The organism is Caballeronia sp. GAFFF2, assembly GCF_023631485.1.
Taxonomy (GTDB): domain Bacteria; phylum Pseudomonadota; class Gammaproteobacteria; order Burkholderiales; family Burkholderiaceae; genus Caballeronia.
The window spans coordinates 55692-113362 of the sequence record NZ_JALQDA010000008.1; the positions used below are offsets into that span (position 1 = coordinate 55692).

Annotated in this window: 49 protein-coding genes and 2 pseudogenes (2 of these 51 cut by a window edge); 27 read left to right on the forward strand and 24 right to left on the reverse strand. The window is 62.9% G+C overall.

From position 1 onward, the window contains the following. The 11 genes from NCT04_RS05075 to parC all read left to right on the forward strand — a co-directional run. A protein-coding gene (locus NCT04_RS05075) for a formylglycine-generating enzyme family protein (protein WP_370652093.1) crosses the window boundary here: on the forward strand, positions 1 to 707 show its 3' portion. It extends 502 nt beyond the left edge of the window; only the last 707 of its 1209 coding nucleotides appear in the window; the start codon falls outside the window, past its left edge; the stop codon is at positions 705 to 707. A 45-nt stretch (positions 708 to 752) separates the two neighbouring features. Next, entirely contained in the window at positions 753 to 1826 is a 1074-nt protein-coding gene (locus NCT04_RS05080) for an HAD family hydrolase (protein ID WP_250464131.1), read from the forward strand. Between the two features lie 43 nt (positions 1827 to 1869). Continuing rightward, a complete protein-coding gene (locus NCT04_RS05085; protein WP_244827481.1) occupies positions 1870 to 3534 on the forward strand; it encodes an arylsulfatase in 1665 nt (554 codons plus the stop codon). An 18-nt stretch (positions 3535 to 3552) separates the two neighbouring features. Next, positions 3553 to 6132: a fused MFS/spermidine synthase gene (locus NCT04_RS05090; RefSeq protein WP_250464133.1), complete on the forward strand. Its 2580-nt coding sequence runs from the start codon at positions 3553 to 3555 to the stop codon at positions 6130 to 6132. A 79-nt stretch (positions 6133 to 6211) separates the two neighbouring features. Next, positions 6212 to 7180 carry a SphA family protein gene (locus NCT04_RS05095; RefSeq protein ID WP_250464135.1) on the forward strand — a complete coding sequence of 323 codons (969 nt, stop codon included), beginning with the start codon at positions 6212 to 6214 and terminating at the stop codon, positions 7178 to 7180. 129 nt (positions 7181 to 7309) lie between these two features. Then, positions 7310 to 8110, forward strand: coding sequence for a bestrophin-like domain (locus NCT04_RS05100; protein WP_250464137.1), 801 nt, complete (start codon positions 7310 to 7312; stop codon positions 8108 to 8110). A gap of 116 nt (positions 8111 to 8226) precedes the next feature. Continuing rightward, complete coding sequence (locus NCT04_RS05105) at positions 8227 to 8958, forward strand: class I SAM-dependent methyltransferase (protein ID WP_250464139.1); 732 nt, start codon at positions 8227 to 8229, stop codon at positions 8956 to 8958. A gap of 187 nt (positions 8959 to 9145) precedes the next feature. Continuing rightward, positions 9146 to 9505 (forward strand): DUF4399 domain-containing protein, encoded by a 360-nt coding sequence (locus NCT04_RS05110; RefSeq protein ID WP_244827998.1) that lies wholly within the window; start codon positions 9146 to 9148, stop codon positions 9503 to 9505. A 313-nt stretch (positions 9506 to 9818) separates the two neighbouring features. Beyond that, positions 9819 to 11753, forward strand: coding sequence for an ATP-binding cassette domain-containing protein (locus tag NCT04_RS05115; RefSeq protein ID WP_250464141.1), 1935 nt, complete (start codon positions 9819 to 9821; stop codon positions 11751 to 11753). 335 nt (positions 11754 to 12088) lie between these two features. Beyond that, entirely contained in the window at positions 12089 to 14068 is a 1980-nt protein-coding gene (locus NCT04_RS05120) for a DNA topoisomerase IV subunit B (protein ID WP_250464144.1), read from the forward strand. Positions 14069 to 14133: 65 nt separating this feature from the next. Next, the gene (gene parC, locus NCT04_RS05125; RefSeq protein ID WP_250464146.1) at positions 14134 to 16452 is read left to right on the forward strand and encodes a DNA topoisomerase IV subunit A; all 2319 of its coding nucleotides are present in this window, start codon (positions 14134 to 14136) and stop codon (positions 16450 to 16452) included. 49 nt (positions 16453 to 16501) lie between these two features. On the opposite strand, the pseudogene NCT04_RS05130 reads toward parC, so the two are convergent. Together NCT04_RS05130 and NCT04_RS05135 are read right to left on the reverse strand one after the other, a co-directional pair. Next, positions 16502 to 17079 (reverse strand): annotated as a pseudogene (locus tag NCT04_RS05130) (PIN domain-containing protein). Next, on the reverse strand, positions 17076 to 17543 hold the full coding sequence (locus NCT04_RS05135) for a helix-turn-helix domain-containing protein (RefSeq protein WP_250464212.1): 468 nt from the start codon (positions 17541 to 17543) through the stop codon (positions 17076 to 17078). The pseudogene NCT04_RS05130 and the gene NCT04_RS05135 overlap by 4 nt, the downstream one beginning before the upstream one ends. 137 nt (positions 17544 to 17680) lie before the next feature. On the opposite strand from NCT04_RS05135, the gene NCT04_RS05140 reads away from it, so the two are divergent. After that, the gene (locus tag NCT04_RS05140) at positions 17681 to 18139 is read left to right on the forward strand and encodes a CopD family protein (RefSeq protein ID WP_244827489.1); all 459 of its coding nucleotides are present in this window, start codon (positions 17681 to 17683) and stop codon (positions 18137 to 18139) included. Positions 18140 to 18142: 3 nt separating this feature from the next. Here the strand turns inward: NCT04_RS05140 and NCT04_RS05145 are convergent, their stop codons facing one another. From NCT04_RS05145 to NCT04_RS05165, 5 genes and pseudogenes are all read right to left on the reverse strand, one after another. After that, a complete protein-coding gene (locus NCT04_RS05145; protein WP_250464148.1) occupies positions 18143 to 20635 on the reverse strand; it encodes a bifunctional diguanylate cyclase/phosphodiesterase in 2493 nt (830 codons plus the stop codon). A 659-nt stretch (positions 20636 to 21294) separates the two neighbouring features. Beyond that, positions 21295 to 21756, reverse strand: a complete 462-nt coding sequence (locus tag NCT04_RS05150) for a RidA family protein (RefSeq protein WP_244827491.1) — start codon at positions 21754 to 21756, stop codon at positions 21295 to 21297. A gap of 54 nt (positions 21757 to 21810) precedes the next feature. Beyond that, the gene (locus tag NCT04_RS05155; protein ID WP_250464150.1) at positions 21811 to 23007 is read right to left on the reverse strand and encodes an aminotransferase-like domain-containing protein; all 1197 of its coding nucleotides are present in this window, start codon (positions 23005 to 23007) and stop codon (positions 21811 to 21813) included. 146 nt (positions 23008 to 23153) lie between these two features. Continuing rightward, positions 23154 to 24080, reverse strand: coding sequence for a DMT family transporter (locus NCT04_RS05160; protein WP_250464152.1), 927 nt, complete (start codon positions 24078 to 24080; stop codon positions 23154 to 23156). 314 nt (positions 24081 to 24394) lie between these two features. After that, positions 24395 to 25057: pseudogene (locus tag NCT04_RS05165) on the reverse strand (VOC family protein); the annotation flags it as partial. A gap of 225 nt (positions 25058 to 25282) precedes the next feature. On the opposite strand from NCT04_RS05165, the gene NCT04_RS05170 reads away from it, so the two are divergent. Further along, complete coding sequence (locus NCT04_RS05170; protein WP_250464154.1) at positions 25283 to 26722, forward strand: aminotransferase-like domain-containing protein; 1440 nt, start codon at positions 25283 to 25285, stop codon at positions 26720 to 26722. 54 nt (positions 26723 to 26776) lie between these two features. Here the strand turns inward: NCT04_RS05170 and NCT04_RS05175 are convergent, their stop codons facing one another. Further along, positions 26777 to 27349: a Rhs element Vgr protein gene (locus tag NCT04_RS05175; RefSeq protein ID WP_250464156.1), complete on the reverse strand. Its 573-nt coding sequence runs from the start codon at positions 27347 to 27349 to the stop codon at positions 26777 to 26779. 187 nt (positions 27350 to 27536) lie between these two features. Between NCT04_RS05175 and htpG the strand changes: the two genes are divergently transcribed. Further along, on the forward strand, positions 27537 to 29441 hold the full coding sequence (gene htpG / locus NCT04_RS05180; RefSeq protein ID WP_250464158.1) for a molecular chaperone HtpG: 1905 nt from the start codon (positions 27537 to 27539) through the stop codon (positions 29439 to 29441). A gap of 181 nt (positions 29442 to 29622) precedes the next feature. On the opposite strand, the gene NCT04_RS05185 is transcribed toward htpG, so the two are convergent. Next, positions 29623 to 29874, reverse strand: coding sequence for a hypothetical protein (locus tag NCT04_RS05185; protein ID WP_244827497.1), 252 nt, complete (start codon positions 29872 to 29874; stop codon positions 29623 to 29625). Positions 29875 to 29998: 124 nt separating this feature from the next. Between NCT04_RS05185 and NCT04_RS05190 the strand changes: the two genes are divergently transcribed. The 6 genes from NCT04_RS05190 to NCT04_RS05215 all read left to right on the forward strand — a co-directional run bounded on the left by NCT04_RS05190 (position 29999) and on the right by NCT04_RS05215 (position 35260). After that, entirely contained in the window at positions 29999 to 30646 is a 648-nt protein-coding gene (locus tag NCT04_RS05190; protein ID WP_250464160.1) for a chorismate--pyruvate lyase family protein, read from the forward strand. Next, positions 30643 to 31125, forward strand: coding sequence for a DNA-deoxyinosine glycosylase (locus NCT04_RS05195; RefSeq protein WP_250464162.1), 483 nt, complete (start codon positions 30643 to 30645; stop codon positions 31123 to 31125). Before NCT04_RS05190 ends, NCT04_RS05195 begins: the two co-directional genes overlap by 4 nt. Next, complete coding sequence (locus NCT04_RS05200) at positions 31122 to 32024, forward strand: class I SAM-dependent methyltransferase (RefSeq protein ID WP_250464164.1); 903 nt, start codon at positions 31122 to 31124, stop codon at positions 32022 to 32024. The genes NCT04_RS05195 and NCT04_RS05200 overlap by 4 nt, the downstream gene beginning before the upstream one ends. 250 nt (positions 32025 to 32274) lie before the next feature. After that, a complete protein-coding gene (locus NCT04_RS05205; RefSeq protein ID WP_244827500.1) occupies positions 32275 to 32532 on the forward strand; it encodes a DUF3311 domain-containing protein in 258 nt (85 codons plus the stop codon). Beyond that, on the forward strand, positions 32532 to 34082 hold the full coding sequence (gene mctP, locus NCT04_RS05210; RefSeq protein WP_244827999.1) for a monocarboxylate uptake permease MctP: 1551 nt from the start codon (positions 32532 to 32534) through the stop codon (positions 34080 to 34082). Before NCT04_RS05205 ends, mctP begins: the two co-directional genes overlap by 1 nt. Positions 34083 to 34171: 89 nt before the next feature. After that, a complete protein-coding gene (locus tag NCT04_RS05215) occupies positions 34172 to 35260 on the forward strand; it encodes an FUSC family protein (protein ID WP_250464166.1) in 1089 nt (362 codons plus the stop codon). A gap of 34 nt (positions 35261 to 35294) precedes the next feature. On the opposite strand, the gene NCT04_RS05220 is transcribed toward NCT04_RS05215, so the two are convergent. The 7 genes from NCT04_RS05220 to NCT04_RS05250 form a co-directional block, all read right to left on the reverse strand. Then, positions 35295 to 35729: a VOC family protein gene (locus tag NCT04_RS05220; RefSeq protein ID WP_250464167.1), complete on the reverse strand. Its 435-nt coding sequence runs from the start codon at positions 35727 to 35729 to the stop codon at positions 35295 to 35297. 199 nt (positions 35730 to 35928) lie between these two features. Beyond that, positions 35929 to 36882: a transaldolase gene (gene tal / locus NCT04_RS05225; RefSeq protein WP_244827503.1), complete on the reverse strand. Its 954-nt coding sequence runs from the start codon at positions 36880 to 36882 to the stop codon at positions 35929 to 35931. Positions 36883 to 37092: 210 nt separating this feature from the next. Next, positions 37093 to 37398, reverse strand: coding sequence for an energy transducer TonB family protein (locus NCT04_RS05230; RefSeq protein WP_250464169.1), 306 nt, complete (start codon positions 37396 to 37398; stop codon positions 37093 to 37095). A gap of 1 nt (position 37399) precedes the next feature. Continuing rightward, on the reverse strand, positions 37400 to 38602 hold the full coding sequence (locus NCT04_RS05235) for a benzoate/H(+) symporter BenE family transporter (RefSeq protein WP_250464170.1): 1203 nt from the start codon (positions 38600 to 38602) through the stop codon (positions 37400 to 37402). Between the two features lie 13 nt (positions 38603 to 38615). Then, complete coding sequence (locus tag NCT04_RS05240) at positions 38616 to 39791, reverse strand: vWA domain-containing protein (RefSeq protein WP_244827506.1); 1176 nt, start codon at positions 39789 to 39791, stop codon at positions 38616 to 38618. A 25-nt stretch (positions 39792 to 39816) separates the two neighbouring features. Continuing rightward, the gene (locus tag NCT04_RS05245; protein ID WP_244827507.1) at positions 39817 to 40407 is read right to left on the reverse strand and encodes a GNAT family N-acetyltransferase; all 591 of its coding nucleotides are present in this window, start codon (positions 40405 to 40407) and stop codon (positions 39817 to 39819) included. Positions 40408 to 40429: 22 nt separating this feature from the next. Further along, positions 40430 to 41272, reverse strand: coding sequence for an AAA family ATPase (locus NCT04_RS05250; RefSeq protein ID WP_244827508.1), 843 nt, complete (start codon positions 41270 to 41272; stop codon positions 40430 to 40432). A gap of 396 nt (positions 41273 to 41668) precedes the next feature. Between NCT04_RS05250 and NCT04_RS05255 the strand changes: the two genes are divergently transcribed. Together NCT04_RS05255 and NCT04_RS05260 are read left to right on the forward strand one after the other, a co-directional pair. Continuing rightward, the gene (locus NCT04_RS05255) at positions 41669 to 42034 is read left to right on the forward strand and encodes a c-type cytochrome (protein WP_061121774.1); all 366 of its coding nucleotides are present in this window, start codon (positions 41669 to 41671) and stop codon (positions 42032 to 42034) included. A gap of 96 nt (positions 42035 to 42130) precedes the next feature. Beyond that, positions 42131 to 42511, forward strand: coding sequence for a c-type cytochrome (locus NCT04_RS05260; RefSeq protein WP_244827509.1), 381 nt, complete (start codon positions 42131 to 42133; stop codon positions 42509 to 42511). 96 nt (positions 42512 to 42607) lie between these two features. On the opposite strand, the gene NCT04_RS05265 is transcribed toward NCT04_RS05260, so the two are convergent. The 3 genes from NCT04_RS05265 to rsxB all read right to left on the reverse strand — a co-directional run bounded on the left by NCT04_RS05265 (position 42608) and on the right by rsxB (position 44603). Then, positions 42608 to 43039, reverse strand: coding sequence for a DUF1841 family protein (locus tag NCT04_RS05265; protein ID WP_250464171.1), 432 nt, complete (start codon positions 43037 to 43039; stop codon positions 42608 to 42610). Positions 43040 to 43140: 101 nt separating this feature from the next. Next, entirely contained in the window at positions 43141 to 43785 is a 645-nt protein-coding gene (nth, locus tag NCT04_RS05270; RefSeq protein ID WP_244827511.1) for an endonuclease III, read from the reverse strand. Next, positions 43782 to 44603, reverse strand: coding sequence for an electron transport complex subunit RsxB (gene rsxB, locus NCT04_RS05275; RefSeq protein ID WP_250464173.1), 822 nt, complete (start codon positions 44601 to 44603; stop codon positions 43782 to 43784). The genes nth and rsxB overlap by 4 nt, the downstream gene beginning before the upstream one ends. Positions 44604 to 44963: 360 nt before the next feature. On the opposite strand from rsxB, the gene NCT04_RS05280 reads away from it, so the two are divergent. Then, positions 44964 to 45596 carry a TetR/AcrR family transcriptional regulator gene (locus NCT04_RS05280; protein ID WP_244828000.1) on the forward strand — a complete coding sequence of 211 codons (633 nt, stop codon included), beginning with the start codon at positions 44964 to 44966 and terminating at the stop codon, positions 45594 to 45596. Positions 45597 to 45708: 112 nt separating this feature from the next. Here the strand turns inward: NCT04_RS05280 and NCT04_RS05285 are convergent, their stop codons facing one another. After that, complete coding sequence (locus NCT04_RS05285; protein WP_250464175.1) at positions 45709 to 46980, reverse strand: polyhydroxyalkanoate depolymerase; 1272 nt, start codon at positions 46978 to 46980, stop codon at positions 45709 to 45711. 347 nt (positions 46981 to 47327) lie between these two features. Further along, entirely contained in the window at positions 47328 to 49202 is a 1875-nt protein-coding gene (locus NCT04_RS05290) for a glycoside hydrolase family 15 protein (RefSeq protein ID WP_250464177.1), read from the reverse strand. Positions 49203 to 49607: 405 nt separating this feature from the next. Here NCT04_RS05290 and NCT04_RS05295 point away from each other — a divergent pair, with 405 nt between their 5' ends. Then, positions 49608 to 49856: a hypothetical protein gene (locus NCT04_RS05295; protein ID WP_250464178.1), complete on the forward strand. Its 249-nt coding sequence runs from the start codon at positions 49608 to 49610 to the stop codon at positions 49854 to 49856. Between the two features lie 65 nt (positions 49857 to 49921). On the opposite strand, the gene NCT04_RS05300 is transcribed toward NCT04_RS05295, so the two are convergent. Continuing rightward, entirely contained in the window at positions 49922 to 50074 is a 153-nt protein-coding gene (locus NCT04_RS05300; RefSeq protein WP_244827516.1) for a DUF3096 domain-containing protein, read from the reverse strand. Positions 50075 to 50244: 170 nt separating this feature from the next. Here NCT04_RS05300 and NCT04_RS05305 point away from each other — a divergent pair, with 170 nt between their 5' ends. Both NCT04_RS05305 and NCT04_RS05310 read left to right on the forward strand, forming a co-directional pair. After that, the gene (locus NCT04_RS05305; protein ID WP_502800654.1) at positions 50245 to 51588 is read left to right on the forward strand and encodes a lactonase family protein; all 1344 of its coding nucleotides are present in this window, start codon (positions 50245 to 50247) and stop codon (positions 51586 to 51588) included. A gap of 275 nt (positions 51589 to 51863) precedes the next feature. Then, positions 51864 to 52931, forward strand: a complete 1068-nt coding sequence (locus tag NCT04_RS05310; protein ID WP_244827518.1) for a transporter — start codon at positions 51864 to 51866, stop codon at positions 52929 to 52931. A 6-nt stretch (positions 52932 to 52937) separates the two neighbouring features. On the opposite strand, the gene NCT04_RS05315 is transcribed toward NCT04_RS05310, so the two are convergent. Together NCT04_RS05315 and NCT04_RS05320 are read right to left on the reverse strand one after the other, a co-directional pair. Continuing rightward, positions 52938 to 56618, reverse strand: a complete 3681-nt coding sequence (locus NCT04_RS05315; protein ID WP_250464182.1) for a DNA translocase FtsK — start codon at positions 56616 to 56618, stop codon at positions 52938 to 52940. A 145-nt stretch (positions 56619 to 56763) separates the two neighbouring features. Continuing rightward, positions 56764 to 57336, reverse strand: coding sequence for an META domain-containing protein (locus tag NCT04_RS05320; protein WP_250464184.1), 573 nt, complete (start codon positions 57334 to 57336; stop codon positions 56764 to 56766). A 296-nt stretch (positions 57337 to 57632) separates the two neighbouring features. Here NCT04_RS05320 and purT point away from each other — a divergent pair, with 296 nt between their 5' ends. Beyond that, positions 57633 to 57671: the start of a formate-dependent phosphoribosylglycinamide formyltransferase gene (purT, locus tag NCT04_RS05325; RefSeq protein ID WP_244827520.1), read on the forward strand. It continues 1230 nt past the right edge of the window; the window shows 39 of its 1269 coding nt (coding positions 1-39); its start codon is at positions 57633 to 57635; the stop codon falls past the right edge of the window.

Sequence of the window (57671 nt, forward strand, 5' to 3'; positions counted from 1 at the left end):
CGCGCTGGTGGCGCTTCGTGCCGGGCGCGGACTGGCGGCATCCCTCGGGGCCGTCGAGCAATATCGATGGCAAGGACGATCATCCCGTCGTGCAGGTCTCCTACGAAGACGCCGAGGCCTATGCCAAATGGGCGGGCAAGCGCCTGCCCACCGAAGCCGAATGGGAATTTGCCGCGCGCGGCGGGCTCGATCAGGCGACCTATTCCTGGGGCAACCAGTTCGCACCCGACGGCAAGCAAATGGCCAACGTCTGGCAAGGCCAGGAAAAGCAGCCGTTCCCCGTCGTCAACGCGAAAGCGGGCGGCGCGGCCGGGACGAGCCGCGTGGGGAGTTTTCCGGCCAACGGCTACGGACTCTCCGACATGACCGGCAACGCGTGGCAATGGGTAGCCGACTGGTACCGGGCCGATCAGTTCAGGCGCGAGGCATCGATAGGCGGGGTGGTCAACGAGCCCGCGGGCCCGGCCAGTTCATGGGACCCGGCCGATCCCGGCGTACCCGTGGAAGCGCCCAAACGCGTCACGCGCGGCGGTTCGTTTCTGTGCAACGAAGACTACTGCCTGAGCTATCGGCCAAGCGCGCGGCGCGGCACCGACCCCTACAACAGCATGTCGCACCTCGGTTTCAGACTCGTGGTGGATAAGGACGTCTGGCAAGCGGCGCATGGCGCATCGCCGGCGAATCCGACTCGGACCGCCGCTCGCTGAACGCATCGGCGCGGCAACACATTGCTTTCGCGAAAGGAGAGTCGAGTGCGGCGGGGACTTCGACACATTCTTGCTGGCGTGCGGGCCGCGCTGCTGACTGCCGCGTTCGCGGTGCTCCTGGCGGGCTGCGCGCGCTCCGGCAACGACGCGTCCGCTCAGGCCAGCGCCGGCGTGAGCGCCGGTACCGCGCAGACGGCGCAAGGCGTTCTGCCATCGTGGCGCGGCGGCCGCGCTCGGCAAGCGCTCATCGACTTCGTGCAAACCGTCACGCGCGAAGGATCGCCAACCTATTTGCCGCCCGCGCGACGTATCGCCGTGTTCGATAACGACGGTACGTTGTGGAGCGAACAGCCTATCTATTTTCAGTTTGCCTTCATGCTCGATGAAGTGAAGGCGGCCGCGCCGAACCATCCGGAGTGGCGCGGCGACCCGGCGTTCAAGGCGTTGGCATCGGGCGACAAGGCCGCGCTCGCGGGCCAGCAAAAAGCATTGCTGAAACTGCTCGCGGTGGCGAACAGCGGCATGACGGTCGATGAATACGACAGCGCCATTCGCGCGTGGCTCGCAACATCGAAGCATCCGACGCTCGGGCGTCCGTACACCGCGCTCGTCTATCAGCCGCAACTCGAACTGCTCGACTATTTGCGGGCGAATGGCTTCAAGACCTTTATCGTGTCCGGAGGAACGATCGAATTCATGCGCGTGTTCGCCGAACAGGTCTACGGCATTCCGCCCGAACAGGTGATCGGGTCGAGCCAGCTCGTGAAGTACGTCGTGCGCGACGGCAAGCCCGCACTCGTGCGCGAACCGAAGCTCGATTTCGTCGACGACGGTCCCGGCAAGCCCGTCGGCATCTACCGGAACATCGGCAGAAAGCCCGTGCTCGCATTCGGCAACTCGGACGGCGACTTGCAGATGCTGCAATACACGGCCGCGCAGGAAGGGCCGCATCTCGAACTGATCGTGCATCACGACGACGCGGCGCGCGAATTCGCCTACGACCGCCAGTCGAAGATCGGCAAGCTCGACCGCGCATGGGACGAGGCGCTCGCGCGCGGGTGGATCGTCGTGAGCATGAAGAACGACTGGAAGGCGGTTTATCCGGCAAGCGCGCCATGACGGGCGACGCGCGAAAGACGTATGGCGCTCAAGGAGAATCACAATGACCAAGCCGCAACTCCGACGCTTCCGCTATATCACCGGCGCGCTCGCCGCGCTCGCGGCGATCTGCGTGCTGATCGTCCCGCCGATCGTCTCGACCGCGCAGACGCCGAACGCGGCGAAGCCCGCGAAACCCGCGCCGGCTCCCGCACCCGCCGCCGCGCAGAACAATAATCAGAATGGGAAGAAGCCCAACATTCTCGTGATCTTCGGCGACGATATCGGGCAGACCAATATCAGCGCATATAGCAAAGGCGTGGTTGGCTACGAAACGCCGAACATCGATCGCATAGCTAACGAGGGCATGCTCTTCACCGACTACTACGCGGAGAACAGCTGCACGGCGGGCCGTTCGACCTTCATCACGGGCGAAGTCACCTTGCGCACGGGGCTGTCGAAAGTGGGCATTCCCGGCGCGGACGTTGGCCTGCAGGCGCAGAACATCACCATTGCCGAGGCGCTCAAGCCGCTCGGCTATGCGACCGGCCAGTTCGGCAAGAACCATCTCGGCGACCGCGATCAGTACTTGCCCACCAAGCACGGCTTCGACGAGTTCTTCGGCAACCTGTATCACCTGAACGCCGAGGAAGAACCGGAGCGTCCTTATTATCCGAAGAACGACACGGCGTGGGTCAAGGCGAACGCGCCGCGCGGCGTGATCCATTCGTTCGCGGATGGCCGCGTGCAGGACACGGGTCCGCTCAACACCAAACGCATGGAGACGATCGACGACGAAACGACGAGCGCCGCGATCGACTTCATGCAGCGCCAGAACAAGGCCAACAAGCCTTTCTTCGTGTGGATGAACACGACGCGCATGCATTTGTTCACGCACGTGCGGCCATCCATGCTCGGTCAAAGCGGCATGCCGGGCAACGAATACGCCGACGGCATGATCGAGCATGACAACGACGTCGGCAAGCTGCTCAAGGCGCTCGACGACATGAAGATCGCGGACAACACCATCGTCGTCTATACGACGGACAACGGGCCGAACCAGTTCTCATGGCCGGATGCCGCCACCACGCCTTTCCGCAGCGAGAAAAACACCAACTGGGAAGGCGCGTTCCGGGTGCCCGCGATCATCCGCTGGCCCGGCAAGATCAAGCCGGGGACGGTTTCGCGGCAGATGATCTCGGGCCTCGACTGGTTCCCGACGCTGGTCGCCGCCGCGGGCGACAACGGCATTGCCGACCGCTTGCTCAAGGGCGCGGCGATCGGCGGCAAGAACTTCAAGGTGCATCTGGACGGCTATAACTTCGTGCCGTATCTCACAGGCCAGACGAAGGACGCGCCACGTCACGAGTTCTTTTACTTCAACGACGATGGACTGCTCGTCGCGATGCGCCAGGACGACTGGAAGGTGGTCTTCTGCGAGCAGCGCCAGCCGGGCGGTTATGAAGTGTGGGCGAACCCGTTCACGTGTCTGCGCGTGCCGAAAATCTTCAATCTGCGCATGGACCCTTACGAGCGCGCCGATATCGTCTCCGACCAGTATTACGACTGGACCACGAAGAACGTGTATATCGCGCAATACGCCGTCTCGAAGGTCGCGCCGTTCCTCGCGACGTTCAAGCAATATCCGCCCGCTCAACGGCCCAGCAGCTTCAGTATCGACCAGATGACCGACAACTTGATGAAGAGCATCGAAAGCGCGGGCAAGTGATCCGGGAGCCGAGAGACGATGACAGATCTGAGCGCCGCGATCAAATCCGCCCGGACCAAGGCAAGCCGCCGCGCACCGGCCAGCGCCGATGCGCACCACGCGAGCACCATGCGTCTCGCGTGGCCTGCGTTGCTGTTGTTTGCATCGGGCGGCGCGGCGCTGATCTACCAGGTGTTGTGGGTGCGGCAACTCACGCTCGTGGTCGGCATCGAAGTGCAGGCCGTGACCGTTGCGATCAGTGCGTTCTTTGCGGGACTCGCGCTCGGCGGATGGCTCTTCGGCAAGCTCGCCGACCGGAGCATGCGGCCTTGGTTGCTGTACGCGGGACTGGAACTCGCCGTGCTTGGCCTCGGTCCGGGCGCGACGCACGCGCTGGCGCACTCGGCCGCGCTCTTCGCGACGCTGCAAGAGCGCGCCGGGCCGCTTGCGTGGTTCTTGCCATTCGCGCTGGTCGGCGCGCCTGCCATCGCGATGGGCGGCACTTTGCCCGTCCTCATGCGTGCAACCGGCGCGTCGCGGCAAGACATCGGTGGCGCGGGCGGGCGGTTGTACGCGGCCAATACCGCGGGCGCCATCGCTGGCGCGTTGCTGCCGGTGTTCGTGCTGATTCCTTTGCTAGGCGTGCAGGGCAGCGCCTATGCGGCCGCGCTTCTCAATGCCTGCGCCGCGATCGGTGCAATGTTGCTCATGCGCCGCGCCGCCGTGCAGAACGGTTCGCTCGATGACCCCGCCGCGCGCGCCAGCGCCGCTTCCTCCGGCTCGCGCATCGCCATTGCGCTCTATGCCGTCGCGGGTGGCATCGCGCTCGGCTACGAGGTGATCTGGTCGCAGGCCATCGGGCAATTCGTCAGCACGCGCAGCTTCGCTTTTTCTATCGTGCTCGCCACGTATTTGCTCGGTCTTGCGCTCGGCAGCGCGATCGCGGCGCGCCATGCCCAACGGATACGCGACCCGTGGAGCGCATTCGGCGTGCTGATCGCGTTGGCGGGTCTGGCCGCGTTCGCGGGCGTCGCATGCGTGGGCGACTGGCTTTCGCTCGCCCAGCGTCACGCAGCCGACTTCGGCCTGAGCGTGACGGGCAACATGCTCGCGTCGATGAGCGCGGGCTTTGCCGTCGCCGCATGCGTGATCGTGCTCGTGCCGACGATCTTGCTCGGCGCGGCGTTCCCTTTCGCGCTCGCCATGGCCGCCGATGGGGACACGGCGCACGGAAGCGGCATCGCAAGCCGGGTAGGGCGCGTCGTCGCGATGAATACCGCGGGCGGCATCGGCGGGACGCTGTTTGCGGGTTTCGTGCTGATTCCGTCGCTCGGTCTGATCCGCTCGCTCGGCTTGCTTGCGGTCGCGGCGAGTCTGATCGGCTTGTCGGCGGCACTGAGCGCGCGCTCCGCACAAAAGGCCGGCATCTGGGCAAGCGCGGGCATTGCGGCGATCTCGGTTGCCGTCGCGATCGTCGTGCCGTCCGACCGGCTTGGCGTGCTGCTCGCCAAGGCGCATCACGGCAGCCTTGCCTATTACGAGGAAAGCTCGGGCGGGACGGTCGCCGTGCTCGAACAAGGCCCTGAGGCGCAACGGTTCCGCCGTCTTTACATTCAAGGTGTCTCGAACTCGGGCGACGCCATGACGTCGCTGCGCTACATGCGTCTGCAAGCGCTGCTGCCGCTCATCGTGCATGCCGGTGCGCCGCGTTCCGCGCTCGTCATCGGACTCGGCACGGGTATCACGGCGGGCGCGCTGCTCGCGTGGCCGGGCCTCGACAAACGGGTGGTCGCCGAATTGTTGCCGGCGGTCGTGCGCGCGTCGCCGGCGTTCGCGGGCAATTACGACGTGAGCGCCGATCCGCGCATCGAACTTCGAGCCGGAGATGGCAGGCGCGAACTGCTGTCGCGCGATGAACGCTACGACCTCGTGACGCTCGAACCGCCGCCGCCATCGGCGGCGGGCGTGGTGAACCTGTATTCGACTCAGTTCTACCGGCTCGCGGCGGCGCGGTTGAACGAGCGCGGTATCGTCGCGCAATGGTTGCCAATCGCGACGCAAAACGAGCAGGAAACGCGCTCGCTCATCCGCAGCTTCATGCAGGTGTTTCCGCATGCCGCGCTCTTCACGACCGAGTTCCACGAGATGATGCTGATCGGCTCCAGGGAGCCGTTGACGCTCGACGTGCCGCGCATTCGCGAGCGCTTGGCACAGCCCGAAGTAGCGCGCGCGTTGAACGAGGTGGGCATCGGCTCGGCGGAAGCGCTTGTTGCAACTTATGTCGCGGACGGCCCCGCACTTGCCTACTATGCCGCCGATGCCCGCCCCGTCACCGACGACGATCCGCGTATCGAATACGCGCCGTGGGTCGAGCCGACGGATTTTCCGGCGACGCTGACGCGCTTGCTGGCGTTGCAGAGCGAGCCGCCGCTCGCAAACGGCGACGCTGGATTCACCGACGCGCTGCACAGCGAGCGCGACACACTGCATGCGTTTTACCGGGCGGGACTCGATGCGTATCGTGGCGACCGCAACGCATGGGCGGGGGAAATTCGCGCGGTGCTGAGCGCCGACCAGGCGAACCCGTATTACCGCTGGGTGCTCGGCGCGCACGACTGAGCGCCGCATCTTGCTTGCGTGAAATCGTTGTTTTTTCTAAAGGCGATGAACCGGCATGACGTTACCGACACACCACCTCATGCATGCTTTCCGAGTCCATTGGCATCGCCTCGCCGTGGCGCTTTTCGTGGTCGGCGTCTGCCTGCTGCCTTTATCCTCGCGTGCGACCGAGGGCGCGTTGGGGCGGCCCGTTGCGGGCATGAGCGTGCTGTCCGGAATCGGCATTGTTCCGCCGGAGCCGCTGACGCTGGTGAGTCTGCAGCAAATTTATATCGATGGTTCCATCAGCGGCAATCGTCAGGTCCCGATTGCCGGCAAGACCTCGCTCGGGATCGACGGGCAAGTCGCCTTCACGCTCGCGACGGTGCTCAAGGTATGGGGCGGCTTTGCGGGATGGGACTTCGCATCGGGAATCACGGTTCCGTACGTATGGACCGAAGTGACGGCATCGTTTTCGGCGGGGCGTTTCGGAACGACGAGCAGCGACCGCGCGTCGAATCTGTTCGACCTCTACTTCACGCCTATCGTGGCCGGGTATCACTTTTCCCAGACGGCGCATATCGCGCTCAGCTTCAATTTCTGGGCGCCCACCGGTCACTACGATGCGAACGCGCTCGCCAATCCCAGCCTGAATAACTGGACCTTCGTCCCGCAGGTCGCGTTCACCCAGTTGATGCCGAAATACGGGCTCGAATTCGACGTCGTGGCCGGTCTCCAGTTTTATACGCGAAACACCGCAACCGATTATCAGAACGCGCCATTGTTCACGCTGGATGCAATGGGACTGAAGAAGTTCTCGAACGGCCTGGGGGTTGGCGTCGTGCTCGGAACGGTTCAGCAGTTGGGCAACGACTCGGGACCGCTCGCGGACAGGCTGAACGGCTTCCGGGGGCACGACTTTTCGATGGGTCCGATCCTCACCTACGACACCAAGATCGACGGCAAGCGCCCGTTGTCGGCGAGCTTGCGATGGGTGCCGTCGATTGCAAGCACGAACCGGTTGAAGAGCACGGCGAGCGTGATGGCGACCATGTCCGTCGCTTTCTAGGCCGCGGCCGCCCTTCGATCGACGAGTCGAAACGCTGCGTCCTCGGCGTTTTTTCAACTGCACCGCGCCTGCTTTCTGGTCGATAATGCGGCGAACCGTTGCGCCGCCGCGCCCACGACCCATGCGCTCATGACTGAAGTCGAATCCGCCGTCCTCGTTTTCGCGTTGCTGCTCGCAAGCACTGGCTTGGGCGCGATCGTCCGGCCGTTGCTGCCCGAGGAGCACAAGGCGCAGGAGACCGTGCAACTCGTGCAACTGCTGGTCGGCATGCTGGTGACCTTCGCGGCGCTCGTGCTCGGCTTGCTGACGGCATCCGCGAAAACGGTCTTCGATACCACCAACACCGACTTGCGCAGCTACGCGACATCGATCATCGAACTCGATCACACCATGCGCGATTACGGCGCCGACCTTGAGCGCGCACGTGCGCTCTTGCGCTCGTACACCGCTGCGGCGATCGCCAGCACCTGGCCCGACGAAGCGCCGCCCTTGGGCGATTATCCGGCGGTCGGCACATCGCTTGGCGGAGCCGACAATCTCGCGAGCCGCACACTCGGCGAATTGCTCAATCGTGGCCAGCATGAAGTGCGCATGCTCGCACCGGGCGATGCCTACCACCAGCGCCTCGCCGACGAATGCGCGACGCGCTTCGAAGACCTCATTGCGCTGCGCTGGAAGCTCGTCGAGGAAGCGCATGGGTCGATCTCCTATCCGTTCGACCGGATTCTCGTCGGCTGGCTGCTCATCATCTTTCTGTGCTTCGGGCTGATCGCGCCGCGCAACGCGCTGTCGCTCGTGACGATCACGCTGGGCGCGCTGTCGATCGCCTCGGCGGTGCTCGTGATCCTCGATCTCGACACGCCGTTCTCCGGTCCGATCATGGTGCACAGCCAACCGATGCGCGACGCGCTGGCTTATCAGAGCCGCTAATCTCCGGTTACGCTGACGCGTGCTTCGTCGCGCTCGCCGACGAGAAGCGCTAATCTCCTGTTACGCTGAGCGGCGCTTCGTCGCGCTCCATCACTCGTTCGCCTACAAAGCCGCTCATGTCCAGTTACGCTGATCCACGCATCGTCGCGCTCTACGACGCGCTCAATCCCGCCGCCGCCGATACCGCGTTTTATCTCGCGCTAGAATCGGCGGGACATATCGTCGATCTGGGCTGCGGCACGGGCTTGCTCGCCTGCGAATTGGCGATGCGTGGCTACAAGGTCACGGGCATCGATCCTTCCGCGCCCATGTTGCGCGTTGCGCGCGCGCGTGCGCATGGCGAGCGCGTGACGTGGATCGAAGGCGACGCCTCCGCCTTGCCGTTCGTCGCCCCTGCCGATCTCTTGTTGATGACGGGTCACGTCGCGCAAGTCTTTCTCGATGACGCCACCTTTCTCGCCACGCTCGTGGCCGCGCGCCGGGCGGTGCGTCGTGGCGGACGCATCGCCTTCGAAAGCCGCAATCCCATTGCGCGCGCGTGGGAGCGATGGACGCCGGAACATTCGCGACGTCGCGTGAGCGGGCCGGATGGCCGCGGCGTCGAAGTGTGGCAGGAACTCCACGAGACCCCCGATCCGATAATCAGCGCACGCGCGGCCGTCACGACGCACTATCGTTTCGACGATGGCGAGACGCTATCCGCAAAGAGCGAGTTGCGCTTTCGCTCGCGCGATGAGTTGGCGCGCCTGCTCGATGAGGCGGGTTTTGCGCAGATCGATTGGTATGGAAACTGGGATCGTGCGCCGGTGACGGACGAGAGTCCCGAGTTGATCGCCGTGGCGTCGTGAACGCTCGGACGCGAGCGCGCCACGTTGGCGTGGCGAGTAGCCACGACAACTTCACGACACGCGGTGTATCCTTGGTCGCGGCCTCGGCGCGAAGGCTCGCGCAATCGGCCGGTTTATCGACAAGGAGAACACGATGCTTAAGAAAACGCTCTCGAAAGCGCTATTGCCCGGCGCATTCGCGCTCTCGATGCTCGCTGGCGCGGCACATGCGCAATCGTCGCGCGTCTACTTCGTGGAGCCGAAGGACGGCGCCACCGTCACGAGCCCCGTGCATGTGAAGTTCGGCGTGGACGGCATGAAGATCGCGCCAGCCGGCACGATGACGGAAGGCACCGGACATCACCATCTGCTCATCGACAGCGGTCCTTTGCCCAAGGGCACCGTGATTCCCGCGAACGATACCTCGCTGCACTTCGGTAAAGGCCAGACGGAAGCCGATGTGAAGCTACCGCCGGGCGATCACACGCTCACCATGCAGTTCGGCGACGGCCAGCACAAGTCGTATGGGCCGGAAATGAGTTCCACCATCAAGGTTCATGTGAAGTAACGTGAGAGCGGCGGGGCAGCGGCGATTCCTTGCGGAATGGCCGAGGCTGCCGTCGCGATTCTTTCGTCCCTACACCGGCACGCCGCATCCGCATCCAGCCGACGATTGCATCAGCCGCATCGACGTCCCATGCGTTTCGGACCAGCCACGCCGCCGCCCTCATCCATACGGCCAGGGCCTTTGCCGACGACCGCGCGCGCACGCCGCGTTTCCGACTCGCCATCCTCGTCCATTCAGCCAGCGCCCCAACCCTCGGGCCTAACATCGGTACAATGGCCGCTTCCCCGGTATCGCACTGTTCGCATCCATCCCCATGTCGCTTTATTCCATTACGGACGCGCAGCTCGCGTTCGGTCACGTCGCATTGCTCGATCACGCGGATTTTTCGCTCGAAGCGGGTGAACGCGTCGGTCTGATCGGCCGCAACGGCGCGGGCAAGTCGTCGCTACTAAAGATCGTGGCGGGGCTCGCCGCGCCCGACGACGGTCTCGTCACGCGTCAGAACGAACTCTCCACGGTCTATGTGCCGCAGGAACCCGAATTCGATCTCGACGCCACCGTGTTCGATGTCGTCGCCTCCGGCCTGACCGAAGCACGCGCGCTCCTCGACGAATACGACGCCGTCGCCCACGAACTCGCGGATACCCCCGAAGGCGCGCAGCACGACGCCTTGCTCTCGCGCATGAACGCGCTGCAATCGGCGCTCGATTTGCGCGATGCCTGGAACTGGCGCAATCGCGTCGCGACCACGCTCGCGCAGATCGGTCTCAACGGCGACGCGCGTTCGGGCGCGCTGTCCGGCGGCATGAAAAAGCGTGTGGCCCTGGCCCGCGCGCTCGTCGTGCAGCCCGACGTGCTCTTGCTCGACGAACCGACGAACCATCTCGACTTCGACGGCATCCGCTGGCTGGAAGACCTGCTCGTGACACTGCGCACGGGGCTGCTGTTCATCACGCACGATCGCGCGTTTCTGGATCGCGTGGCTACACGCATCGTCGAACTGGATCGCGGGCGGCTCTTGTCGTATCCCGGCAACTTCAGCGCGTACCAGACGAGAAAGGCGCAGCAACTCGAAGTCGAACAGGTGGAAGCGGCGAAGTTCGACAAACTGCTCGCGCAGGAAGAAGTGTGGATTCGCAAGGGCGTGGAAGCACGCCGCACGCGCAGTGTCGGACGCATTGCGCGGCTCGTCGAGATGCGCAACGAGCGCGCCGAACGCCGCAACGTGCAAGGCAACGTCAAGCTGGATGTCGGGCAGGGCGAGAAATCCGGCAAGATCGTCTCCGAACTGACCGATGTAACCAAACGCTTTGGCGGGCGCACCGTCGTCGATGCCTTCACGGCCACCGTCATGCGCGGCGACAAGATCGGGTTCGTCGGGCCGAACGGCGCGGGCAAGACGACGCTGCTCAAGCTGATTCTCGGCGAATTGCAGCCCGACGAAGGGCGCGTGCGTACCGGCACGAACATTCAGGCGGCGTATTTCGATCAGATGCGCGCACAGCTCGATCTCGACAAATCGCTCGCCGACACCATCAGCCCCGGCAGCGAATGGGTCGAAGTGAACGGCGTGAAGAAGCACGTGATGAGCTATCTCGGCGACTTCCTGTTCGCACCGGAACGCGCGCGCTCGCCGGTGCGCTCGCTGTCGGGCGGCGAGCGCAATCGGCTGCTGCTTGCGCGGCTCTTTGCGCGGCCCGCCAACGTGCTCGTGCTGGATGAGCCGACCAACGACCTCGACATTCCCACGCTCGAACTGCTCGAAGAACTGCTCGCGGAATACGACGGCACCGTGCTGCTCGTAAGTCACGACCGCGCATTTCTCGACAACGTGGTGACGTCCGTGTTCGCCGCGGAAGGCGGCGGCAAGTGGCGCGAGTATGTCGGCGGCTTCTCGGACTGGCAGATTCAGCGCGAACGTTCGGAGCGTATCGCCGAGGAAGCCGCGCGTCAGAGCGCGAAGGAAGCGACGAAGGACGACGCGCCGAAGGAAAGCGCGGCCGGTCGCAACGCGCAACGCAGCGTCAAGATGTCGTTCAAGGAACAGCGCGAGCTGGAAGCGCTGCCGGTGCGCATCGCGGAACTGGAAGAGGAGCAGAAGCGCATCGGCGCGCAGTTGGAAGACGGTTCGATCTTCGCGAAGGACGCCAAGGAAGGCGCGCGTCTTTCGGAGCGGCACGCAGCGATCGACGAGGAACTCATGGTTGCGCTCGAGCGCTGGGAAGAGCTCGAAGCCAAGCGCAAGTAACACACGCATTTCAGCATGCCTGGCCGCGACCGCGCGGAATCGGCGCGGTCAGGGCTGGCCTTTTATTCGTCCGATGTGGGCGGCGCGGACGAAAACCGCTATTCTCCTAGCGCGGCCAAGGATCGGCGGGCGGGGCGAGCGCTCCGCACGAGCACATCCGGCCAGGCAGATAACGTTTCGAGCAATCGATCAAGCATTCGCCGGCACTTCGGGCGCATGTCGTGGCATTCCCGCGAGCACGCACGATGCCGGGTCAACGTTCAACTATGACCACGAAAAAATCCAGCGCGGCCGAGTCAGGCACGCAACACCGCGCAGCGCAACGAGAGCGCGCGATGAGCGCGAAAGCGGCCGGCTACAGCGAAGCATCGATCAAGGTTCTCAAGGGGCTCGAGCCGGTCAAGCAGCGGCCCGGCATGTACACGCGCACCGAGAACCCGCTGCATATCATTCAGGAAGTCATCGACAACGCGTCCGACGAGGCGCTCGGCGGCTACGGCAAGCAGATCACCGTCACGCTTCATACGGACAACTCCGTGTCCGTCGAGGACGACGGCCGTGGCATTCCGTTCGGCTTGCATCCGGAAGAAGGCGTGCCGGTGGTCGAAATCGTGTTCACGCGCTTGCACGCGGGCGGCAAATTCGACAAGGCCGCGGGCGGCGCCTACACGTTTTCCGGCGGGCTGCACGGCGTGGGCGTTTCGGTCACGAACGCGCTTGCCACGCGCCTCGAAGTCACGGTCTGGCGCGACAACAAGATCGCGCAACTGGCGTTCGCCAATGGCGACGTCATCGAGCAACTCGTCACGCGCCCCGGCGACCGGGGCGCGAAAAAGACGGGCACGCGCGCGCGCGCATGGCCCAATCCCAAGTACTTCGACTCCCCGAATTTCCCGCTCGGCGAATTGCAGCGCCTGTTGCGTTCTAAAGCCGTCTTGCTGCCGGGCGTGGAAGTGGCGCTCGTCATCGAGAAAACGGGCGAACGGCAGTCGTGGCGATACGAAGACGGTTTGCGCGGCTATCTGCTCGAAGGCATGGGCGGCAGCGACTTGCTGATCCCGCTTTTCGAAGGCGAACGTTTCGCGGAAAGCTCGCGTTCCAGCGAGGAAACCTTCGCCGAAGGCGAGGGCGCGTCGTGGGTCGTCGCGTGGAGCGAGGAAGGGCCGCTTCTGCGCGAGTCTTACGTCAATCTGATCCCGACGCCCGCGGGCGGCACGCACGAATCCGGCCTGCGCGACGGGCTCTTTCAGGCGGTTAAAAGTTTCGTCGAGCTTCATAACCTTCAGCCGAAGGGCGTGAAACTTCTCGCCGAGGACGTGTTCGCGCGCGTCTCGTTCGTGCTCTCCGCGAAAGTGCTCGATCCTCAGTTCCAAGGCCAGATCAAGGAACGCCTGAACAGTCGCGATGCCGTGAAACTCGTTTCGTCGTTCTCGCGTCCGGCGCTCGAATTGTGGCTCAACCAGCACGTGGAATACGGCAAGAAGCTCGCGGAACTGGTGATTCGCCAGGCGCAGGCGCGTACACGTGCCGGGCAGAAGGTCGAGAAGCGCAAGAGTTCGGGCGTCGCGGTGCTGCCGGGCAAGCTGACGGATTGCGAATCGACGGATATCGCGCGTAACGAACTCTTTCTCGTCGAGGGCGATTCGGCGGGCGGCTCCGCGAAAATGGGCCGCGACAAGGAGTTCCAGGCCATCCTGCCCTTGCGTGGCAAGGTGTTGAACACGTGGGAAACGGAACGCGACCGGCTCTTCGCGAACAACGAAGTGCATGACATCGCCGTGGCGATCGGCGTCGATCCGCATAGTCCGGACGACAAGATCGACCTGTCGAATCTGCGCTACGGCAAGATCTGCATTCTCTCGGACGCGGACGTCGACGGCTCGCACATTCAAGTGCTCTTGCTCACGCTTTTCTTCAAGCACTTCCCGCAACTGATCGAACGCGGTCACGTGCATGTGGCGCGTCCGCCGCTCTTTCGTGTCGATGCCCCCGCGCGCGGCAAGAAGCCCGCGCAGAAACTCTACGCGCTCGACGAAGGCGAACTCGAAGCCATCCTCGACAAGCTGCGCAAGGATGGCGTGCGCGAAACCGCATGGACCATCAGCCGCTTCAAGGGCCTCGGCGAAATGAGCGCGGAACAACTCTGGGACACGACCATGAACCCCGACACGCGCCGTTTGCTGCCGGTCGGCCTGGGCGATCTCGGCTTCGATCTCACCGTCTCGCGCATGACCATGCTGATGGGCAAGGGCGAAGCCGCGTCGCGCAGAAGCTGGCTCGAAGAGAAGGGCAACGAAGTGGAAGCGGACATCTGAGGCCCGCATTCTGGCCCATAGCGCCCGCATGCAACGCGCCCTGAACGCATAACAACGGATATTCGATGGGAATCACAGACGATCTCTTCGCCGATCAGCAAGCAGCACCGGAAGGCGAACAACTCACACTCGGCGATTACGCCGAACGCGCTTATCTCGACTACGCGGTGAGCGTGGTCAAGGGCCGCGCGCTGCCCGACGTGTGCGACGGGCAAAAGCCCGTGCAGCGCCGCATCCTCTACGCGATGAGCGAGATGGGGCTCGCCTCGGGCGCGAAGCCGGTGAAGTCGGCCCGCGTGGTCGGCGACGTGCTCGGCAAGTATCACCCGCACGGCGACCAGTCCGCCTACGACGCGCTCGTGCGTCTCGCGCAGGACTTTTCGATGCGCTATCCGCTCATCGACGGTCAGGGCAATTTCGGCTCGCGCGACGGCGATGGCGCGGCAGCCATGCGCTACACCGAAGCGCGTCTCACGCCCATTGCGCGCCTTTTGCTCGATGAAATCGATCAGGGCACCGTCGATTTCATGCCGAACTACGACGGTTCGTTCGAAGAGCCGAAGCTCTTGCCCGCGCGTCTGCCGTTCTTGTTGCTGAATGGCGCATCGGGCATTGCGGTGGGTCTCGCGACCGAGATTCCCTCGCACAATCTGCGCGAAGTGGCGCAGGCCGCCGTCGCGATGATCCGCGACCCGAAACTCGGCCATGCCGGCGTGATGGAAAAGCTGAACGGCCCCGACTTTCCGGGCGGCGGGCAGATCATCTCGAGTCACGCGGAAATCTCGACGGCCTACGAGACCGGACGCGGCAGCCTGAAAGTGCGCGCCCGCTGGAAGATCGAGGAACTCGCGCGCGGTCAGTGGCAACTCGTCATTACCGAAATGCCGCCGAGCACGTCCGGACAGAAGGTTCTCGAAGAAATCGAGGAACTCACCAACCCGAAGATCAAGCTCGGCAAGAAGACGCTCACGCCCGACCAGTTGCAGACCAAGCAGACACTGCTCGGCTTGCTCGACACCGTGCGCGACGAGTCCGGCAAGGACGCGCCCGTGCGGCTCGTGTTCGAGCCGAAGTCGAGCCGTATCGACCAGACCGAATTCGTGCATTCGCTGCTCGCGCATACGAGCCTCGAATCGAACGCGGCGATCAACCTGGTGATGGTCGGCGCGGATGGCCGGCCGCGGCAAAAGGGCATCGTCGAAATCTTGCACGAGTGGGTCGGCTTCCGCTTCGTGACGGTGACGCGCCGCACGCAGCATCGGCTGAACAAGGTGAACGACCGCATCCATATTCTCGAAGGCCGGATAATCGTCTTCCTGAATATCGACGAGGTCATTCGCATCATCCGCGAGGCGGACGAGCCGAAGCAGGCGCTGATCCAGCGCTTCAACCTGTCGGACCGGCAGGCGGAAGACATCCTCGAAATCCGCTTGCGTCAGTTGGCGCGGCTCGAAGCGATCAAGATCGAGCAGGAGCTGGCCGACCTCGGCACCGAGAAGACGAAGCTCGAAGAGTTGCTCAATAGCGATGCCGCGATGAAGCGTCTGCTCATCAAGGAAATCGAGTCGGACGCGAAGCAATATGGCGACGGTCGCCGCACGCTGATTCAGCAGGAAAAGCGCGCGACCTTCGAAGTGCGCGTGGTCGACGAACCGGTGACGGTAGTCGTCTCGCAGCGTGGCTGGGTGCGCGCGCTGAAAGGCCACGGACTCGATCCGGCGGGCTTCACCTTCAAGGCGGGCGACAGTCTTTACGCGGTGTTCCAGGCGCGCACGCCGGACACGCTCATCGCATGGGGCAGCAACGGGCGCGTGTATTCCGTGGCGGTCGCGTTGCTGCCGGGCGGCCGTGGCGACGGCGTGCCGGTCACGTCGCTGATCGAACTGGAGTCGGGCTCGCACTTGCTGCATTACTTCGCGGCGACGGCGGAGCAGCCGTTGCTGCTGGCATCGAGCAATGGCTTTGGCTTCATGGCGAAGCTCGGCGACATGGTGAGCCGTAACAAGGCGGGCAAGGCGTTCATGACGATCGACGAAGGCGCATTGCCGCTTGCGCCGATGCCGGTCGTGCCGGGCGCGAACTATGTCGCGTGTTTATCTAGCACGGGGCGACTGCTCGTGTTCGGCATGGACGAGATGAAGACGCTCTCGGGCGGCGGACGCGGCGTGATTCTGATGGCGCTCGATCCGAAGGAAACCTTGCGTCAGGCGCTTGCCATCGATGCACGCGGCGTGGTGATGATCGGCACCGGACGCGGCGGCAAGCCGAAGGACGAGAAGCTGTCGGGCTCGCAGTTGCAATTGCATCTGGGCAAGCGGGCAAGAAAGGGCAGGACGCCGGATGGGACGTTGAAGGTCGCGGAGTTGAGGCCGGTGTTCGAGTGAGGGCGATTGTGAGTCCGTCGCGATGCCGGTTTGCTTCCGGCATCGCGCTCTACAAGACCGACCGGAATCTCGCGAGAGATTTACAAGTAGTGACGAGCCCCTGCTTCGACAGGATGTCGAGATAACGGTCCACGTCGAGCAAAGGGTTCCTTAGCTGTCTGCGTTGACGTTGGGCCGCGAGCACCACGGCGGCTTCGTCGAGATCGAAAAGATTGTCGACGAACACATCGGGGTGCTGCGCCTCGACGTCGTAGGTCGACAAGACTTCGTCTGGAAAATCGCGCTTGTTGAACGTGACGATAACGCTCGCGCCGCAGCGAATTGCCGCCGCCAGCACATGGCGGTCGTTGGGATCGGGAAGGTCGAGCGCGTCGATGAGTTCGTCATAGTGGCTGACGAGTGCGTCTGGAATGGCGGCATCCATCAGGGCGGCCGTGCGGTCCACTTGTCGTGCCGACAAGTCGGGACGGTTACGCAAGAGATTGCGCTTCCATTCGTCGTGTATTCGCGCGCTCCATCGCGCTCTGAAAAAAGCCCGGACAAACCCAGCCACATCAGAAAGTCTCGCAACGGCGCCGGGTACAGCACGCACGCATCATAAATAACCGTAAAGCGGGAACTCCTCATTCGTAACCCATTCCTAGTTCTTGTGCCTGTCGGGTTAATGCTTCCATGGCCCGCTCGCTTTCTTGATCGCGCTCGGCTCTGTAGCGCATGAGGTCCGTGAAGCGCACGCGGCGATGCTTCCCGGTCTTGCGAAACGGCAACGCATTGGATTCGAGCAATTTGACAAGATGCGGTCTGGAAACGTTGAGCAGATCGGCGGCCTCTTGCGTGGTCAGTTCGGCGTGAACCGGGACCACTCTTACAGCGTTGCCGTCCGCGAGTTCGGCGAGGATATCGACGAGCAGTCGAAGCGCCGAAGTTGGCAATTCAACTTGATGCGCCTTTTCATGGTCATCGTAAATTTGAATGCGTTGAGTCTGAAATCCGGTCGAGAGATAGGCGGCAAGCGTGCGCTGTCCTTCGCCCGCCACCTGTACTTCGCGTTCGACCGGCAGCGTCGTCTCGGATATGGCTGGATGGGTCATGGCTGTTCTCATGTACGTTCGGCAGGCTTTCCATTTTATTCGAAATAAACGAAAATCGCAGCAAACAAAACGGCTACACATCGCGTCACTCGCGGCACCTTCCTCCCGAACCTAATCACCCGATAATCAAAAGACCCATGACCCACGCCATCGAAGCCGCCCTTTTCCTGCACCTGCTCGGTGTCGCCATATGGATAGGCGGGATGGTCTTCGCGCATTTCTGCCTGCGCCCGGCGCTCGGCGATCTCACGCCGCAATTGCGCCTGCCGCTCTGGGAAGCCGTGTTCGCACGCTTCTTCAACTGGGTCGCGGGGTCGGTGCTCGTGATTCTGCTCACGGGCGGCTTCCTGCTGTGGCAGTTCGGCGGTGGTCACGCGGCGTGGCCGCTGCACGCCATGGCGGGGCTCGGCATCGTGATGATGCTGATCTTCGGGCACATCCGCTTCGGCGTGTTTCCGCGCATCCGTCGCGCGGTGCAGGCGCAGAACTGGCCCGATGGCGCGCGCGCCGTGGGCACGGTGCGGCGCCTCGTCGTGATCAACCTGGTATTGGGCGTGGTGACGATCGGTACTGCCGTCTTGTCGCGCGGCTTTTGAGTCTCAAACGCCGCGTTCGTCGCTCAGCGCGGGACTCGGCGGCTCTTGACCCGCATGGCCCGCATCTTTCTCCGAGCGTGGCATGCCCCCTCGTGTCAAGCCGCATACGCCAAAGCGGTCGAGCAAGGCCTGCACGCCATCCGCCGGTACGGGCCGCGAGAACAGGAAGCCTTGCGCTTCCACCGGACCGAGCGCCGCGAGCCACACGATCTGCTCTTCGCGTTCCGTGCCTTCCACGACCACCGTCAGGCCGAGCGAACGCGCGAGATTCACGATGGCCGACACCATCACGCACACGCTGCGGTCTTCGGGAATCGCCTGGATGAAGGAGCGATCGACCTTCAAGGTATCCACCGAAAAACGGTTCAGATACGACAGCGACGAATAGCCCGTGCCGAAGTCGTCCAGGGCGATACGCACGCCAAGACGCTTCAACGCCATGATCTTTTCCTGCACGAGCTCGGGATATTCGACCATCACGGTTTCGGTGATCTCGAGTTCGAGCTTGTCCGACGGAATGCCGCTCGCCTCGATGGATCGCGCCACCGTCTCAAGCAAGTCTCCCCGCCAGAATTGCACGGCCGATATGTTCACCGCGAGCGACAAGCCGGTGTAGCCCTCGCGCTGCCATTGCGCGAGCTGCATGCAGGCCGTGTGAACCACGAAGTCGCCCACCGCGACGATCAAGCCGGTCGACTCCGCAACCGGAATGAATTCGTTGGCGGGAATCAGCCCATGCTGCGGATGATTCCAGCGCACGAGCGCCTCGAAACCCGTAATGCAGCGCCGCGCCAGATCGATCTTCGGCTGATACACGAGAAAGAGCTGCTGCTCCGTCAACGCGACGCGCAACTGCTGCTCCCACTTCATCAGATGATCCGCGCGATGCGACAACTGCGGCGAATAGAACTGATAGCAGTTCTTGCCCGCGTCCTTCGCGCTGTACATCGCGAGATCGGCCTTCTTCAGCAGATCGATCTCGCTTTCGTTCGATACCGAAAAGAGCGCAATGCCGATGCTCGCGTGCAGCACGAACGCACTGCCGCGCACATCGAACGGCGTGGCGAACATGGTCGAGATGTCGTCGGCGAGCGTGATCGCGCGCTGCTCCACTTCCTCGCCCTTGACGACCACCACGAACTCGTCGCCGCCGATACGCGACAGCGTGCCGCTTTGTCCGACGGTTTCGGCGAGACGCGACGCCGTCATCTGCAGGACGATATCGCCCGCGTTGTGGCCGAGCGTGTCGTTGACGGTCTTGAAGTTGTCGAGGTCGATGAAGAGCAGCGCAAGCCGTCCGATGTTCTCGGTGTGCGCCACGTCCTGCCGCAGCCCGCGCAGAGTCGAATAGCGATTACGCAAGCCTGTCAGCAAATCGTATTCGACGAGATGCGTCATCTCGCGCTCGCGCCCGAGCAGCTTGCCGATGAGACCAGTGGCGACCGCGAAGAAGCCCAGCATCGCGAGCGAGATGAAGCCCGCCATCAGCAGATACACGTTGCGCGTGTGATTGAAGTCGACGAGTTCCTCGCGCTCCGAAAGGCCGACGAGCACGCCGAGCGGATAGCCGTCGATATGCCGATAAGACACGATGCGCCTCACGCCGTCGATCGGATCGACATAGATGCCCGACGCGTGCTCCGAGGTCGGATACACGCCGCTCGCGCTGAACTCGCCGTGGACGGGGCCGCTCGCGTTGCGCGCGCCGCTGCCCTTGGCTACGGCGTTCGGCGCGCGTGCGTCGAAGGCCGCAGACGAAGCGCCAGAAGCGCCAGCTACGCCAGCTACGCCAGAAGTGCCCGCGCCGCCGCCCGTACTGCGCGCGAGCACCGAGCCGTTGTCGGACACGACCGCGATCACGCCTTCATGCCCGATGGAGGCGACGTTATAGAAATCGCTCGTGAAGTACGCCGGGTCTTCCGAAACGACGACCACGCCCGCGAAGGAGCCATCGGAGTGATTCAACCGCCGCGTGATCTGCAGCGTCCAGATGCCGGAGACGCGTCCGCGCACGGGCCGGCTGATATAGAGCAGGTCGTCGTTGGAGTGGACGTGAACCTTGAAGTGCTCGCGATCCGACAAGTCGATGGGCTTCGGATGCGGATCGGCCGTCGTGGCGATGAGCGCGCCGTGTTCGTCGATGAGCGAGACTTGCACGAGCGTGTCGCTCTGCACGACGCCTTTGTCCACGGTCGCGATGAGATCGAACTCGCTGGGCGACTTCTCGTATTCGTACTTGACGAAGCGCGTGATCTGATCGACCTGATGGATCGCCTTGATCGTGTGCTGTTCGAGCGCGGAGGAGAGGATGGCGGCGGACGCCATGGATTCGTGCGTGGTGGATTCACGTTCCACCGAGAGCCGCGTGAAGATCACGGCCCACAACGACACCAGCACCAGTGTGCCGAGCACGGGAATGAGCAGCAGTGCGCGCCGCCGCCGCGCGCCCGGTGTCACGGAGCGCGCGTCGCTGGCCTTGATGCGCGAGCGCTTCATGGAAGGCGTGGGCCCGCGAGGGCATGCAACGCTTCGGCTGACGAAGAGCACGAGAGGTTGCAAGCTGCCGAGCGCGCGATGTGTATGAAGCGGACCATGTCTTTTTGCGTTGAGGCGAAACGAGCCACTATACCGCGCGAGTTGGGCGACCACGCTTCGAGCGACGATGCATGGCGAATCTGGCGCCATGCGCTTCGCGTGAGAAGCGTTCGGCGCCCGGCGGTTACTTGAAGCCGTGCGGCAACTGAAGCAACTACAACACGGATTTGACGATGAGGGTGCGACTTATCTGACAGCATACGTTTGCGCCGAAGCGCAAGCGGCTGAATACGACACGAATCGCGCTCGAGCTTTTGTGGTCCCCGATTGTTCAGATATTAGCGAACAGACCCGAGTTCGGAAAGGGGCGTGGCCAAGGGGTATACGCGTGGCACGACTTGCCGATGAACCGGCGTCCCGCAAGCAAAATGTGCCATCGAATATCGTAACGAAATGGCTGCCGATGCCTGCCGACGAATCGTTTCGGCAGGCGCGAATGCATCGGCGAGGCGCTTTCGCCGCGCATGCGTATTCAGCCGTTCTTGGCAAGCATGCAAACAAAAAACCCGGCGCCTGATGACGCCGGGTTCTTGCGACCGTGCGGTGCGAAGGCGAAAGCGTCAGGCTACTTCGGCGATCAGTTCGATTTCCACGCATGCGCCAAGCGGAATCTGCGCCACGCCGAAGGCCGAACGCGCGTGCTTGCCGGCATCGCCGAAAATATCCGCGATGAGTTCGGACGCGCCGTTGGTGACGAGATGCTGCTCGGTGAAGTCTGGCGTCGAATTGACGAGGCTCATCACCTTGACGATACGGCGCACGCGGTTCAGGTCGCCCACATGCGCGTGCAGCGTCGCGATCAGGTCGATGGCCACGTTGCGCGCGGCGGCCTTGCCTTCTTCGGTGGAAAGCGTGTCGCCGAGCTTGCCCGTATAAACCTTGCCGTCTTTCTTGGCGATGTGCCCCGACAGATAAACCGTGTTGCCGCTCTGCGCGCTCATCACGTAGGCGGCGGCGGGCGCGCCCGCGGTGGGCAGGTCGATACCGAGTTCCTTCAGCTTGTCGTAAACGTTGGATGCCATCGATGACTCCTGGAGTGAATTGAAGCGCGACGCCAATGAAGCGCCGCGCGTGGATCAGACGCTCGCGCGCAGCAGTGCGCCGAGCCTGGCGACGCCTTCGTCGATCTTCGCGGGCGGCACCGTCACGAACGAAAGACGCAGCGTGTTGTGCTCGGCGTCGTTGGCGAAGAACGGACCGCCCGGCACGAACGCCACGTTCTCCGCGATGGACTGTTCGAGCAGCTTCATCGAATCGATGTGCTTCGGCAGTTTCACCCACACGAACATGCCGCCTTCGGGCCGGTTCCATTCGACACCGGCGGGCATGTGACGTTCGAGCGCGTCGAGCATGGCCTGACACTGGTCGCGATACAGCGCGCGGATGGTCGGCACATGTCGATCGAGAAAGCCGTCCTTGATGACTTCATGAACGATACGTTGCGTGAGACTCGGCGTATGCAGATCGGTTGCCTGCTTGGCCTGCACGAGTTTGAAGTGCAGTTCCTCGGGCGCGATGATGTAGCCCACACGCAGACCCGGCGCCAGCACTTTCGAGAACGAGCCCAGATGGACGATGTGATCGGGCGCCATCGAGAGCAGCGTGGGCAGCGGAGCGCCGGCGTAATCGAGCGCGCCGTAGGGGTCGTCCTCGATGATCGGAAACGCGGCGCTTTGCGCGAACGCGGCGAGCGCGCGGCGGCGCTCCAGCGGCAGACGGCGACCCGTCGGATTCTGGAAATTCGGCTGTGCGTAGAGCAGGCGTGCATCGGCGGTGAGCGCGGCGCTCAGTCCTTCGGGGATGAGGCCGGCTTCGTCCGTCGGCATCTGCACGTAATGCGGCTCGAACATCGAAAAGGACTGCAGCGCGCCGAGATAAGTCGGCGTTTCGACGAGCACGCGGCTGCCGGGATCGACGAGCGTCTTGCCAAGCAGATCGAGCGCTTGCTGCGAGCCCGTCGTGACGAGCACCTGCGTCGGACGAATGGTCACGCCGTCTTTCGAATAACGCGCCGCGATCCATTCGCGCAGCGGCATGTAGCCTTCGGTCGCGCTGTACTGAAGCGCGGCGGCGGGCTGATCGCGCAAGATGCGTTCGGACGCGACGCGCATTTCCTCGACGGGAAACGTCTGCGGCGAGGGCAGGCCGCCCGCGAAGGAAATGACTTCGGGCCGCTCCGTGACTTTGAGGATTTCACGAATCGCCGAGCTGGTGAGCTTGCGGGCGCGTTCGGAAAGTTGCCACGGCGTGGCGCGCAGATCGGCTTGATTCATGGAATGTCTCGCTTGGGGTTTCCGGGGTTGACTACAACTGGCTGAAGCTGATCCTGAATCCGGCGGCAAAGTGCACGGCCGCCTGAAATGTCGATTATCGCCCAAGCGAACTTGCGTGCACGGTCTCGGGCTTTCGGCCTGGGTGCTTATCTTGCGCTGTTCGGGCTTGCCGCCGCAACGGGCAGCGGCGCCGCGCGCACCGCCGTCTTGCGCCCGAGCACGACTGTCACGATGACGGCGGTCGCGTAGAGCCACGTCGTCGCGCTTACCTGTTCACCGAAGAAGAGCGCGGAGAATGCCATCGTGAAGAAAATCTGCAGTAATTGCACTTGTCCGACGCGCGCGATGCCGCCCATCGCGAGACCCGCGTACCACGCGAAGAAGCCGATGAACTGCGAGAAGAGCGTCACGTAACCGAACGCGAGCCACGTGCGTAAAGCGAGCGGCTCGGGATGAGCCGCGTGATGCGCCCACGCGAGCCAGCCGACCGGCAGCACGAGGAAGGGCGCCGATAGCACGAGCGCCCAGCAGATCACCTGCCATCCGCCCATCTGTCTGGCGAGCCGCGCGCCTTCCGCATAGCCGAGCGCGCCGATGCCGACCGCGACGAGCATCAGAAGGTCGCCTGCCTGCACGCCGCCGCCGCCCGTCTGCAAGGCGAACGCGATGACGATCGCGCTGCCCGCGATAGCGCTCACCCAGAAGAGTTTCGATGGCCGCTCGTGCGAGAGCCACGCGGCGTAGATCGCGACGCACAGCGGCTGCAAGCCATTGACCACGGCGCCGTGCGACGCGGGGACGGTTTTCATCGCCCAGGCGGAAAACACCGGAAACGCGACGATCACGCCAAGAGACACGACCGCGAGGCTCTTGATCTGCGGCCAGGACGGCCGCTTTTCGCGGCGCCATGCAAGCAGCAAGGCGGCGGGCAGCGCGGCGACGAGCGCGCGCCCGAGCCCGTTCAGAAGCGGATGCACTTCCTGCACGACGATGCGCGTCATCGGCAGCGTGAGGCTGAAGATGACGACGCCGATCAGGCCGAGCAACATGCCTTCGGTTTCGCGGGTTCTCATCGTTCCATGTCTCCTTTGGGGCGGGCTCTTGGGCTCGCTGGTTAGTCGTCGTTGTCTTCGTCGTCGTCGTTGCCGTCGGTCGGTGCGGCGTCGGCATCGACCGTGGCTTGCTCATTCGTCTCGGCTTGCAGTTCGCGCGGATCGCTTTGCATGCTGGATGCACCGCCTTCTTCGGCAGACGAATCGCCATCCGACGCAACCGCCGCAGCCTTGTCTCGCACACGCCTTCGCTTGCCTGCCGCCTGCCGCGCCTGCTCGTTCGCAAGCCGCGCCGCCTCCACCGATTCCGCCGATTCGCCGAGCGTCACCATCGAGCCATCTGGCAGCTCGAAACGCGCGACGAGAGCGGGCGCGCCACGCGTTGGCTCGACTTGCATCAGATGCGCCGCGCCGAGCCATTCGAGCTGTTGCGCCACCGCATCCGCGTTCGGATGAAACCCCGTGAGCGATGCCAGCGCAATGCCCGTTTGCGGCAACGTATCGCTCGGATGACGCGGCGTATCCCATTGGATCAGCGCGGGCAACACGCCATCGCCCACGCCTTGCCACGCGGGGAACGCGCCGTCGTCCGGCACCGTCAGCCCCCACGTATTGCCGGAGCGCGACATTGCCACCACGGGCGCGATGCGTTCCGGATACTGCTCCTGCCAGCGCACGAGCGACTTCGGCCGATCCACACGAAGCACCCAGTGCACGAGCTGCGGACCGTCTTCGAGGCGACGCTGCAATGCCGGGTCGTCGAGCGCGAAGAGGCGCGGGCGCGATGTGGCGGGCGAAGGCGCGTCCGGATCGATTGCGATCACTTCGATATAAGCGCCGCCCCACAGGCTCAAGAGCCGGTTGTGCGTGCGCATGAGCGGATGCGCGCCACCGGGCGCGGTCTCCACGCCGAACTTCGCGGCGATAAATTGCGCGCTCTCGGCAAGCGTGCGCGCGGCGATCACGAGATGGTCGAGTTTCAGCGGATGAGCGGTCATGTTACAAGCCCGAAGCGTCAAGACAGGGGCCGATAGCATAACCGCTCGCCCGCGCCGCCCGAAGCGCACGGTTACGGAAAGGATGCGCCATCCAGTGCAGCCCGAATGCAGAATGTAGCTGCTGCCACCAGAACAGTAACGGTACAATCGGCGGAATACTGTTCTGTACAGTTTTGAGCATATCGAACGCTTCGCCTGAACCGCACATCCGCCACGGAGGCCCGCATGTCCGTCCCGCTCGATCAGATTCCCGCTCCACACGACGCCGCGCAGCTAACGCTCGTCGATCAGCTCGTGCAGTGGGGACGCCGCCGCATCGACGAACGGGTGTTCCGGCCGGGCATGCGCATGCCGTCCATCCGCAAGTTGGCAGTCGATAAAGGCGTGTCGCGCTTCACCGTGGTCGAGGCTTATGAGCGGCTTGTCGCGCACGGCTATCTCGATTCGCGGCGCGGGTCGGGCTTCTACGTGCGCGACCGTATCGTGGCCGCCGCGAGCCCGGCGCCGGAGCAGGCGCCCGTGCAGAACGCAATCGACGTGGTCTGGCTTCTGCGCAACATGCTGCACAGTTCGAGCCCCGAGAAGGGGCCGGGGCTCGGCTATCTGCCGAACCGGTGGCTCGACGGCGAGCTCATCACCAACGCGCTGCGCTCGATGAGCCGCATGTCCGGCGCGCAGATGCTCGGCATGGGCACGCCGCATGGTTTTCTGCCGCTGCGGCTGCAGTTGCAGACGCGTCTCGCGGAACTGGAGATCGGCGCGACCGAGCAGCAGATCGTAATGGTGTCGGGCATCACGCAGGCCATCGACCTGATTTCGCGCCTTTACGTCAAGCCGGGCGATGCGGTGATCGTCGGCGATCCCGCGTGGTTCCAGATGTTCGGCCGTTTCGCATCGCAGGGCGCGCGGCTCGTCGGCATGCCGTACACGCCGGATGGGCCCGATCTCGACGCGCTCGAATCGCTCGTCGCGACCTGGCGGCCGAAGATGCTGATCATCAACTCGGTGCTGCAGAACCCGACCGGCACGTCGCTCACGGCGGCGCAGGCGTTCCGCATCCTGCAACTCGCGCAGCAGTACGACTTCATGGTCATCGAGGACGATATCTACGGCGATCTGTGTGCGCCTTCGTATCCGGCAACGCGGCTTGCATCGCTCGATCAACTCAAGCGCGTGATCTTTCTCGGCAGCTTTTCGAAGACGCTCGCCGCGAATCTGCGCGTGGGCTATGTCGCGGCATCGGCGGAAGTGGCGAAGGCGCTCGCCGATCAGAAGATGCTCGTCGGCATGACGACGCCCGAACTCAACGAACGCGTGCTTTACAAGGTGTTGACCGAAGGGCATTACCGGCGGCACGTCGAACGGCTGCGCGGGCGGCTCGACGCCGTGCGTGACAAGACCGCTCGCATGCTGGAAAAGACCGGTCTGAAGCTGTTCACGACGCCATCGGCCGGCATGTTTCTTTGGGCCGACACAGGTGTCGATTCGGAAAGTCTCGCGGCGGCGGGGCACGAAGCCGGCTTTTTATTGACGCCGGGCAGCCTGTTTTCGCCGAATCAGTCGCCGACCACGTGGATGCGCTTCAACATCGCCAACTGCGGCGATCCGGCGTTGCCGGAGTTGCTGGCGAGTCATCGGGAAAAGGCGGCGCGGCGGGGTTCTTAGGCGAGCGGCTCGGCTGAATGGGTGTCGTGGAAAACCGCGCACCCCAGCCGCACGTCAACTCTCCCGATGCGGCCGATTCCGAAGACGAGGCAAATGCCGCCGGTCCGATGGCGCATTCAAAAACCCCGCCAGCACTTGTTCGAAGAGCGCAAGCGCACCCGGCATCAACCGATACCGACGCTCATAGAGCCACGCCTGTCCGCTGCAAAACTTTAGCGCGTAATAGTCGGCAAGCAGGTTGCCTTGCGCTTCCATGTTGTAGTCCGCGAGACCTTTGTCGGCCGCGAGCGCATAGCGATAAGGCAGGCCGATACGAATCGCCCCGCGCAGCCTCACCCAATAGCCGAGCTGGAACTGCCACACATGCGTCATCTCGTGGATGAACCACATGCGCTCACCGAGGTCGCAGGCGGAGAAGTCGTGCTGGTAGCATGCGCGTGGAAAATAGAGGTTGCCGTTCGGCGACATCGCGGTGTGTCGCGGTTGCAGTCCGAACGGCAGATAGCCGCGAGCGTGGACGCGGACCGTCGAATAATCGATCGAAGCGCCGAACACGCACCGCGCCAGCGCGATCTCACCGGGCGTGAGCGGCCGTGCACGCATCAAGGGCTTCGGCGTGTGAAGCATGGTCGGGCGATCGGTCGTGCTAAAGCGTCATCCTAACCGGCTTTTCACCGGCCCTTGAAATAGCCCGTCCCGCCCATATATCGGACGAATTCTGCGCGTGTACGCGGCGCATGCCATGCAAGTGGCTTAAGATCGCACGCCGCGCATTCCGAACCGCATCTATAAAACTCAACCAGAGGACTCGACCATGGCGCAAGAAACCATGAGCTTTCAGGCGGAAGTGAAGCAGCTTCTGCAACTGATGATTCATTCGCTCTACAGCAACAAGGAAATCTTCCTGCGCGAGCTGATCTCGAACGCATCGGACGCGGCAGACAAGCTGCGCTTCGAGGCAATCGAAAACAGCGCGCTCTACGAGAACGATCCGGACTTGCGTATCCGCGTGTCGTTCGACAAGGCGGCGCGCACCGTCACCATCGACGACAACGGCATTGGCATGAGCCGCGAAGAAGCCATCTCGCATCTGGGCACGATCGCGCGCTCGGGCACGAAAGAGTTCTTCTCGAAGCTCTCCGGCGACCAGCAAAAGGACGCCGCGCTCATCGGACAATTCGGCGTGGGCTTTTACTCGGGCTTCATCGTCGCCGACAAGATCACGGTGGAATCGCGCCGCGCCGGTCTTCCGGCATCGGAAGGCGTGCGCTGGACGAGCGCGGGCGAAGGCGAGTTCGAAGTCGAGAATATCGAGCGCGCGCAACGCGGCACGACCATCACGCTGCATCTTCGTCCGGAAGAGGACGAACTGCTTTCGAGTCACAAGCTCAAGTCGATCATCCAGAAGTATTCGGATCACGTCGCGCTGCCCATCCTCATGAAGAAGGAAGAATGGGACGCCGAGAAGAGCGAGATGGTCGAGAAGGACGAAGACGAGACCGTCAATCAGGCGAGCGCGCTGTGGACGCGTAACAAGAGCGACATCACCGACGAGCAATACAAGCAGTTCTACCAGCATATTTCGCACGATCACGACGACCCGCTCGCGTGGACGCACAACCGCGTGGAAGGCCGCAGCGAATACACGCAACTACTGTATGTGCCGAAGCACGCGCCGTTCGATCTGTGGAACCGTGAGCATCGCGGCGGCCTCAAGCTCTACGTGAAGCGCGTCTTCATCATGGACGATGCCGAGCAATTGCTGCCCGCGTATTTGCGCTTCGTGAAGGGCGTGGTCGATTCGGCCGATCTGCCGCTCAACGTCTCGCGCGAGATCCTGCAGGAAAGCCGCGACGTTAAGGCAATTCGCGAAGGCGTGAGCAAGCGGGTGCTGTCGATGCTGGAAGAAATCGCATCGTCGTCGGCCGAAGCAACCGAGGACGCCGACCGAGAAAAGTACACGAATTTCTGGAAGGAATTCGGTCAGGTGCTCAAGGAAGGCATTGGCGAGGATTTCAGCAACCGGGATCGCATTGCGAAGCTGGTGCGTTTTGCATCGACGCATAACGACTCCGACGTGCAAAACGTCTCGCTCGCCGATTACGTCTCGCGCATGAAGCCCGAGCAGACGAAGATCTACTACGTCACCGCGGACAGCTGGCAGGCCGCGAAGAACAGTCCGCATCTGGAAGTGTTTCGCAAGAAGGGCGTGGAAGTGCTGTTGCTGACGGATCGCGTCGACGAATGGATGCTGTCCTTCCTCAACGAATTCGACGGCAAGCCGCTGGCGAGCGTCGCGCGTGGCGACCTCGATCTGGGCGCGCTGAACGACGAGGAAAAGCAGCAGCAGGAAAAGGTCGGCGAGGAATTCAAGCCGCTCGTCGAGAAGATGAAGGAAGCGCTCGAAGGCAAGGCCAAGGACGTGCGCCTGACCTTCCGCCTGACCGACTCGCCGAGCTGTCTCGTGGCCGACGAAGGCGACATGAGCGGCTACCTGCAACGCATGCTGAAGGCAGCGGGGCAGAACGCACCGAAGATGGAGCCGATTCTCGAAGTGAACCCGGAACATCCGCTGGTGAAGGCGCTGCAGACCGATGGCGCGAATTTCGCGGATTGGTGTCATCTGCTGTTCGATCAGGCGTTGCTGGCCGAAGGCGGATCGCTGGAAGATCCGGCGAGTTTCGTGAAGCGGACGAATGCGTTGTTGTTGGCGCGTTGAGGTCGAGGGTTGGTTGTTGAGGTGAAGGACGCGCCGCCGAGTGAACGGCGGCGCGCTTTTTTTGCGGCTACGACTTCTTGGCCCGCTCGGGCACGGAAGCGGACTGAAGCGTTGTCGTTAGCGCGCTTGAAGTCTCGACCTTTGGATGCGCGCTGCCGGAACGGACCGGCAGCGCGTATTTTTACTTGCGCTCCTTGTTGGACTGGGCGAGCACGGAAGCAGCTAGCGTCTTCGTTTCCTTCGAATACTTCGCGCTTTTCAGCACTTCGCTTGCCTTGTGCTCCATCGCGCCGCTTGTTTGCTTCGCGCTATGGGCCTGTGATAGAGCCGACGCGGCAAGACTCTTTTTGATCTCCGATGCTTTCGGATCATGAAGCGTCTCGGATGCCAAATGCGCCACCTTGTTCGACGTCTGCTTTGTGTTTTTAGACATTTAGATATCCTTTTATAAATGCGCTGATCGTGAAATCCACGGTCTGCAATTCAGTGTGCTGCGTTGCGCGCCGCCATTCCATACGATTTGTCCGAAGGGCCAGCGCGGTTTTATAATTAACGCCATGCTGACCTGCACCGATCCCGTCGACCGCCTTTGGCGCAGCGCGCCGCTCGCATCGCTTACGGGGCATCAAAAAGACTGGCTCACACGCGGCGGCTCCCTGACCGCGCACTTGCGCGCGCTAGGACAAGTCACTGTGGAAGTGACGCGCGAATGCGTCGCCGCGCCGTGGCTTGACGAATGGCAAGCGCTCGGCGTCACGCCGCGCACGCCGATGTGGACGCGCGAAGTCGCGTTGAAGGTCGATGGCGTCGCGGTTGTAGTCGCGCACAGCATTGTCGCGCTGTCGCACAGCACGGGCATCTGGCAATCGATGCGCCGCCTGCGCACCCGCCCGCTCGCCGAACTTCTCTACAGCGACAGCAGCGTGTCTCGTTCCGTACTCGCAAGCCGCGTCGTCACCGCGCGGCATCCGCTCCATGCGCTGGCCTTGCGCGAAACGCCGCCCGGACATGCTCTGCACGCGCGCCGCTCGGTATTCCTGCGCCACGGCGCGCCGCTCATGGTCACCGAATGCATGCTCGATGCGCTCTGGGCCCGGCTCGCGGAATCGGCAAGACCGCGGGGTGTTCATCATCGTGAACATGCGCGGGCGTTCGAGCACCTGAGTTCGCATGCGAAGCGCGTCGCGGACGAGAAAGCCCGATGACGCTGACCGGATTCGCGCCCGTGGCCGACCGCGCCACGCATACGCTGATTCTCGGCAGCTTCCCGGGCGTCGCATCGCTGACGGCGACGCAGTACTACGCGCATCCGCGCAATCAATTCTGGCGGCTCGTGGGCGCGGTGATCGGCGAACCGCTGCATGAATTCAGCTACGAGAAACGTCTGCAACGCCTGCTCGCTCATCGGATCGGCTTATGGGACGTGCTCGCCGCATGCGAGCGCCAGGGCAGCCTCGACAGCGCAATCCGCAACGCCGCCGCGAACGACTTCCACGCATTTCACACGCGCTTTCCCGCGCTCGGGAAAGTCTGCTTCAACGGCAAGACTTCGGGCCGCTTCGAGGCGCAGGCGAGCGCTGCGGGTTACGCGACGCTCGTGCTGCCTTCGTCGAGCGCGGCCAATGCTATGCTCTCGTTCGACCAAAAACTGCGCGTCTGGCGCGACATTCTCAGCACACAATGAAGAATCTGATCAAGCGCGCATCCGCCGAAGCACGCGCGTTCGGCCGCAACAAGGATGCGGCGAAACAGGACCGCCGCCGCATCAAGGGCGATGACGACGATCTCGCCAACGCGCCGCGCATCGACGCGCCGCGTAAGCCGCGCTTCGCGCCCGTGACGTTCTCGGAAGAGGGCGGCGTGCGTTATCTGCACTTCGGCACTGAATGGATCCAGGGCGCGATGCGCATCAAAAAGCCCGATCACCTCGAACTCGAATACGCGCAGCAGATGATGGCGTGGCTGCTTTTCATCGAGACGCCGGCGCGCATCGTGCAACTCGGGCTCGGCTCGGCCGCGCTCACCAAGTTCTGCTATCGCTTCCTGAAACGCGCGCAAGTCGAAGCGGTCGAGTTGAATCCGGCGGTCGTGATCGCCGCGCGCGCCATGTTCGAGCTTCCGTACGATGACGCGCGCCTCACCGTCACCGAACGCGACGCGTGGGAGTTTGTCAACGACCGCGCGAACCACGGCACCATCGGCGCGCTGCAGATCGATATCTACGACGCCAGCGCCCGCGGTCCCGTGCTCGACAGCGTGTCGTTCTATCGCGCGTGCCGGGCGTGTCTCACACCGGATGCGGGCGTCGTCACGATCAACCTGTTCGGCGATCACCCGAGCTTCGTGCGCAACATGCGGCATCTGAACGAGGCATTCGCCCATCGCGTGATCGCGCTGCCGGAAGTACACGACGGCAACCGTATCGCGCTCGCCTTCGCCGGTCCCGCGCTCGACGTGCCGTTCGCCGCGCTCGAAGCCCGCGCCAGGCTGATCGAAGCGCAACTCGGCCTGCCCGCGCGCAAGTGGGTGAAAGGCCTGGCCGAAACCGCGAAGCTGCCGTTGACCGGTTCGTTCGCCATCTGATCCTCGGTTCCGCTCCAGCCAATCCAGGCAGGCGATCCCGGCGATTTTTACGATCTCATTTCTTATCAGGGGATTAGTCGGGATTCCCCCTGCTTGACCCGCGTTTTTCGGTCCATATACTCCTCCTGTTATTTCGGGGCGCTTTCAGCGGCGTGCCATGCAAGATGGCAACCGGCCTTTCGAGCGAGCGACCGACCGTCCTCGCCTGGCCGCGCCCAAAGCGAATGCTCAAAACAATAGGGAGACCGTCATGGCTCACGAAGCTGCGACCGGCACAGGACAACCACGCAACAAGCATTGGCTCTGGCTTCTGATCCTTCCATGGATCGGCGTGGTTTGGGTGCCGTTTTACAACAAGATCGAGCCGGTTCTGTGGGGCTTTCCGTTTTTTTACTGGTATCAGTTGCTGTGGGTGCTGATCAGCGCGGTCATCACGGCCGTCGTCTATAAGAAGACCAAGGCGCTGTCCTCGGGTCGTGCCACGCCCCGACAAGGAGCCCCGCGATGATGAATCTCACCGCGACTTTCGTCTTCGTCCTGTTCTTCGTCGGCGTGACGATTCTCGGCTTCATCGCCGCGCACTGGCGCAAGGGCGATCTCGGCCAGCTCGACGAATGGGGCTTGGGCGGCCGGCGCTTCGGAACCGTCGTCACGTGGTTCCTGCTCGGCGGCGATCTCTACACCGCGTACACCTTCGTGGCCGTGCCGGCGCTCGTGTTCGGCGCGGGCGCGACGGGCTTCTTCGCGCTGCCTTACACCATCCTGATCTATCCGTTCGCCTTCGTCGTGTTTCCGAAGCTGTGGAGTATCGCGAAGCGGCACGGCTACGTAACCGCCGCTGACTTCGTGCATGCACGCTACAACAGCCGCATGCTCGCGCTGGCGATCGCCGTGACGGGTATCGTCGCGACCATGCCGTATATCGCGTTGCAACTCGTGGGCATCGAAGTGGTGATCGGCGCGCTCGGCTTTTCGACGCAAGGGTTGCTCGGCGACATGCCGCTCATCATCGCGTTCGCGATTCTCGCGGCCTACACGTACACCTCGGGCCTGCGCGCGCCCGCCATGATCGCCGTGGTGAAGGACGTCCTGATCTACATCACCATCATCGCCGCGATGATCATCATTCCCGCGCAGCTCGGCGGCTTCGGGCACATCTTCGGGGTCGTGCCGCCCGCCAAGCTGCTCTTGAAGGCGCCCGATACCGCGAGCCTCAACGGCTACAGCGCGTACGCGACGCTCGCGGTGGGTTCGGCGCTCGCGCTGTTCCTGTATCCGCACTCGGTGACGGCGATTCTTTCGTCGAACTCGGGCAACACCATTCGCCGCAACATGGCACTGTTGCCCGCGTACTCGCTCGTGCTCGGGCTGCTCGCGCTGCTCGGCTACATGGCGCTTGCCTCGGGCGTGAAGGACATGCCGGAATACGCGTCGTACTTCAAGGCCTATGGCGCGAACTTCGCCGTGCCGGCGCTCTTTCTGCATTACTTCCCGTCGTGGTTCGTGGGCGTGGCGTTCGCGGCCATCGGCATCGGCGCGCTGGTGCCCGCGGCGATCATGTCGATCGCGGCGGCCAACCTCTACACGCGCAATGTGCATCGCGAGTTCGTCAACCGGTCGATGACGCCCGAGCAAGAAACCAACGTCGCCAAGCTCGTCTCGCTGATCGTGAAAGTGGGCGCGGTGGTGTTCATTCTCGCGCTGCCGCTCACTTATGCCATCCAGTTGCAACTGCTCGGCGGCATCTGGATTATCCAGACGCTTCCCGCGCTCGTGCTCGGTCTCTATACGCGCGTGCTGGATCATCGCGGTCTGCTGATCGGCTGGGCGGTGGGTATCGGCACGGGTACGTGGATGGCCGTGTCGCTGCAGCTCAAGGGCTCGATCTTCACGGTGCATATGTTCGGCTACGCCGTGCCGGGCTATGCGGCGGTGTGGGCGTTGATCGTCAATCTCGTGGTGTCCATCGTCGTGAGCCTGCTGGTACGCGCGCTCGGCCTCAAACGTTCGGATGACCGTACGCGTCCGGAAGATTATCTGGACATCGTGGAAGGTTGATCGCGCGATTTCTCCGCGTTTGATACCCTGAACGCCCGTAACCGCCTTCCGGCTGTTGCGGGCGTTTCGACTTCGGACCACGAGCGACCATGCCCTTACAGACTTCCGTGTCACCCCGGCGCATGCAGGCAAGGCGGCTCATGCACGGGCTCGCTTCGCCGTATTTTCGATACCGGCATGCGAACGTGATCCACGCGGTGCGCGTCGCGCTCGGCATGGCAACCTCGTTTCTGGTGACGACCGGCATCAACGTGCCGCATGGCGTGTGGGCGTCGGTGTCGCTGCTGGTCGTGATCGGCGGCTTACAGCACTACGGCAATATCCGCAAGAAAGCCGTTGAACGGGCACTGGGTACGGCGCTCGGCGCGGGCATCGGCCTCTTTTTGATCCTCGTGCATGCGCTGTTCGGCTCGCTCCTGCTGTTTTTCTTTCTAATGTCCCTGTTCGCGGGCGCGTGCGCCTACTACGCAATTGGCAAGGCGGGCTATGTCGCGCTGCTGACCGCGATCACAATGGTCATCGTCTCCGGTCATGGCGATCTTTCCTTCGATGTCGGGCTGTGGCGCACGGCCAATGTGATGATCGGCATTGCCATCGCGCTGGCGTTCTCGTTCGTGCTGCCGCAGTACGCAACGTATTCGTGGCGCTATCGGCTGGCGGACAACCTGCGCGAATGCGCGCGGCTTTACGGCGCATTGCTCGATGGCAAGCCGCTGTTGCCCGAGGAAACCACGCGGCGCTTTCTAGCGATGAGCCAGCGTCTCGTGCAGGCGCGCGGCTTGATGGAATCGGTCGCAAAGGAAACACATGTGCCAATTGCGCGGCTAGAGGAGATTCAGCGCCTGCATCGTTCGATCCTGGCGGCACTGGAAATGCTGGCTTCGTCGGCGGGGGAGAATTTCGGCATCGACTGCACGCCGCGTGAGCAGGAGGCGCGGCACAAGCTGCTGCGCATGTCGCGCGCGCTGCGTTTCGGGCGCGTGGGTCTTTTGCACCGACGCGTGGACCTGACCGTATTCACGCCGATGCCAGGAGAAGCGAACGAAAGGGATTTATCGACGCAGGGCATGCACTGGCTCGCCATGCGTTTTGCGGAGCAGGTGGAACGCCTGCGCTTGCGACTGAGTGAGATCGAGCGGCAGTGGAACATAGAAGGCGCACGGCCGCTCAACGATTGACTGTGCTCGTCTCGCGCCTTCAGTGAGCGGGCTGTCACGCCTGCGCGGGTGCTTCCTCGGTGGTATTGACCACGTTGATGAGCCAGGGCACGCCGAAACGATCCTTCAGCATGCCGAAGCCCGCCGTGAAGAAAGTGGCCTGCCACGGGGTCAGCACTTCGCCGCCTTCGACGAGCTGGTTGAACATGCGTTCGCCGGAAGCCGCGTCGTCGGCGGCGATGGACAGCGTGAAGCCCTGATAAGCCTTCGACGGCTGACCGAACTGGCCGTCCGACACCATGATGGCGTTAGGTCCCACGCTGAAGAGCGCGTGCATGACCTTGTCCTGCCATTCGGGCGGAACGCTCGCGCTGTCGGGCGTGTCGCGAAAGCGGATCAGCGCATGAATCTCCGCGCCGAGTGCGGTTTGGTACAGAGCGAGCGCGTCCGCGCAGTCGCCGTTGAAGAACACATAAGTATCGAGTTGCATGACTGACTTTTTAAGCTCTTACGTTTTGCCTCAGAGCCTCGCAGTCTATTGCAACGAGCGTTTATGGAAACTGGGAAAAGGTCAATTTAGGTCAAAATAAACGGGAATAGTGCGTTTACAGAAACACTGACCCATGACAACAAAATGGCGCAGTGTGAGTGCGCCATTTTGTTGTACTGCATGCGGGGAAGCGCCCGGCTTATTGAAGCGCGGTAATCAGCTTTTCGAGCTTTATTGCATCGGCAGCGAACGCGCGAATACCTTCCGCGAGTTTTTCGGTGGCCATGGCGTCGTCGTTGACGAGGAAGCGGAAGGTCGGCTCATCGACGCTGATCTTCTCGACGTTCTCGTTCTTGACCGAATCCGCGGAGAGCTTGCGCTCCACCTTCTCGTCGCTGTCGGCGAGTTTCTTCAGGAGATCGGGGCTGATGGTCAAAAGATCGCAACCCGCGAGTTCCGTGATCTGGCTCACCGTGCGGAAACTCGCGCCCATGACTTCCGTCTTGTAGCCGAACTTTTTGTAGTACGCGTAGATGCGGCGCACCGACTGCACGCCCGGATCGTTAGCGCCGCCCATTTTCGCTTCGTCCCATTCGGCGCCCGCCGACTTCTTGTACCAGTCGTAGATGCGGCCGACGAACGGCGAGATCAGTTGCGCACCGGCTTCCGCGCACGCGACGGCTTGCGCCAGCGAGAACAAGAGCGTCATGTTGCAGTGGATGCCTTCCTTTTGCAGCACCTCGGCCGCGCGGATTCCTTCCCACGTGGACGCCAGCTTGATCAGCACGCGGTCCTTCGAGATGCCCGCTGCGTCGTACAGCTTGATGATTTCGTGTGCCTTGTCGATTGAGCCTTTGGTGTCGAACGAAAGGCGTGCGTCGACTTCGGTCGATACGCGGCCCGGAATGATCTTCAGAATCTCGGTGCCGAACGCGACGAGCAGATTGTCGATGATCTGACCCATCGGCTTGTCCTTGTGCTCCTTGACGGTCTTCTCGAGCAGCGGCTTGTAGTCGTCCTTCTGCACGGCCTTCAGGATCAGCGACGGATTGGTCGTGGCGTCCTGCGGCTTGAACGCGACGAATTGCTGGAAGTCGCCGGTATCGGCGACGACGGTGGTGTATTGCTTGAGCTGGTCGAGAGCGGATGTCATGTCGAGTTGTCGGCGCAATGCGCCTTGTCAATTGCGGTGGCCCGCGGTTTGCCCTTGAACGCGACGCCGCACGCGATGCTTCGGCTGCGGCGCGCCCCTGATTTCTGACTTCATCATTCTAGTCCCGCGCACGGGTTTCACGCTTGAAAGCGCGCACGCGGCATGCCCGGCTTCGACCGGAGCTGCACGGCGCGGTTCCTTACAGCGCGGTCACTCGATGCTGTACGCCAGCTCGTGCCAGCGCCGCACCGTGCCTGAACCGATCTGCCCGCGTGGAAAGCGCATGGCGCGTACTTCCTTGAGGGCGCGCGCGTCCTTGGCCGTATCGCCGCAACTTTTTTTGAGCACGACATCCTGGACGGTGCCGGTGTCGTCGAGCAGGACGCGAACGATCGTCTTGCGCTTTGTCGCGCCGGCGGAGATGCCGCGCGCCAGTAATTTGTCGATCAGAGACATGACGGTGATGCAGAAGTAGTTGCAATGTCTCGGCCAGATAATGCCGGCCGATACCGTCATTTTAGGCGCTCGGCCGGCGCGCATTAAGGATCAGATGCGTCACGACGCCCGCGATTAAACCCCAGAATGCGGAGCCGATCGACAGCAGGGTCAGCCCGGAAGCCGTCACCATGAACGTGACGAGCGCCGGCTCGCGCTGGCGCACGTCGTGCATAGCGTTGGCGAGTCCGCTCATGATCGAACCGAAAAGCGCGAGCGCCGCGACCGAAACGACCAGCGCTTTCGGGAACGCCGCGAACAGCGCCGCAATGGTCGCACCGAACGTGCCCGCGACGAGATAGAAGATGCCGCACCAGACCGCCGCCGTGTAACGCTTGTCGCGATTTTCATGCGCTTCGCGGCCGGTGCAGATAGCGGCCGTGATCGCCGCGAGATTGACGCCGTGCGAGCCGAACGGCGCGAGCAGCAAGGAAGCGATGCCGGTGGTCGAAATGAGCGGCGCGGAAGGCGTGTCGTAGCCGTCGGCGCGCAAGACGGCGATGCCCGGCACGTTTTGCGAGGCCATCGCCACGATGAAGAGCGGAATGCCGATGCTCACGATTGCCGAGACGGAGAACGACGGCATCGTGAAAACGGGGTGTGCGAGCGCCACATGGAAGCGCGAAAAGTCGAGCAGTCCGAGCGAACCCGCGACGGCGATTCCGGCGATGAGCGTCGCCGGAATGGCGTAACGCGGCGCCAGGCGCTTGGCGATGAGGTAGGTGAAGAACATCACCAGCACGAGCGCCGTCTGCATTTGCGCCGCTCGAAAAATCTCGATGCCGATTTCGAACAGAATGCCCGCAAGCAAGGCTGCGGCGATGCCCGACGGAATGCGCTTCATGAGCGTGTCGAACCAGCCCGTCACGCCGACCGCGGTCAGGAGCACCGCGCACACGATGAACGCGCCGATGGCCTCGCCATACGCCACGTTCGGCAGCGACGAGATGAGCAAGGCCGCGCCCGGCGTCGACCACGCGACGACGATAGGCGCGCGATAGCGCAGCGACAAGCCGATCGTGCACAGCGCCATGCCGATGGAAAGCGCCCAGATCCACGACGAAATCTGCGCGTCCGACAGATGCGCGGCCTGGCCCGCCTGGAACATCAGCACGAGCGAACTGGTGTAGCCGGTCATCATCGCGACGAAGCCGGCGACGATGGCGGAAAGGGAGGTATCGGCAAGCGGGCGAAGCGGGGCGGGCGTGGAGGAAGAGACGTTCATGCGTGGTGGATGGTTATTTGGACAGCGCGCGCATCGCGCTTTCGAGGCCTGCCATGGTGAGCGCGTACATGCGGTTGCCGAGGACATGGCGGATCGCGGAAACGGACTGGCGATATTCCCACAGCCGCTCGGGCTCCGGGTTCAGCCACGCATGATGCGGGAACTGATCGGCAAGACGCCGCAGCCACACCGCGCCGGCTTCGGCGTTGTTGTATTCGACCGAGCCGCCCGGTTGCAGCACTTCGTAGGGACTCATGGTGGCGTCGCCGACGAAGATCAGCTTGTAGTCCGGCGTGAACTTGTGCAGCACGTCGAAGGTCGGCGTGCGTTCGGCATGCCGGCGCCGATTGTTCTTCCACAGATAGTCGTACACACAGTTGTGGAAGTAAAAGAACTCGAGATGCTTGAACTCGGCCTTCGCCGCCGAAAAAAGCTCTTCGACGCGCTTGATGTGATCGTCCATGGAGCCGCCGACATCGAGCAGCATCAGCACTTTCACTTTGTTGTGGCGCTCCGGCACCATCTTCAGATCGAGCCAGCCGGCGTTGGCTGCCGTGCTGCGAATGGTGTCGGGCAAATCGAGTTCGTCCGCGGCGCCTTCGCGCGCGAAGCGGCGCAAGCGTCGCAAGGCGACCTTGATGTTGCGCGTGCCGATTTCCACCTGATCGTCGTAATCGGCATAGGCGCGCTCGTTCCACACCTTGACCGCGCTGCGCTCGCCGGGCGAATCGCCGCCAATGCGGATGCCTTCCGGGTTGTATCCGCCATGTCCGAATGGCGACGTGCCGCCCGTGCCGATCCACTTGTTGCCGCCTTCGTGGCGGTCCTTTTGCTCGTCGAGCAGTTCCTTCAGGCGCTCCATCAGCTTGTCGATACCGCCCATTGCCTCGATGCGCTTTTTCTCTTCCGGCGTGAAGTCGCGTTCGAGCCGCTTCTTGAGCCAGTCGAGCGGAACCTCGAAGGCTTCGTCGGGCAACTCGGTGATGCCGTGAAAGTACGCGCCGAACGCGCGGTCGAACTTGTCGAAGTACTTCTCGTCTTTGACGAGCGCCATGCGCGCGAGGAAATAGAACTCGTCGAGCGAGGGCGAGATGACCTGGGCCTTCAGCGCTTCGAGCAAGGTCAGGTATTCCTTGACCGAGACGGGCAGCTTCGCGTCGCGCAGCGAGTAGAAAAAGTCGATCAGCATGGCGCGCTCTCCATAGCGAGGTGAATCAGCGGTCGAGCCGATACTTCAGATGCGCGCGCACCGCGGGCCATTCCGACTGAATGATCGAGAACACGACGGTATCGCGCAACACGCCGTCGCGTCCTATCTGATGGTTGCGCAGAATGCCGTCTTGCTTCGCGCCAAGCCCCGCAATGGCTGCACGCGAGCGGTGATTCATGAAATGCGTGCGGAACTCGACGGCGATGGCATCGAGCCTTTCGAAGGCATGCGTGAGCAGGAGCAGCTTGGCTTCGGTGTTGAGCGCGGTGCGCTGCACGCGCTTTGCATACCACGTATGGCCGATTTCCAGCCGCCGATGCGTTTCGTCGACCGCGAAATAGCGCGTGGAACCGACGACATCGCCGGTCTTCGCATCGATCACCGCGAAGGGATGCGCGCCAAGACGGTCGCGCATGTCGAGCGCTGTATCGATATATGCGCGCGTCTTGTCGGGCGACGGCACGAAGGTGTACCAGAGTTTCCACAACTCGCCGTCGGAAGCAGCGGCCGTGAGCGCGGCTTCGTGTTCGACGGTGAGCGGCACGAGCTTGACGTGCTCGCCTTCGAGCGTGACGGGTTCGATCCAGCGGCTCATGCGTGCTTTTTCCAGGGCTTGGTTAGCGGTTGTTGCGGTTCATGAACAGAAGCCGCTCGAATAGCGCGACGTCCTGTTCATTCTTCAGAAGCGCGCCGTGCAGCGGCGGCACGATCTGCTTTTGATCAGTCGAGCGCAGTGCTTCAGGCGGGATGTCGTCGGCGAGAAGCAACTTCAGCCAGTCGAGCAGCTCGGAGGTGGACGGCTTTTTCTTCAGGCCCGACACGTTGCGCAGTTCGAAGAAGCTCTGCATCGCGGCGGCGAGCAACTCCTGCTTGATGTCCGGGTAATGCACTTCGACGATTTCTTTCATCGTCTGCGCATCCGGGAACTTGATGTAGTGGAAGAAGCAGCGGCGCAGGAACGCGTCAGGCAGTTCCTTCTCATTGTTCGACGTGATGATGACGAGCGGCCGATGCCGCGCCTTCACGAGTTCCCGCGTCTCGTAGACATAGAACTCCATGCGGTCGAGTTCGCGCAGCAGGTCGTTCGGAAACTCGATATCGGCTTTGTCGATCTCATCGATCAGGAGCACCGTCTGTCGATCCGCTTCGAAGGCCTGCCACAGCACGCCCTTGACGATGTAGTTGCGGATGTCCTTCACGCGCTCGTCGCCGAGTTGCGAGTCGCGCAGGCGCGAGACGGCGTCGTATTCGTAGAGGCCTTGCTGGGCCTTGGTGGTCGACTTGATATGCCATTGCAGGAGCGGCATGCCGAGCGCGCTTGCCACTTCCTCGGCAAGCATGGTCTTGCCGGTGCCGGGTTCACCCTTGATGAGGAGCGGGCGTTGCAGCGTCACCGCGGCGTTCACCGCGAGTTTGAGGTCGTCGGTCGCGACGTATTGCGATGAGCCTTCGAAACGCATGACGAAGTCCGGTGAGGAAAAAAATCCCAGTATAAGTCAGAAGACCTTTTGGCATCGGGGCTTGCCGGGTATCGTGTGAGCCGCTTCAGGCACGCCGGAGCACGCGCGCCGGCCCTGCATCCGAAGTCGGGCGAAGTCAATCGGAATGTTTGTGCAGGGACCAATTGTCGCAGGCGGGTTAGCTGCTTTTCAGCCGATTCCCCTTGTCAGCAGGGCTTTCGCGCGATCTCCCCTTGTGGACGGTGGGGAGGTCGCGCGGTACAATTAGCCCGATTTTTTTGGCCTGCGTGGCTAAATAGCGAAAACAGTCCCGAGAAGGTTGTGATGCGCTCGGCGCGGCCTTGGCCCCAAGCGGTAGAAGCGCGCCGGATTTCCCCTCATGCTAGGTTAGAAGCTATGAACAATTTTGTCGGCAAATGTGCCGTGATTGCAGCGCTGTCGGGTCTTGCCGGCTTCGCGACCCAGGCGTCGGCCGACGTCGTGGGCAACGCAAAGGCCGCTGAGGGCAAGGTCGCGATGTGCATCGGCTGCCACGGCATACCCGGCTATCGCACGGCGTATCCCGAAGTTTATGAAGTGCCCATGCTCGGCGGTCAGAACGCGCAGTACATCGCCAATGCGCTGCATGCCTACAAGAAGGGCGACCGCCACTTCGACACCATGCGCGCCATCGCGACTACCTTGTCCGATCAGGACATCGCCGATATTGCCGCGTACTACGCCGCGCAAACTCCCCAATCGAAGAACAATCCCGACAAGTGATCCGTGCTTTTTAGCGTTTGACTCGATGCGACGCGCGCGCACTCATGCGCCGACGTCGATACGGCAATCCGGTATTGCATGGACACAGGAGAATTCATGATGCCCTCTCAGGCACTCCACACAAGCTTCAAGGCGGCATGCGCGGCAGCGGCGCTCATCGGCATGGCGGCGTTGAATGTTGCGCACGCGGCGGACGTCGGCAACGGCAAGGCACTGTCCGAGAGCCACAATTGCTCGGCCTGCCACGGCCCCAACCTCAACAAACCAGTGAGCGGTGAGTATCCGCGTCTCGCGGGTCAGCATGCGAGCTATATCTACTGGGCGCTCCGGCAGTATCAGATTGGCGGCGGTAATCCGAATTTCGGCCGCAACAACGCCATCATGGCGGCGCAGGTGCAGAACCTGTCGCAGAGCGACCTGAAGGATCTCGCGGCTTATATCGAATCGCTCGACGGCAACCTCGTGCTGAAGAAGTAAGCGCGCTTCGGTTCGTTCGCATCAAACGAAACACCCCGCATCGAGCGGGGTGTTTTGCTTTGTCGCGCGGCTTCGAAGATGTTTAGTCCGGCGAAGTTAGTCCTTTGAAGCTCGACGCTCGATGAGCGCGAGGTATGCGTCGGTATCCGGCGGCGTGTTGCTGCGCTGCGCTTCCCAGATCACCTGCCCAAGGCATTCCATGATGGCGTGCTGCGCCTCGTGCGTGGAACCGAGCCGCGCGGCCAGTCGCTCGTGCGCTCGACGAATGCCAGGCGGCTGATCGATCGACAACTGTTCGGTGATCGCAAGATGCATCGACAGATGCAGAAACGGGTTGCTCTGGCCGCGATCGGGTGAATAGTCCGCGCCTTGTGCTTCCGGATCGATGAGCGCGTCGTGATATTCCGGATGCTCGCGCATCCAGTCGGCGGCCATGCTTTCGAGCGGCGTGAGAATCTCGCTCGCGCGCTCCTTGCGCCAGGTTTCGGTGAAGAACTGACGAACTTCGTCGCGGCTAGGGTTGAACATAAGGTATTGATTCGATTGCGGGATTCAGACCGCTATTGTAGAGCTAGGGGTAGGAGTTCTGCTTGAGCGCTGGGGCACCTGGCGCTTGGCTGCCCGGCGATTCAAACCACCGGCGCCGGCGTCTTCGGCCGATATTCGCAAAGCGGCTCGATCGCGCAATGCCAGCACTCCGGCACGCGCGCCTTGCAGACGTATCGCCCATGCAGAATCAGCCAGTGATGCGCGTGCTGCAAAAATTCAACCGGGACATACTTCTCCAGCGCGGTTTCGACCGCCCGCACGTCCTTGCCCGGCGCCAGTCCCGTCCGATTGGCGACGCGAAAGATATGCGTGTCGACGGCAATGGTCGCTTGCCCGAACGCAATATTCAGCACGACATTCGCTGTCTTGCGTCCGACGCCTGGCAGCGCTTCGAGCGCCTCGCGATTGTCGGGCACTTCGCCGCCGTGTTGCTCGATCAACATCCGGCACGTCGCGATCACGTTCTTCGCCTTGGTCCGATACAGCCCGATCGTGCGGATATAGTCCGTCACGCCTTCCTCGCCGAGCGCAAGCACTTTCCCAGGCGTGTTGGCGACGGGGAACATCTTGCGCATCGCCTTGTTGACGGAGACATCGGTGGCTTGCGCCGAGAGCATCACGGCGATCAACAGTTCGAATGGCGTCGTGTATTCGAGCTCCGTCTTCGGCTCCGGGTCGATGCTTTGCAACGTTTCGAAGATGGCGCGGCGCTTTTTGGCGTTCATCGTGAGTTAGGGGGATCGTTGTTCGCGTCTTCCTGCATGGCGAGCCGCCGGCGGCGCTCCTCGGCGGCATCGATCTGCGCTTGCACGGCGGGGCTTACGTTGTCCGTGTTCTTCGGGCCGGTGCCTGCGCGCGCCATCTCTTCCTTCTTCTTGCGTGCGCGGTCGAGCGCGGCCTGAATGATCGCGCGTTTCCTGGCTTCGGGGTCGTCGGCTTGCGCGGCGGCGCTTGCGGCTGCTTCAGGCCGTGCGGAAGATCCCGCCGCTTGCGCCCGACGCGCCGATGCACGCACTTCGGCCGCCGCGCGCTCACGTTCGTCGCGCGCCACGCGCCGGTCGTGACGCTCGCGCGCCGCGTCGGCTTCCGGTTGAGACCACGCATTCCAGCCGGTGGCGTCGCCGGTCACGGGAATCATCGTGATGCAATCGACGGGGCAGGGCGGCACGCATAGATCGCAACCCGTGCACAGTTCGGGAATGACCGTATGCATCTGTTTCGCCGCACCGACGATTGCATCGACAGGGCACGCCTGCATGCAAAGCGTGCAACCGATGCACACGTTCTCGTCGATCACGGCAACGGGACGCGGACGTTCGACGCCATGCGTGGTGTCGAGCGCAATCACGGGCTTGTCGAGCAATCGAGCGAGCCGCGCGATGCCTTGTGCGCCGCCTGGCGGGCACTGGTTGTAGTTTGCATCGCCCGCGGCGATGGCTTCCGCATAAGGCCGGCAGGCGGGATAGCCGCACTTGGTGCACTGGGTCTGCGGCAGCAAATCTTCAATGCGCTCGGCGAGCGTCTTTGAAACGATAACGGTCACGAAGGGGTCGCGATATGGCTTGGGGAGTCGAGGCAGGGAGGAGCGCAAGAACGGCTCGACCACAATCAAACACGTATGACGGTTGCTCGCTGCCTGCATTCGGCGCGCTTATTCCGCTTTTGACGACGGTACGCGCTCGGGTTTAGGCGTCATTATCGCCGAAGTCGCAAATAGTCGTGCTGCGAACGCTTAATCCCAATTGCCAATGACGTGGCGATGTGCGCATAATCAAAGCGCTTTACCGTTTGACCGCAGGACGGTGTTCCCCAATAACCATGGGCAGCGCCCGTTCACGTCATGTACCCAAACGCGGGCCGCGTGACGCTCATCCGGACAACGCGGCTCCTGAATCATGCCACCATGAATCAGCCGAAAATCAAAAGAGATCCTGAAGGCACCCGTCGCCGTATCCTGCTGGCTGCTGCAGAAGAGTTTGCAGCGGGAGGACTGTTCGGCGCGCGCGTCGATCAGATCGCGCGCCGGGCCGAAACCAATGAACGCATGCTCTATTACTACTTCGGCAGTAAGGAGCAGCTTTTCACGGCAGTGCTTGAACACGCCCTCGGCTCGCTGGTGGAAGCCGAGCGCACGCTCGACCTCGACGGCGTGGCGCCCATCGAGGCCATCACGCGCCTTGCCCATTTTGTCTGGGATTACTACCGCGATCATCCGGAATTGCTGAGGCTGATCAACAATGAAAACCTGCACGAGGCGAAATACATCAAGAGCTCGAATCGCACGCGCGAACTGATCTCGCCCATGCTCGAAACGGTCACCGCAATTCTGGATCGCGGCCAAAAAGCCGGGCTTTTTCGAAACGATGTCGACCCGTTGAAGTTCTATATCACGCTGTCGGGGCTCGGCTACTACATCGTATCGAATCGATTTACGCTCGAAGCTACATTTGGACTCGACTTTAGCGAAACGTCGCAGCGCGAACAAATGGTGCGGATGAATACGGAATTGCTGCTCGCGTTTTTGACGCGTCGTTAATCGTCTGACACGCGGCCAATAAAAAGTCGCGCCTGGAAACGGGCGCGACTTTTTCGTCTTTTACGGAACCGGTTCTATGAACCGGCGCGTAGTCGAACTCGGTCACTGAATCTCAGGCCGGCACGGCTTCCTTCTTCGGCGCCTTGTCGTGTTCGAGAATGAACTCGCGCAGTTGCGGATACACCATCGTGCGCCAGCGGCGTCCGGAGAAGATGCCGTAGTGACCAGCTTTTTCCGCCGTGAAGTGCCGCTGATTCTGCGCGGGAATGCCCGTGCAGAGATCGTGCGCGGCGCGTGTCTGACCGCTGCCGGAGATGTCGTCCAATTCGCCTTCGATAGTGAACAGGGCCGTCGCCGTGATGTCTTGCGGGCGCACGCGCTCGCCGTTCACGTCCCACGTGCCTTCGGCAAGACGGAACTCCTGGAACACGATACGGATGGTCTCCAGGTAATACTCGGCGGCCATGTCGAGCACGGCGTTGTACTCGTCATAGAAACGGCGATGCTGCTCGGCGTCGTCGTCGTCCCCGCGAAGGAGGTTCTGATAGAAGTCCCAGTGCGCGGTAAGGTGGCGCTCCGGATTCATCGCGACGAATCCCGCGTGCTGCAAAAAGCCCGGATACACCTTGCGGCCCACGCCCGGATAATTCGCCGGCACCGTATAGATGACGTTGTTCTCGAACCACTCGTAAGAGTGCTCGTTGGCGAGCGAATTGACCGATGTCGGGCTGCGGCGCGCGTCGATCGGGCCGCCCATCATGGTCATGGTGCGCGGCGTGTCCTCGCCGCGGCTCGCCATCAGCGAAATGGCGGCAAGCACCGGCACGGTCGGCTGACACACCGAAATGACATGCAGGTCCTTCGCACCGATATGGCGGATGAACTCCTGAATGTATTCGACGTAATCGTCCAGATGGAACGCGCCATTTTCGACCGGCACCATGCGCGCGTCCAACCAGTCGGTGATGTACACCTTATGGTCTTGCAAAAGCGTGTTCACGGTGTCGCGCAAGAGCGTTGAATGGTGGCCGGAGAGCGGCGCGCACACCAGCACGATAGGCTCGTCCTTCAACTTGGTGACGGTGGCGCTGTCGTCGGCGAAGCGCTTGAAGCGCAGCAGACGGCAAAACGGCTTTTCGACAACCGTCTGCTCGACGATCGGAATGTTATGGCCGTCCTTCACGATCTGGTGAATGTCGAACTGCGGCTTTTCGTAGTCTTTGCCGAGCCGGTACAGCAATTCGTAGCCGGCCGCAAAACGGCTCGCGCCGGGAACATAGGAAAGTGGGCTCGCCGGATTCACAAACGACTTCGATGCGGCCTGGGCCCAGGCGGTGAGGGGCGACAACATGGCCCGCTGAACTTCGTGGATTTGGTAGAGCATGGTTGCCCCGTGAAAAACCGGTCTGCGTGTCGATCCCGGCAAGACTTCCGGCGATCAGGCTCAACGACGCTCGATAATCCCCGCGTGCGGCGGGCTGTCGCCGCACGCGAGGCACTGTCTCTTCCCTTACTACTAACGTCTGATGCTTGATACTGGGCAACTTCTGGGCATTTAACGACACGCCCGGCTCGGAGCTTGAGCCGAAGCAGAATTTTCTGCGCAACAAACGCACGATTCCACTAAACGGTTAAAAATACCAGCTTTTGCTTCGCTACGCGCAACAGTTAAATTTTGTGCGTTGCACCAATCTTAACTGCATGGCATTCGTATTCCAAACACGACTTTGCCTATTTCTTGGCCATCGCGGCTTCCAGTGCTGGATTTGCCTTGAGATTCCCGTCTTTCGAGTCGCCAGCAGGTTGACCCGTCGCTTCGGCCATCTCTTCTTCGTGCCGCATCAGATTCATGCCGGTGTGCACCAGCGCCACGTGCGTGAAGGCCTGCGGAAAGTTGCCAACCATGCGCTTCGCTATCGTGTCGTACTCCTCGGCCAGAAGGCCTACGTCGTTGGCGAGGCCGACGAGACGCTCGAACATCTGATGCGCCTCATCGAGCCGCCCTTGCAGCGCGAGGTTGTCGACCAGCCAGAAGCTACAAGCCAGAAACGTGCCTTCTCCAGGCGGCAGACCATCGGCGACTTCGGTCGTGTGATAGCGCTTGACCAGCCCATCGTGCGTCAGAGTGGTTTCGATTGCATGTACGGTTCCGGCCACTCGCGGATCAACGGGCGGCAAAAAGCCGAGCAACGGGATCAGAAGGAGGCTCGCATCGAGCGCATCGCCGTCATACGTCTGCGTGAACGAATTGATTTGCGGATTCCAGCTTCTTGCGCAGACGGCGGCATGCACGCGCGCGCGCATCTCGCGCCAATGATCCACCGGACCTTCCAGATCGAACTTTTCCGCCGATTGAATCGCGCGGTCGTAGGCCACCCACGCCATCACCTTGGAGAACGTGAAATGCTTGCGGCCGCCGCGCACTTCCCAGATGCCTTCGTCGGGCATCTCCCAGACGGTGTCCAGGTGCTGAAGCATGGCGCACTGGATCGACCATGCGGTTTCGTCGCTTTGCAGGCCACCGACGCGCGCGAGATGCAACGCGTTCATCACTTCGCCATAGACGTCGAGCTGCAACTGATTGACCGCGCCATTGCCGATGCGCACCGGTTGTGCGCCTTCGTAGCCCGGCAGCCAGGGAATCTCGTATTCGGGCAGACGCCGCTCGCCCGCGATGCCGTACATGATCTGCACCTGATCGGGCGAACCCGCCATCACGCGGCCCAGCCACGCGCGCCAGGCGCGGGCTTCGTCGTAGTAGCCGCCGCGCATCATCGCGAGCAGCGTGATGGTCGCGTCGCGCAGCCAGCAATAGCGATAATCCCAGTTGCGCGTGCCGCCGAGCTGTTCGGGCAGCGACGTTGTCGGCGCGGCAACGATGCCGCCGGTCGGCTCATACGCCAGCGCCTTGAGCGTAATGAGCGAACGGCGTATGGCGCTGGCCCACTTGCCCTTGAGTTCACTTTGGCTAGACCATTCGCGCCAGTAATTTTCGGTGCGTGCGAGTTGCGTGTGCGGATCGTGCGCGGGCGGCAGCCGCAAATGCGATTGCGAATAGCACAGCGAAAAGGGCACGCGTTCGCCCGCGCCAACGTCGAAGTACGCGGTCGTGCGCATGTTCTCGCCGACGAGATCCACGGGCGTGCGCAGCACGGCGAGATCGGGACCGGCAATCGCGCGAATGCCGCTCGCGTCGGGCAGGCGGCTGACCCACGGAATCGCCGAGCCGTAGTCGAAGCGCAACACCAGTTCCATCTTCATGCGCACCGAGCCGCGTTTGCCCACGACGATGCGCACCAGTTCCGAGTGACCATTGCGCGAAGGCATGAAGTCGACGATCGTCACCGCGCCATCGGGCGTCTCGAAGTCGGTTTCGAGGATCAGCGTGTCTTCGCGATAACGACGCCGGATGACCGGCGCTTTACCGTCGGGCATTTCCGGCGCGAGCAGCCATCGGCCATGTTCGGGTGTGCCGAGCAACGCCGAAAAACACGAGGCTGAGTCGAAGCGCGGCCAGCAGAGCCAGTCTACGGAACCGTCACGAGAAATAAGTGCTGCGGTGTGGCCGTCGCCGACCATGGCGTAATCTTCGATCAATGCTGGCATGCGGACATCTTCCTGCTGGCGGCGCCCGAGAGCGCCGGGGTTGGAATGAGAACGACAGAGACGTGTAATACGCAATACGCGAACCCTTGGTCTGGCCGCATTCTGCCGCATTCTGCCGCATTCGTTCACGGTGAGCAGGAAACCGGGCGAACGCTCCTCTATCGCAGCGGCAACGGCGCGTCCCGCAGGGCTGGCGGAAACGCCCGCGTGACTCGCCGATGAAAACTTGCCGGAACGATCGGCCAATGTTTAAATGAAGTCTTACGAACGGCCTTCAGGTCGCGTCGTTCAACTGCGCGTCGGGACCATGTCGCGCTGTCATCGAACCTTCTTTCGCACCACGGTCTCACGCTTCGCACGTCGCATACCGGTTCATCACTTCGTGATTTCGGGGAACAGGACACCATGCACAATCCGTCGAAAGCTGACTGCATCGCCATTCTTTCCGCAGCAAGCCGGTTGAGCGAGCCCGACACTTTGCTCGCGCTCGATCCCGGACATCTCGGTTTGTCGCGCAACGCGATGGAAACCGCCGCCGTCTTTCTCACCGAGCGCGGGTGCTTCAGCGGCTATTCCTTCGACGCGGCGGGCGTCGCGGTAGGCGCGCTGTCCTTGCAAGGCCGCTTGCGGCTGGAACAACTCGCCAACGGTTGAAACGCGAAGACTTTCGCGTCCAATCCTAGGACATGCGCGCGGTTCAAGCCGCGCGCATGCGTTCGTCAGAAATGCGCCGAGCCCATGCCGAATAGCCCGATCAGTCCAATCACGATCAGATAGATCGCGACGATGAAGTTCAGCAGTCGCGGCATCACGAGGATGAGAATCCCGGCGATCAGCGACACCAGCGGCCCAAGGCTTACGTGAATGTTCATCGCAGCAACTCCTTTTTGTTGTTGGTTCGAATGGTTGGGTTTAGCCTGTTGCGGTTTGCCCGGTGGCACGGTGGGAGCAAAACTTGCTCGCGCCACGCCAGCCAGACGATGCCGCAGCCGTTCGCGCATCGCCCTCGATAACAAGCATCAGAAGACGATGAGGAGCTTTCATGCACCCGAGCCATCCGTTGCCGGAACGGTTGTCCGCCGTCGCGGCGAGACGCACGTCGCAAGTGCCGCGCCCGCTACAGAATACGCTCACGAGTTCGCTCTTGGCTTCATTCAAGCCGCGTAGGTGGGCCCGGGGTTTCGCGTTGATCCTGTCGATCGCGGCCACGCATGCCGTGGCGCAGACGCCCGCAAGCGCGACGCCGGCCGCGGGCGCCAGTGGCGTTGCGGTTTCATCGGGCGGCGAGGTGCTCGATCTGCTCATCGGCACTTACACGGGCGGCGGCAAGAGCGAAGGCATCTATGTTTATCGCTTCGATACCGGCAATGGCGAACTGACGCGCGTCGCGTCGGCGCAGACGGTGAACCCGTCGTATCTCGTCGTGAGTCGCGATCACAATTACGTGTATGCCGTGAACGAACTGCCCGGCGACAACGGCCCGGCTTCGCAACGCGGCGGCATCAGCGCGTTTCGCTTCGACCGCGCAACCGGCCAGTTGAGCTTTTTGAACCGCGTGTCGGCGGATGGCAACGACCCGTGTTACCTCGCGCTCTCGCCGGATGGCAAATATCTGCTGACAGCCAATTACTCGGTGGCCGCCAATCCCGGCGGCAGCTTCGCGGTGTTTCCGATCAACGCCGATGGTCACGTCGGCACCTCCGTGCTGACGGTGCATCACGAAGGCAACGGGCCCGTGAAAGGGCGGCAGGACAACTCGCACGTTCACTCGACCGTGTTCTCGCCCGATGGCAAATATCTCTTTACGCAAGACCTGGGCGTCGACAAGGTGTTCGCGTACCGCTACACGCCCGATGGCAGCCGCGGCCTGTTCGGTCCGACCGATGCGCGTTACACGCCGATCAAGGCTGGTTCGGGCCCACGGCATCTGATTTTCGATACCGGCGGCAAGCATGCGTATCTCACGACCGAAATGAACGCGTCGGTGCTCGTCTTTTTCTATCGCGACGGCAAACTCAGCGAAACGCAGAGCGTGCCGATGACCGCGCCCGGCTTCAAAGGCAAGATCGGCGGCGGCGCGGTGCATCTGTCGCCCGATGGACGCTTTCTGTATGCGACCAATCGTGGCGACGCGAACGAGCTCGTCGCGTTCGCGGTCGATCCGAACAACGGCCATCTCAAGCTCTTGAAACGATATCCGACGCTCGGCAAGACGCCGCGTGAGTTCGCGATCGACCCGAGCGGGCGCTGGCTCATCGTCGGCAATCAGGACAGCGACAGCGCGTTCTTCTTCCGGCGCGATCCGGCATCGGGCGAACTGGCATCGGATCCGAAGCGGCTTTCTATCGGCTCGCCGGTCGATTTCAAGTTCGTCTCGCCGTCTTGAGAAGTTTTGCGCGGTGCGTTGTCGATCGCGGCAATGGTCCGTTCCAGGCTTTCGTCACGTGACCGACACGCGAAGCCGTCACGGTTTCATCTCTGTGCACGGTCTTCGCGCTTCTCATGCGGCCCGTGCAACCGATGGCAACGGCGGCGTTGTGTTCTTCCGGGTCCGCCACGAGTTCTAGTACGATGCTGCGTCGGCTCGCGCAGCCTGGCATTCGGAACCGAAAGGTATCCTGATGAAATCGAAAGACAACGGAAATTGCAGGGAAAGCAAGATTGAACACGACTTACACTTCCGGCCGCGCCGGGCGTCCCGAACCGGGCCCGCAGCCTGACAAGAACGAAGCGGCGCCGCCCGGCTTTATCAGCGCGTTTCGCTTTGCGGGCGGCCAGGCGCTGCGGCTTTCGTGGGACGAAGCGCGCGATGCGATCACGGGCGACGGACCGACGTGGCTCCATCTCTCGGCCAACGACGATACCGTCGAAGGCTGGCTCGAAGGCGTGAGTTCCATGCCCGATGTCGCGCGCGAATTTCTGAACGGCGAGGACAAACGTCCGCGCGTGCACATGGGACCGAATTTCATGTACGGCGTCGTCGCCGACTTGGAGCTCGTCGCGGCGACGCCCGCGGGCGCGGAGCCGGGCGCACGCGAGGCGATTCGCGCGACCGGCGCATTGCGCTTTTACGTCGACCGCAACCGCATGATTACGGTGCGCGCGCGTCCCTTGCAGTCGACCGACCGGCTGCGTCATGCCGTGCTCGAAGGCGCGATGTTCCGCGATACCGTCGATCTTTTCGCGGGTCTGATCCGCGCGCTCAACGAGACCTTCGCGGACCGTATCGATGAAATCGGCGACCGTCTCGACGATGTCGAAGAGGGCGTGCTCGAAGGAGGCCATTCGAACTGGCGCGTCGAACTCGGCGTGGTGCGGCGGCGGCTGGTGGAGGTCAAGCGCTTTATCGACCCCGAGCGTAACGCGCTCACGCAACTCGTGACGCGCCGGCTTGAATGGGCCGAACCGCGCTCGATGGAAGCGCTCGTGCAAGCCATTCAGGTGCTCAACGGATTGGGCGGCGGGCTCGAAGGACTCTACGAGCGCGCCAAACTCTTGCAGGACGAAATCGCCGCGCTGCTTTCCGAGGACATCAACCGCAAGCTCTTGTGGCTCGCGATCATGTCCGCGTTGTTATTGCCCGCCACGCTCGTGACGGGCATCTTCGGCATGAACGTCGCGGGCTTGCCGGGCACGCACAATCCCGCTTCGTTCTGGGTGGTGGTCGGCGTGATGGCGGGCTGCGCCGCCATCACGATCTTCCTGTTGCGCCGCTTGCGGCTCTGGTAAAAACGCTTAGTCGGCCGGGCCCGGCGGTGCGAGCACCTCGCGATTGCCGTTGCTGCCCATCGAGGAGACGAGCCCGGCCGTTTCCATCTGCTCGACAAGCCGCGCCGCGCGGTTATAGCCAATACGCAGTTGCCGCTGCACCGACGAAATCGACGCGCGCCGTGTGCGCAACACGAACGCGACGGCTTCGTCGTAGAGCGGGTCGGCTTCGGCCTCGGGCGTTTCGCCGAACAGGTCTGGCGACGCGCCTTCGGACGTCGGCCCGGACAGAATGCCTTCCTCGTATTCCGGCTCGCCAAACTGCTTCAAATATTCGACCACGCGATGCACTTCGTCGTCCGCGACGAACGCGCCGTGTATGCGTTGCGGGTAGCCGGTGCCGGGTGGCAGGAACAGCATGTCGCCTGCGCCGAGCAGCGATTCCGCGCCCATCTGATCGAGAATCGTGCGCGAATCGATCTTGGACGACACCTGAAACGCCACGCGCGTCGGAATGTTGGCCTTGATGAGACCCGTGATGACATCGACCGAAGGCCGCTGCGTCGCGAGAATCAGGTGGATGCCGGCCGCGCGCGCCTTCTGCGCAAGACGCGCGATCAATTGTTCGATTTGCTTGCCCGCGACCATCATGAGGTCGGCCAGTTCGTCGATGATCACGACGATGAGCGGCAGCGTCGATAGCGGCTCGGGTGCATCGGGCGTCAAGGAAAACGGATTCGTGAGCTTCTTGCCGGCCGCTTCGGTGGCGCGGATTTTTTGATTGAAGCCCTGCAGATTGCGCACGCCCACCGCCGACATCAGCCGGTAGCGCTTTTCCATTTCGCCGACACACCAGTTGAGCGCGTTCGACGCGAGCTTCATGTCGGTGACGACGGGTGCGAGCAGATGCGGAATGCCTTCGTACACGGACAGTTCGAGCATCTTCGGGTCGATCATGATGAGGCGCACGTCCTCAGGCGTCGCCTTGTAGAGCAGCGAAAGGATCATCGCGTTGATCGCGACCGACTTGCCGGAGCCCGTCGTGCCCGCGACCAGCATGTGCGGCGCCTTGGCGAGGTCGGTGACGACCGGATTGCCGACGATGTCCTTGCCCATCGCGATGGTGAGATTCGACTTCGATGCGCGGTACACGTCCTGTTCGAGAATCTCGGACAGACGGATCATCTGGCGTTTTGCGTTCGGCAGTTCGAGGCCCATGCAGGTTTTGCCGGGAATCGTTTCGACGACGCGGATCGACGTGAGACCGAGGCCTCGCGATAGATCCTTCATGAGGCCGACGATCTGACTGCCGCGCACGCCGAGCGCCGGGTCCACTTCGAAGCGCGTGATGACGGGGCCAGCGGACGCGCCGACAACCGTGACGGGCACCTTGAATTCCTGCAGCCGTTGTTCGATTAGCTGGCCGGTTTCGGCGAGTTGCTGTTCGGAGACGGGTTCGGCGTCTTCGGATGCGGGTTCGAGAAGGTCGAGCGTGGGCAATTCAACTGCGGATGCGTGCGGCGCGTGGAATTCGAATTCGGTAGGCGCGAAGCCGCGTACCGGCGGGCGCGGGGCGCTTGCTGGCGACGTTGTTGCGGCGGGTGGCGCTTCGGCTTCGGCCTCTTGCAGCGGGACGGCGATGGGGAAGCGCACGATGTTCGATGGCTTTTCCGGCGCGTCGAGGGCTTCCTCGCGCGCGGTCTCGTGGACGGGAGACGTCGAAGCGCTTTGGATCGATTCGTCTCGAAGCGACGCGGGCGCGTGCCGCACGGTGTCGTCGCGCGGCAACGCGGGTGCGCTTTGGCCGGTTTCGTCGCCAGGCAACGTGGATGTGCTTCGGAATGTGTCGTCGGGAGGCAATGCCGTCGCGTTTCGCACGGGATTCGCAGCAGACGGAGCGGGCTGATCGCGAGCATCGTCGAATGTGTCCGCGAGCGGCGGCGGCTCGTCCATCGGCAGGAACGACGGCAGAGGAGGTGGCTCGTATCTCGGCGACGATGACGGCTCGTCCAACCACGGCGGTGTAGGTGTTTCGGTGTGACGCGTTGGCTCGACCAAGTCAGGCTCGGCGTGCTCCGGCGTGAACTCGCGATGAATCGGTGGCGTAGCGGGCGTTGCGGGCGCGTCCAACGAAACCGCTGCCGGCGCTTGCGACGCAACGTTGGCTCCCATGCGTGAGAAAACAAGCGTGCTTGCCCCAACGGAGGTGGCATCGTCTGAAATGGCGCTGTTCGCGTTCAGACCGCCATCGATCAACGTGTCCGCTGGCTTCGGAGAGAAGTCGACAGGTTCCGTACTCGTTGGCGCTCGCGTTATGGCGTCGCTCGCAGATTGCGATGCGACTTGCGAGCCAGACGCTGCGGCCATATCCGCCACCATCGCTTCAGGTTCACGCGCGAGCCCCGTTCCGGCGAGCGACGTCCATAACGCGGCGTTCTCCTCGATAGACCGCAGCGTCGCCTGAACGGACTCGGGCGGTGGAGGTGGTTCGAGCGGCGAAAGTGCCGAACGCGCCAGCGCGTCGGCGGGCGTTGGCAGCGAACGCCCAGCAAAGTCACGCGTGGCCGTTGTTGCGGTCGGACGAGCGGGCGGCGCGCGCCGCACGAGCCCGGGCGAAGTCTGCCCCGCACTACTTTGTGCGGGCATCGGACCGCGTGCATTGCCTCCTGCCGATACTGAAGCGGTGCCGCCCCGGGCCAGTGCAGCCGATGCAGCCGGAGCAGCCGGAGCCGCACCCGCCCGAGAAACATTCCCGCGCGGCTCGACCGCAACCGATGAGGCAGTACTGCGCGACGCAGAAGCCGCAGCCATTCCCGCGGAAGTTCGCGCCGACGCTGTCGGGCCATTCGCGCCTTGTGCCGGCCGCGCCCCCGGCGACACCGAGGCACGCGGCTGCGTGGACGGATTCAACCATCCACCGGGCGCGACCGGCTCGATGGGCATCGGCCGACCGGACGCGCTCTCCGCTTCGAACGCGGATCGGCTGAGACGCACGGCGGCATAGTTGGTCGACGCGGTGTTCCTCGCTGACGCCTGATCGCGATTCGCGCCGCTCTTGCCGATAGAAGGGGGACGCCACGCGGTAGGCCGCCGATAGCGTCCGCGTTGCTTGCCGGTCGGCAAACCGAGCGTGGGCTCATCCTGCGGCACGCGCACGGACGAGGCATCGAAACGATCCGCGCCGATGCCGCGCACGGGGATCTCGCGCGTCGTCTTGTTCTTGTCGCGCGCACGACGCTCGAACCAGCCGGATGCATCCCGTCGCCCACGGCGTTCCTTCTTCGGCTGCGGTTCGCGCTCGTTTTTTTCGGGTGGTGTCAGCCAGCTCTTCGGCAAATCGAAGCCGAACGCTTCATCGAACCAGATCAGCACCGAGCGCCACGAGAACTCGACGAGCCACGGCGCGAACATTGCCAGCACGAGGGCCGCAACGGCAATCGCGCCAGCCGGATAAGCCAGATTGACGAGAAGCAAGGCAAGCGCCCGACCACCGCGATTGATATTCGCCTGCGTTTCGACGCCACTTGCAAGCAGGCCTTCGAGCACGCTGCTCGACAGCAATACGCAGAAGAAGCCGACCCACAGCCGGATCGTGCCGGGGCCGCGCAGTCCGCTGCCGCTCGGGAGCACCGATTTCACGATGCGCCAGAGGAGTGGAAGGATCCAGACGACTGATGCACCGAACCAGCCGAGAACTACCATTTGCATGCTAGAGATAGAACCAATGTTGGGTGAGACGTATGAGACAGGACCAGACTCGCTGCCGGCTTCGGACGCATGCGCGTTCAACCAGGCAGTTTAACGGTTGCGGCGTGCGCCGATAGGTATGGCGCAAGCACGCAACACCTCGCGCTTACTTGGGCCGCGGCGCGAACGTGAGCACCTGTCCATCGGCGAGCGTCAGTTGCAACGCTGGCGGCGGGTTCATCTGAACGCCGCTTCTGGCGACATGTGCGAGTCCATCCAGATACGGCTGCTCCAACGCACCGCCCGTGCCGGAGACGCAAGCCATGCGCGTACCGGCGAGCGGGCCGAACGTGAGCTTGCCGTCTTTCAGGTCATAGGCGCCCGCGAAGCGGTTGCAACCGGAAAAGCCGCTCGCGCGCCGATGGCCGCTCGCCGTCGAAAAGTCGAGCGTGATGGGCTGCGCGCCGCCCGCGTCCTGAGGAAGCGCACGCGGCTTGCCACTTGCATCGGTCCACCGCGTGAGCTGCCATTGCGTGTCGTCGAGCAATTGCGTGGCGGCGGGATTGTAGGGATCGGTGGGCGGCGCGCTCGTGTCGGGATGCTTGGGGAGCGCGCAGCCGGCGATGAAACCCGTGGCGAGCAGCAGCACACCGGCGCGCCGCGATGCACGTGTGAGCCACGCCGGCGCTCCCCGAAAAAGCGGCGACGTAGACGGTGTGCGGATGAAGTGCGTGGGCATCGGGGAGTCCTGAAACTGGCGAAACCGTAAGGGTATCGCACTCGTCCTACGATTTGTCCAGCGCTCGATGCAACAAAATGATCGGCAGCGCTTTCCTCCCGTCGACGATCTTCGAAAAGCACGCGAATGCCTTGCAACTGAGCAGCGATACCGCTTGTCATACTGCTCTTGGCGCCTGTCAATAGACCGAATGGCAGAGCTGTTGCACTAAGCGGTGCGTGTTAACATCCGGGCCATTCTCGCCTCATCGAATGTTCGAGCAACAGGCGCCACCGAATCCGATTTCTGGAGCACTCATGCACACCGACTCGCAACGCGACCCCGCTACCGGCACG

Coding starts and splice junctions, on each gene's coding strand:
- NCT04_RS05150 (WP_244827491.1), bottom strand. CDS start 21,756: ATGGCATCCAACGTTTACGACAAGCTGAAGGAACTCGGTATCGACCTG.
- tal (WP_244827503.1), bottom strand. CDS start 36,882: ATGACATCCGCTCTCGACCAGCTCAAGCAATACACCACCGTCGTCGCC.
- NCT04_RS05190 (WP_250464160.1), top strand. CDS start 29,999: ATGCTGACCTGCACCGATCCCGTCGACCGCCTTTGGCGCAGCGCGCCG.
- NCT04_RS05175 (WP_250464156.1), bottom strand. CDS start 27,349: ATGCTTCACACGCCGAAGCCCTTGATGCGTGCACGGCCGCTCACGCCC.
- NCT04_RS05305 (WP_502800654.1), top strand. CDS start 50,245: ATGCACCCGAGCCATCCGTTGCCGGAACGGTTGTCCGCCGTCGCGGCG.
- NCT04_RS05300 (WP_244827516.1), bottom strand. CDS start 50,074: ATGAACATTCACGTAAGCCTTGGGCCGCTGGTGTCGCTGATCGCCGGG.
- NCT04_RS05170 (WP_250464154.1), top strand. CDS start 25,283: ATGTCCGTCCCGCTCGATCAGATTCCCGCTCCACACGACGCCGCGCAG.
- parC (WP_250464146.1), top strand. CDS start 14,134: ATGGGAATCACAGACGATCTCTTCGCCGATCAGCAAGCAGCACCGGAA.
- NCT04_RS05285 (WP_250464175.1), bottom strand. CDS start 46,980: ATGCTCTACCAAATCCACGAAGTTCAGCGGGCCATGTTGTCGCCCCTC.
- NCT04_RS05100 (WP_250464137.1), top strand. CDS start 7,310: ATGACTGAAGTCGAATCCGCCGTCCTCGTTTTCGCGTTGCTGCTCGCA.
- NCT04_RS05200 (WP_250464164.1), top strand. CDS start 31,122: ATGAAGAATCTGATCAAGCGCGCATCCGCCGAAGCACGCGCGTTCGGC.
- NCT04_RS05120 (WP_250464144.1), top strand. CDS start 12,089: ATGAGCGCGAAAGCGGCCGGCTACAGCGAAGCATCGATCAAGGTTCTC.
- NCT04_RS05215 (WP_250464166.1), top strand. CDS start 34,172: ATGCCCTTACAGACTTCCGTGTCACCCCGGCGCATGCAGGCAAGGCGG.
- NCT04_RS05280 (WP_244828000.1), top strand. CDS start 44,964: ATGAATCAGCCGAAAATCAAAAGAGATCCTGAAGGCACCCGTCGCCGT.
- NCT04_RS05160 (WP_250464152.1), bottom strand. CDS start 24,080: ATGAGAACCCGCGAAACCGAAGGCATGTTGCTCGGCCTGATCGGCGTC.
- NCT04_RS05110 (WP_244827998.1), top strand. CDS start 9,146: ATGCTCGCTGGCGCGGCACATGCGCAATCGTCGCGCGTCTACTTCGTG.
- NCT04_RS05135 (WP_250464212.1), bottom strand. CDS start 17,543: ATGACCCATCCAGCCATATCCGAGACGACGCTGCCGGTCGAACGCGAA.
- NCT04_RS05245 (WP_244827507.1), bottom strand. CDS start 40,407: ATGAGCCGCTGGATCGAACCCGTCACGCTCGAAGGCGAGCACGTCAAG.
- NCT04_RS05320 (WP_250464184.1), bottom strand. CDS start 57,336: ATGCCCACGCACTTCATCCGCACACCGTCTACGTCGCCGCTTTTTCGG.
- NCT04_RS05195 (WP_250464162.1), top strand. CDS start 30,643: ATGACGCTGACCGGATTCGCGCCCGTGGCCGACCGCGCCACGCATACG.
- NCT04_RS05265 (WP_250464171.1), bottom strand. CDS start 43,039: ATGTTCAACCCTAGCCGCGACGAAGTTCGTCAGTTCTTCACCGAAACC.
- NCT04_RS05105 (WP_250464139.1), top strand. CDS start 8,227: ATGTCCAGTTACGCTGATCCACGCATCGTCGCGCTCTACGACGCGCTC.
- NCT04_RS05185 (WP_244827497.1), bottom strand. CDS start 29,874: ATGTCTAAAAACACAAAGCAGACGTCGAACAAGGTGGCGCATTTGGCA.
- NCT04_RS05205 (WP_244827500.1), top strand. CDS start 32,275: ATGGCTCACGAAGCTGCGACCGGCACAGGACAACCACGCAACAAGCAT.
- NCT04_RS05260 (WP_244827509.1), top strand. CDS start 42,131: ATGATGCCCTCTCAGGCACTCCACACAAGCTTCAAGGCGGCATGCGCG.
- NCT04_RS05220 (WP_250464167.1), bottom strand. CDS start 35,729: ATGCAACTCGATACTTATGTGTTCTTCAACGGCGACTGCGCGGACGCG.
- NCT04_RS05085 (WP_244827481.1), top strand. CDS start 1,870: ATGACCAAGCCGCAACTCCGACGCTTCCGCTATATCACCGGCGCGCTC.
- NCT04_RS05230 (WP_250464169.1), bottom strand. CDS start 37,398: ATGACGGTATCGGCCGGCATTATCTGGCCGAGACATTGCAACTACTTC.
- NCT04_RS05235 (WP_250464170.1), bottom strand. CDS start 38,602: ATGAACGTCTCTTCCTCCACGCCCGCCCCGCTTCGCCCGCTTGCCGAT.
- NCT04_RS05250 (WP_244827508.1), bottom strand. CDS start 41,272: ATGCGTTTCGAAGGCTCATCGCAATACGTCGCGACCGACGACCTCAAA.
- NCT04_RS05140 (WP_244827489.1), top strand. CDS start 17,681: ATGACCCACGCCATCGAAGCCGCCCTTTTCCTGCACCTGCTCGGTGTC.
- mctP (WP_244827999.1), top strand. CDS start 32,532: ATGAATCTCACCGCGACTTTCGTCTTCGTCCTGTTCTTCGTCGGCGTG.
- NCT04_RS05115 (WP_250464141.1), top strand. CDS start 9,819: ATGTCGCTTTATTCCATTACGGACGCGCAGCTCGCGTTCGGTCACGTC.
- htpG (WP_250464158.1), top strand. CDS start 27,537: ATGGCGCAAGAAACCATGAGCTTTCAGGCGGAAGTGAAGCAGCTTCTG.
- nth (WP_244827511.1), bottom strand. CDS start 43,785: ATGAACGCCAAAAAGCGCCGCGCCATCTTCGAAACGTTGCAAAGCATC.
- NCT04_RS05295 (WP_250464178.1), top strand. CDS start 49,608: ATGCACAATCCGTCGAAAGCTGACTGCATCGCCATTCTTTCCGCAGCA.
- NCT04_RS05090 (WP_250464133.1), top strand. CDS start 3,553: ATGACAGATCTGAGCGCCGCGATCAAATCCGCCCGGACCAAGGCAAGC.
- NCT04_RS05290 (WP_250464177.1), bottom strand. CDS start 49,202: ATGCCAGCATTGATCGAAGATTACGCCATGGTCGGCGACGGCCACACC.
- NCT04_RS05155 (WP_250464150.1), bottom strand. CDS start 23,007: ATGAATCAAGCCGATCTGCGCGCCACGCCGTGGCAACTTTCCGAACGC.
- NCT04_RS05095 (WP_250464135.1), top strand. CDS start 6,212: ATGCATGCTTTCCGAGTCCATTGGCATCGCCTCGCCGTGGCGCTTTTC.
- NCT04_RS05240 (WP_244827506.1), bottom strand. CDS start 39,791: ATGCTGATCGACTTTTTCTACTCGCTGCGCGACGCGAAGCTGCCCGTC.
- NCT04_RS05315 (WP_250464182.1), bottom strand. CDS start 56,618: ATGCAAATGGTAGTTCTCGGCTGGTTCGGTGCATCAGTCGTCTGGATC.
- NCT04_RS05255 (WP_061121774.1), top strand. CDS start 41,669: ATGAACAATTTTGTCGGCAAATGTGCCGTGATTGCAGCGCTGTCGGGT.
- NCT04_RS05145 (WP_250464148.1), bottom strand. CDS start 20,635: ATGAAGCGCTCGCGCATCAAGGCCAGCGACGCGCGCTCCGTGACACCG.